56 protein-coding genes and 3 tRNA genes (2 of these 59 cut by a window edge) are annotated in these 57671 nt (G+C 41.3%); 26 read left to right on the forward strand and 33 right to left on the reverse strand.

What is annotated here, in order from left to right:
• The 10 genes from murA to F612_RS0106205 form a co-directional block, all read right to left on the reverse strand.
• On the reverse strand, nucleotides 1-683 hold the 5' portion of the coding sequence (gene murA, locus F612_RS0106160) for a UDP-N-acetylglucosamine 1-carboxyvinyltransferase (protein ID WP_019556885.1). The gene continues 580 nt to the left of window position 1, outside the view; 683 of the gene's 1263 nt are visible here — the first part of the coding sequence; its start codon is at nucleotides 681-683; its stop codon lies off the left edge, out of view.
• Nucleotides 684-753: 70 nt separating this feature from the next.
• Nucleotides 754-972 (reverse strand): BolA family protein, encoded by a 219-nt coding sequence (locus tag F612_RS0106165; RefSeq protein WP_019556886.1) that lies wholly within the window; start codon nucleotides 970-972, stop codon nucleotides 754-756.
• 23 nt (nucleotides 973-995) lie between these two features.
• Complete coding sequence (locus F612_RS0106170) at nucleotides 996-1760, reverse strand: ABC transporter permease (RefSeq protein ID WP_019556887.1); 765 nt, start codon at nucleotides 1758-1760, stop codon at nucleotides 996-998.
• Nucleotides 1760-2683, reverse strand: coding sequence for an ABC transporter ATP-binding protein (locus F612_RS0106175; protein ID WP_019556888.1), 924 nt, complete (start codon nucleotides 2681-2683; stop codon nucleotides 1760-1762). The genes F612_RS0106170 and F612_RS0106175 overlap by 1 nt, the downstream gene beginning before the upstream one ends.
• Before the next feature lie 49 nt (nucleotides 2684-2732).
• Nucleotides 2733-3017 carry an STAS domain-containing protein gene (locus F612_RS12300; protein WP_019556889.1) on the reverse strand — a complete coding sequence of 95 codons (285 nt, stop codon included), beginning with the start codon at nucleotides 3015-3017 and terminating at the stop codon, nucleotides 2733-2735.
• Nucleotides 3018-3056: 39 nt separating this feature from the next.
• Entirely contained in the window at nucleotides 3057-3683 is a 627-nt protein-coding gene (locus F612_RS0106185; protein WP_019556890.1) for an MlaC/ttg2D family ABC transporter substrate-binding protein, read from the reverse strand.
• Nucleotides 3684-3696: 13 nt separating this feature from the next.
• Nucleotides 3697-4161, reverse strand: coding sequence for an outer membrane lipid asymmetry maintenance protein MlaD (gene mlaD, locus F612_RS0106190; protein WP_019556891.1), 465 nt, complete (start codon nucleotides 4159-4161; stop codon nucleotides 3697-3699).
• 73 nt (nucleotides 4162-4234) lie between these two features.
• Nucleotides 4235-5020 (reverse strand): lipid asymmetry maintenance ABC transporter permease subunit MlaE, encoded by a 786-nt coding sequence (gene mlaE / locus F612_RS0106195; protein WP_019556892.1) that lies wholly within the window; start codon nucleotides 5018-5020, stop codon nucleotides 4235-4237.
• Nucleotides 5020-5874 (reverse strand): ATP-binding cassette domain-containing protein, encoded by an 855-nt coding sequence (locus F612_RS0106200; protein ID WP_019556893.1) that lies wholly within the window; start codon nucleotides 5872-5874, stop codon nucleotides 5020-5022. The genes mlaE and F612_RS0106200 overlap by 1 nt, the downstream gene beginning before the upstream one ends.
• 95 nt (nucleotides 5875-5969) lie before the next feature.
• Nucleotides 5970-6644 carry a hypothetical protein gene (locus tag F612_RS0106205; RefSeq protein WP_019556894.1) on the reverse strand — a complete coding sequence of 225 codons (675 nt, stop codon included), beginning with the start codon at nucleotides 6642-6644 and terminating at the stop codon, nucleotides 5970-5972.
• A 180-nt stretch (nucleotides 6645-6824) separates the two neighbouring features.
• On the opposite strand from F612_RS0106205, the gene F612_RS0106210 reads away from it, so the two are divergent.
• The 8 genes from F612_RS0106210 (at nucleotide 6825) to F612_RS12305 (ending at nucleotide 13770) form a co-directional block, all read left to right on the forward strand.
• Complete coding sequence (locus F612_RS0106210) at nucleotides 6825-7817, forward strand: calcium/sodium antiporter (protein WP_019556895.1); 993 nt, start codon at nucleotides 6825-6827, stop codon at nucleotides 7815-7817.
• A 27-nt stretch (nucleotides 7818-7844) separates the two neighbouring features.
• Entirely contained in the window at nucleotides 7845-8387 is a 543-nt protein-coding gene (locus F612_RS0106215) for a KdsC family phosphatase (protein ID WP_019556896.1), read from the forward strand.
• Nucleotides 8388-8432: 45 nt separating this feature from the next.
• The gene (lptC, locus tag F612_RS0106220; protein ID WP_019556897.1) at nucleotides 8433-9056 is read left to right on the forward strand and encodes an LPS export ABC transporter periplasmic protein LptC; all 624 of its coding nucleotides are present in this window, start codon (nucleotides 8433-8435) and stop codon (nucleotides 9054-9056) included.
• Nucleotides 9057-9089: 33 nt separating this feature from the next.
• Nucleotides 9090-9671 carry a lipopolysaccharide transport periplasmic protein LptA gene (gene lptA / locus F612_RS0106225; protein WP_019556898.1) on the forward strand — a complete coding sequence of 194 codons (582 nt, stop codon included), beginning with the start codon at nucleotides 9090-9092 and terminating at the stop codon, nucleotides 9669-9671.
• Between the two features lie 9 nt (nucleotides 9672-9680).
• Nucleotides 9681-10403: an LPS export ABC transporter ATP-binding protein gene (lptB, locus tag F612_RS0106230; RefSeq protein ID WP_019556899.1), complete on the forward strand. Its 723-nt coding sequence runs from the start codon at nucleotides 9681-9683 to the stop codon at nucleotides 10401-10403.
• A 300-nt stretch (nucleotides 10404-10703) separates the two neighbouring features.
• The gene (hpf, locus tag F612_RS0106235) at nucleotides 10704-11039 is read left to right on the forward strand and encodes a ribosome hibernation-promoting factor, HPF/YfiA family (RefSeq protein WP_019556900.1); all 336 of its coding nucleotides are present in this window, start codon (nucleotides 10704-10706) and stop codon (nucleotides 11037-11039) included.
• A 442-nt stretch (nucleotides 11040-11481) separates the two neighbouring features.
• The gene (mgtE, locus tag F612_RS0106240; protein WP_019556901.1) at nucleotides 11482-12840 is read left to right on the forward strand and encodes a magnesium transporter; all 1359 of its coding nucleotides are present in this window, start codon (nucleotides 11482-11484) and stop codon (nucleotides 12838-12840) included.
• A gap of 285 nt (nucleotides 12841-13125) precedes the next feature.
• Nucleotides 13126-13770 carry an OmpA family protein gene (locus tag F612_RS12305; protein ID WP_019556902.1) on the forward strand — a complete coding sequence of 215 codons (645 nt, stop codon included), beginning with the start codon at nucleotides 13126-13128 and terminating at the stop codon, nucleotides 13768-13770.
• 125 nt (nucleotides 13771-13895) lie between these two features.
• Here F612_RS12305 and F612_RS0106250 read toward each other — a convergent pair whose 3' ends face one another.
• The 7 genes from F612_RS0106250 to F612_RS12310 all read right to left on the reverse strand — a co-directional run bounded on the left by F612_RS0106250 (nucleotide 13896) and on the right by F612_RS12310 (nucleotide 23462).
• On the reverse strand, nucleotides 13896-15470 hold the full coding sequence (locus F612_RS0106250; protein WP_019556903.1) for a peptide chain release factor 3: 1575 nt from the start codon (nucleotides 15468-15470) through the stop codon (nucleotides 13896-13898).
• A gap of 148 nt (nucleotides 15471-15618) precedes the next feature.
• Nucleotides 15619-16662 (reverse strand): protein translocase subunit SecF, encoded by a 1044-nt coding sequence (gene secF, locus F612_RS0106255; RefSeq protein WP_019556904.1) that lies wholly within the window; start codon nucleotides 16660-16662, stop codon nucleotides 15619-15621.
• Nucleotides 16663-16671: 9 nt separating this feature from the next.
• On the reverse strand, nucleotides 16672-18567 hold the full coding sequence (gene secD, locus F612_RS0106260; protein ID WP_019556905.1) for a protein translocase subunit SecD: 1896 nt from the start codon (nucleotides 18565-18567) through the stop codon (nucleotides 16672-16674).
• 168 nt (nucleotides 18568-18735) lie between these two features.
• Nucleotides 18736-19062, reverse strand: a complete 327-nt coding sequence (yajC, locus tag F612_RS0106265; RefSeq protein ID WP_019556906.1) for a preprotein translocase subunit YajC — start codon at nucleotides 19060-19062, stop codon at nucleotides 18736-18738.
• Between the two features lie 102 nt (nucleotides 19063-19164).
• Nucleotides 19165-20289, reverse strand: a complete 1125-nt coding sequence (tgt, locus tag F612_RS0106270; protein WP_019556907.1) for a tRNA guanosine(34) transglycosylase Tgt — start codon at nucleotides 20287-20289, stop codon at nucleotides 19165-19167.
• 68 nt (nucleotides 20290-20357) lie between these two features.
• Nucleotides 20358-21407, reverse strand: a complete 1050-nt coding sequence (gene queA / locus F612_RS0106275) for a tRNA preQ1(34) S-adenosylmethionine ribosyltransferase-isomerase QueA (RefSeq protein WP_026329663.1) — start codon at nucleotides 21405-21407, stop codon at nucleotides 20358-20360.
• A gap of 168 nt (nucleotides 21408-21575) precedes the next feature.
• Nucleotides 21576-23462, reverse strand: coding sequence for a putative bifunctional diguanylate cyclase/phosphodiesterase (locus tag F612_RS12310; RefSeq protein WP_083917302.1), 1887 nt, complete (start codon nucleotides 23460-23462; stop codon nucleotides 21576-21578).
• Nucleotides 23463-23696: 234 nt separating this feature from the next.
• Here F612_RS12310 and F612_RS0106285 point away from each other — a divergent pair.
• The 8 genes from F612_RS0106285 to F612_RS0106320 all read left to right on the forward strand — a co-directional run bounded on the left by F612_RS0106285 (nucleotide 23697) and on the right by F612_RS0106320 (nucleotide 30159).
• Nucleotides 23697-23783 (forward strand) — tRNA-Leu (locus F612_RS0106285).
• A 32-nt stretch (nucleotides 23784-23815) separates the two neighbouring features.
• Nucleotides 23816-23892, forward strand: a tRNA-Val gene (locus F612_RS0106290).
• A gap of 475 nt (nucleotides 23893-24367) precedes the next feature.
• Nucleotides 24368-24631: a phosphopantetheine-binding protein gene (locus tag F612_RS0106295; protein ID WP_019556910.1), complete on the forward strand. Its 264-nt coding sequence runs from the start codon at nucleotides 24368-24370 to the stop codon at nucleotides 24629-24631.
• Nucleotides 24632-24641: 10 nt separating this feature from the next.
• Entirely contained in the window at nucleotides 24642-26027 is a 1386-nt protein-coding gene (locus F612_RS12315) for an AMP-binding protein (RefSeq protein ID WP_019556911.1), read from the forward strand.
• A gap of 27 nt (nucleotides 26028-26054) precedes the next feature.
• The gene (locus F612_RS0106305) at nucleotides 26055-26378 is read left to right on the forward strand and encodes a hypothetical protein (protein WP_019556912.1); all 324 of its coding nucleotides are present in this window, start codon (nucleotides 26055-26057) and stop codon (nucleotides 26376-26378) included.
• Nucleotides 26379-26382: 4 nt separating this feature from the next.
• On the forward strand, nucleotides 26383-27264 hold the full coding sequence (locus tag F612_RS0106310) for an LpxL/LpxP family acyltransferase (RefSeq protein ID WP_019556913.1): 882 nt from the start codon (nucleotides 26383-26385) through the stop codon (nucleotides 27262-27264).
• Nucleotides 27254-27853 carry a LolA family protein gene (locus F612_RS0106315; protein WP_019556914.1) on the forward strand — a complete coding sequence of 200 codons (600 nt, stop codon included), beginning with the start codon at nucleotides 27254-27256 and terminating at the stop codon, nucleotides 27851-27853. Before F612_RS0106310 ends, F612_RS0106315 begins: the two co-directional genes overlap by 11 nt.
• Entirely contained in the window at nucleotides 27850-30159 is a 2310-nt protein-coding gene (locus F612_RS0106320) for an MMPL family transporter (protein WP_019556915.1), read from the forward strand. The genes F612_RS0106315 and F612_RS0106320 overlap by 4 nt, the downstream gene beginning before the upstream one ends.
• A gap of 18 nt (nucleotides 30160-30177) precedes the next feature.
• On the opposite strand, the gene F612_RS0106325 is transcribed toward F612_RS0106320, so the two are convergent.
• From F612_RS0106325 to F612_RS0106375, 11 genes are all read right to left on the reverse strand, one after another.
• The gene (locus tag F612_RS0106325; protein ID WP_019556916.1) at nucleotides 30178-31407 is read right to left on the reverse strand and encodes an NAD(P)/FAD-dependent oxidoreductase; all 1230 of its coding nucleotides are present in this window, start codon (nucleotides 31405-31407) and stop codon (nucleotides 30178-30180) included.
• A gap of 8 nt (nucleotides 31408-31415) precedes the next feature.
• Nucleotides 31416-32159 carry a glycosyltransferase family 2 protein gene (locus tag F612_RS0106330; RefSeq protein ID WP_019556917.1) on the reverse strand — a complete coding sequence of 248 codons (744 nt, stop codon included), beginning with the start codon at nucleotides 32157-32159 and terminating at the stop codon, nucleotides 31416-31418.
• Between the two features lie 34 nt (nucleotides 32160-32193).
• A complete protein-coding gene (locus tag F612_RS0106335; protein WP_157760466.1) occupies nucleotides 32194-32775 on the reverse strand; it encodes a YdcF family protein in 582 nt (193 codons plus the stop codon).
• 112 nt (nucleotides 32776-32887) lie between these two features.
• Nucleotides 32888-33277, reverse strand: coding sequence for an LptM family lipoprotein (locus F612_RS0106340; RefSeq protein ID WP_019556919.1), 390 nt, complete (start codon nucleotides 33275-33277; stop codon nucleotides 32888-32890).
• A gap of 77 nt (nucleotides 33278-33354) precedes the next feature.
• A complete protein-coding gene (gene fabG, locus F612_RS0106345; protein ID WP_019556920.1) occupies nucleotides 33355-34089 on the reverse strand; it encodes a 3-oxoacyl-ACP reductase FabG in 735 nt (244 codons plus the stop codon).
• Nucleotides 34090-34100: 11 nt separating this feature from the next.
• The gene (locus F612_RS0106350; RefSeq protein WP_019556921.1) at nucleotides 34101-34544 is read right to left on the reverse strand and encodes a hypothetical protein; all 444 of its coding nucleotides are present in this window, start codon (nucleotides 34542-34544) and stop codon (nucleotides 34101-34103) included.
• The gene (locus F612_RS12940; protein ID WP_019556922.1) at nucleotides 34544-35353 is read right to left on the reverse strand and encodes a beta-ketoacyl synthase chain length factor; all 810 of its coding nucleotides are present in this window, start codon (nucleotides 35351-35353) and stop codon (nucleotides 34544-34546) included. Before F612_RS12940 ends, F612_RS0106350 begins: the two co-directional genes overlap by 1 nt.
• A complete protein-coding gene (locus tag F612_RS0106360) occupies nucleotides 35350-36582 on the reverse strand; it encodes a beta-ketoacyl-ACP synthase (RefSeq protein WP_019556923.1) in 1233 nt (410 codons plus the stop codon). Before F612_RS0106360 ends, F612_RS12940 begins: the two co-directional genes overlap by 4 nt.
• Nucleotides 36583-37090: 508 nt before the next feature.
• Entirely contained in the window at nucleotides 37091-37576 is a 486-nt protein-coding gene (locus F612_RS12945) for a COG4648 family protein (RefSeq protein ID WP_019556924.1), read from the reverse strand.
• The gene (locus F612_RS0106370) at nucleotides 37576-38475 is read right to left on the reverse strand and encodes a MipA/OmpV family protein (protein ID WP_019556925.1); all 900 of its coding nucleotides are present in this window, start codon (nucleotides 38473-38475) and stop codon (nucleotides 37576-37578) included. The genes F612_RS12945 and F612_RS0106370 overlap by 1 nt, the downstream gene beginning before the upstream one ends.
• A gap of 382 nt (nucleotides 38476-38857) precedes the next feature.
• Nucleotides 38858-38933 (reverse strand) — tRNA-Asn (locus tag F612_RS0106375).
• A gap of 275 nt (nucleotides 38934-39208) precedes the next feature.
• Here F612_RS0106375 and galU point away from each other — a divergent pair.
• The 5 genes from galU to F612_RS0106400 all read left to right on the forward strand — a co-directional run bounded on the left by galU (nucleotide 39209) and on the right by F612_RS0106400 (nucleotide 45395).
• Nucleotides 39209-40084: a UTP--glucose-1-phosphate uridylyltransferase GalU gene (galU, locus tag F612_RS0106380; RefSeq protein WP_019556926.1), complete on the forward strand. Its 876-nt coding sequence runs from the start codon at nucleotides 39209-39211 to the stop codon at nucleotides 40082-40084.
• Nucleotides 40081-41646 (forward strand): glucose-6-phosphate isomerase, encoded by a 1566-nt coding sequence (gene pgi / locus F612_RS0106385; protein ID WP_019556927.1) that lies wholly within the window; start codon nucleotides 40081-40083, stop codon nucleotides 41644-41646. The genes galU and pgi overlap by 4 nt, the downstream gene beginning before the upstream one ends.
• Nucleotides 41636-42880 (forward strand): UDP-glucose dehydrogenase family protein, encoded by a 1245-nt coding sequence (locus F612_RS0106390; RefSeq protein WP_019556928.1) that lies wholly within the window; start codon nucleotides 41636-41638, stop codon nucleotides 42878-42880. Before pgi ends, F612_RS0106390 begins: the two co-directional genes overlap by 11 nt.
• Before the next feature lie 61 nt (nucleotides 42881-42941).
• Nucleotides 42942-44312 carry a phosphohexomutase domain-containing protein gene (locus F612_RS0106395; RefSeq protein ID WP_019556929.1) on the forward strand — a complete coding sequence of 457 codons (1371 nt, stop codon included), beginning with the start codon at nucleotides 42942-42944 and terminating at the stop codon, nucleotides 44310-44312.
• Between the two features lie 231 nt (nucleotides 44313-44543).
• Nucleotides 44544-45395 (forward strand): 23S rRNA (adenine(2030)-N(6))-methyltransferase RlmJ, encoded by an 852-nt coding sequence (locus F612_RS0106400; RefSeq protein ID WP_019556930.1) that lies wholly within the window; start codon nucleotides 44544-44546, stop codon nucleotides 45393-45395.
• A gap of 36 nt (nucleotides 45396-45431) precedes the next feature.
• Here the strand turns inward: F612_RS0106400 and lptG are convergent, their stop codons facing one another.
• Together lptG and lptF are read right to left on the reverse strand one after the other, a co-directional pair.
• The gene (gene lptG, locus F612_RS0106405; protein ID WP_019556931.1) at nucleotides 45432-46532 is read right to left on the reverse strand and encodes an LPS export ABC transporter permease LptG; all 1101 of its coding nucleotides are present in this window, start codon (nucleotides 46530-46532) and stop codon (nucleotides 45432-45434) included.
• A gap of 2 nt (nucleotides 46533-46534) precedes the next feature.
• The gene (gene lptF / locus F612_RS12330; RefSeq protein ID WP_281167314.1) at nucleotides 46535-47710 is read right to left on the reverse strand and encodes an LPS export ABC transporter permease LptF; all 1176 of its coding nucleotides are present in this window, start codon (nucleotides 47708-47710) and stop codon (nucleotides 46535-46537) included.
• Nucleotides 47711-47828: 118 nt separating this feature from the next.
• On the opposite strand from lptF, the gene F612_RS0106415 reads away from it, so the two are divergent.
• Together F612_RS0106415 and F612_RS0106420 are read left to right on the forward strand one after the other, a co-directional pair.
• Complete coding sequence (locus tag F612_RS0106415) at nucleotides 47829-49313, forward strand: leucyl aminopeptidase (RefSeq protein WP_019556933.1); 1485 nt, start codon at nucleotides 47829-47831, stop codon at nucleotides 49311-49313.
• 6 nt (nucleotides 49314-49319) lie between these two features.
• On the forward strand, nucleotides 49320-49787 hold the full coding sequence (locus tag F612_RS0106420; RefSeq protein WP_019556934.1) for a DNA polymerase III subunit chi: 468 nt from the start codon (nucleotides 49320-49322) through the stop codon (nucleotides 49785-49787).
• Between the two features lie 122 nt (nucleotides 49788-49909).
• Here F612_RS0106420 and F612_RS0106425 read toward each other — a convergent pair whose 3' ends face one another.
• On the reverse strand, nucleotides 49910-51064 hold the full coding sequence (locus F612_RS0106425) for an LPS O-antigen chain length determinant protein WzzB (RefSeq protein WP_019556935.1): 1155 nt from the start codon (nucleotides 51062-51064) through the stop codon (nucleotides 49910-49912).
• Nucleotides 51065-51229: 165 nt separating this feature from the next.
• Here F612_RS0106425 and F612_RS0106430 point away from each other — a divergent pair, with 165 nt between their 5' ends.
• The gene (locus F612_RS0106430) at nucleotides 51230-52267 is read left to right on the forward strand and encodes a type IV pilus twitching motility protein PilT (protein WP_019556936.1); all 1038 of its coding nucleotides are present in this window, start codon (nucleotides 51230-51232) and stop codon (nucleotides 52265-52267) included.
• Between the two features lie 27 nt (nucleotides 52268-52294).
• On the forward strand, nucleotides 52295-53440 hold the full coding sequence (locus F612_RS0106435) for a PilT/PilU family type 4a pilus ATPase (RefSeq protein ID WP_019556937.1): 1146 nt from the start codon (nucleotides 52295-52297) through the stop codon (nucleotides 53438-53440).
• A 105-nt stretch (nucleotides 53441-53545) separates the two neighbouring features.
• On the opposite strand, the gene uvrB is transcribed toward F612_RS0106435, so the two are convergent.
• Complete coding sequence (gene uvrB, locus F612_RS0106440) at nucleotides 53546-55579, reverse strand: excinuclease ABC subunit UvrB (RefSeq protein ID WP_019556938.1); 2034 nt, start codon at nucleotides 55577-55579, stop codon at nucleotides 53546-53548.
• Between the two features lie 164 nt (nucleotides 55580-55743).
• On the opposite strand from uvrB, the gene F612_RS0106445 reads away from it, so the two are divergent.
• Nucleotides 55744-56925 (forward strand): pyridoxal phosphate-dependent aminotransferase, encoded by a 1182-nt coding sequence (locus F612_RS0106445; RefSeq protein ID WP_026329666.1) that lies wholly within the window; start codon nucleotides 55744-55746, stop codon nucleotides 56923-56925.
• Between the two features lie 193 nt (nucleotides 56926-57118).
• On the opposite strand, the gene F612_RS0106450 is transcribed toward F612_RS0106445, so the two are convergent.
• Nucleotides 57119-57671, reverse strand: the 3' portion of a protein-coding gene (locus tag F612_RS0106450) for a DNA ligase (RefSeq protein WP_019556941.1). Its footprint extends 404 nt past the window's final position; the window shows 553 of its 957 coding nt (coding positions 405-957); its start codon lies beyond the right edge, outside the window — the gene reads right to left on this strand; the stop codon is at nucleotides 57119-57121.

Below are 57671 nucleotides of genomic sequence, written 5' to 3' on the forward strand. Positions count from 1 at the left end.
TACTCAACGCCCGACAGGCGTTCAACCCCCTCAATTACCAAAGTACTCGTGCCTAGTCCACTGATTTTAGCACCCATCTTATTTAAGAACTCAGCCAAATCTGTCACTTCTGGCTCTCGTGCTGCATTTCTCAAATAAGTGGTACCTTCAGCTAACACGGCAGCCATCAATAGGTTTTCAGTTCCCGTAACGGTCACGGGAGTCATCGAAATGTCTGCGCCTTTGAGACGACCATTAGATTTCGCAATGATATAACCTTGCTCAACCTGAATATCAGCCCCCATCTTCTGCATTCCATGAATATGGATATCCACAGGGCGTGAACCAATCGCACAACCGCCAGGCAAAGAAACTTTCGCTTCACCAAAGCGGCCTAATAATGGTCCTAACACCAAGATTGAAGCACGCATCGTATTGACCAGCTCATAAGGCGCTTCTTTAGAAGTCAAATGACTGGCATCCAACTCAATATTCAGGTGTTCATCAAACAAAACATCAACGCCCATCGAGGCCAGCAACTGAATAGAGGTTGTCACATCCATCAAATGCGGAACATTAGATAATTTTGTCGGTGTTTCGGCGAGTAAACAGCCCATCAGAATCGGTAGAGCTGCATTTTTAGCCCCTGAAATTTCAATATTACCGGAGAGTTCTCCCTGACAACTTACTACTAATTTATCCATAAATTTTGCTTTATCTATTCTTGTATTATGTAAAAATCGAGGAGTTAAACTAAACCACTCCTGATTTTTACTATGCGACTTTGGTCTTAATAGACAGTGCATGCAATTCGCCACTGGCAAACTGCGCTTTAAAAATATCATTGACCATGCGATGACACTTGATTGGTGACAATCCTGCAAAAACTGGACTAATCACGACGATGGTAGACGTGCAATCTTCACCACTTGTTTCAACCTGACTATCAGGGATGGCGGCTTCTATCATTTTCTTAACGGTATCTGGAGACATGTGAGCCTACTCCTGGTAAAAAATTATTCGCGTATTTTAACGCCTTTGTGTAATAAAATCAGATTTATCGCAGACACAATCAGCAAGAACAATAACGTGACTGACAAACTTAAATAAACCGATACGTCAGACTGCCCAAAGAACCCATAACGAAATCCATCAACCATATAGAAGAACGGATTAAATTGTGAAATTTCTTGCCAGACACCCGGCAAAGCGTGAATTGAATAAAATACGCCACTTAAAAACGTTAATGGCATAATGACAAAATTCTGGAACGCGGCTAAATGGTCATACTTATCCGAAATAATGCCCGCTAACATACCCAGCCCCCCCATCATCGCGGCACTTAAAATAGCAAACAACATAATCCATAATGGTGACTGCCAACTCAAGTCAAACCAAATAATGCCAACCACTAATATTGCTAAACCAACGGCAACACCACGCACTATCGCCGCCCCAACAAATGCAACATACAACTCAAGAGGTGAAATTGGACTCAGTAAGACAAAGGTTAAATTACCGTGCATTTTCGATTGAATCAAACTTGAAGACGTATTCGCAAAGGCGTTTTGCAAAATTGCCATCATTACCAGACCTGGTATTATAAACTGACTATAATCTAAACCAGAATAGACATCTATCTGCGTATCTAACACTTGTCCAAAAACCAACAAATACAATAATGTCGCCACCACTGGCGCAAATACAGTCTGTACCACGACCGAATAAAAACGTCTTATTTCTTTAATAAAGAGCGCCCAACACCCAGCATAATTTATCATCAGGTTGTCTCTCCAGAGGTTAAATCTAAAAACACTTCTTCCAAAGAAGCATCTCGACTACTTATATCAGTCACTTGCAGTTGATTTTCGTGCAGCCACGCTAGCAACTCAGTCATGGAAGCCGTTTTTTCCAATTTAAACACTAAACCATTGTGCTCTCTTTCAACTAAACGTTGCTCTAAAGCCGGTATTAGCTGATACGCTGCCTGAGAGAGTGTTACCCGTAAATAACGATAGGTATGTTTAGACAATAAAGCATGCGTCGAATCTAAGGCTTTCACCTCGCCATCTTGCATAATCGCTATTTTTTCACACAGGGCTTCAGCCTCTTCTAAATAGTGCGTCGTCAAAATAACCGTATGACCTTGCTGGTGTAACTCTTTGGTAAATTCCCAAAGCGTTCTGCGTAAATCCACATCCACCCCAGCGGTCGGTTCATCCAAAACCAAAACTTGTGGCTTATGAACTAAGGCCATCGCAATTAATACGCGACGTTTCATGCCGCCGGAAAGCTGACTGGTATTGGCATCGGATTTATCAGATAGAGCTAAACGCTCCAATAATTCGCCAATCCAAGCAGACTGTTTTGCACCTTTTAATCCAAAATATCCAGACTGCAATTGTAAAAGTTCACGAATAGAGAAAAATGGATCTGAAATCAGCTCTTGAGGGACTAAACCCAATATACGGCGAGTGTGACGGTAATCGTCAATCACATCAAAACCCTTAATTTTAATACGGCCTGAACTTGGAACGATCAGTCCTGACATAGCATTAATAAGAGTGGATTTACCTGCGCCATTAGGTCCAAGCAAACCAAAGAAACTGCCTTCTTCTACCGAAAAAGAAATTTCTTTTAATGCTTCTAATTCGCCATATTGTTTTTTGACTTGATGAAATTCAACAGCCGGGATTTGTAACATATCAGACCTTTTTAAATAAATATTTGAATCGTCTTAGAGATACTTACATTCACTCTGGAAGCCCCAAAACGGTCTCTAAATCATATAAAGTTGTTAAGGTATGCAATTCAGAGGGTATGTTTTTTACTTTGAGAGCGGTTGCCGTATTACCCGCCCAAACTAACAATAAGGCTAATGCGGCACTATCTACCAGCTTGACCTCCGAAAAATCAACCTCTAAAACAGGGTAGTTTAAAACAGCCTTGCTTTTTAGCAGTTGTGGTAACGTTTGCAAAGTCACCTCGACCGGCAAAGCCATTAAGCCACTGGCTTCAGACCACATTAATTCTGACATCACTGACCTTTGCTTATTAATACTTTTATGTTGTTAGATTTAACCATTAAATGCACTATTTTTAGCCTTCATATCGGCAATCACGGCATCAATGCCAATTTTAGAAAAATCAGAATCATAGGCTTTACGGTAATTTAATAACATGCTAATTCCCTCAATAGAAACATCATAAAGCATCCACTTTTTGCTCTCTGCATTTAGGTAAGCACGATAAATGACATCTGTTTGATTCCCATCTGACTGAAGTACGACAGAAGGCACAGTAACACGCCCTGGTTTCTCTGTCTGTGCATTCATGACATTCACTGACTCAATCTTCAATTTTAGTAAACTCTGTGAGTAAGAACGAATTAAAGTATTCGAAAAAGCGGCCATAAATTCGCTTTGTTGGGATTCCGTCGCTGTTCGCCAATGCCTACCCATAACGTAGCGTGCCATTTTGTAGGTATCGACATAAGGCAGCACATAAATAGAAGCAAAAGCCTTCACTTTTTCAGGGCTTGATTCTAACTCAACTCGCTGTTCATTCATGGCTTTAATAAGTTCTTTAGACAAGACACTGACCATTTTTGCAGGATCATCTTGTGGCACTGATACGGCATAACTTTCCACCGCCCATAGACAAGAAAGTAGCGTTATTATAAAAAGCTGTAATGTTTTTTTCATAACCAATTTACTCCTATTTTGAATCACTGAATTTCACTAAAAACTGACCAATTAGATCTTCCAATACCAACGCAGATTGTGTCAGCTCAACTTGCGAGCCATCTACTAGAACTTCTTCAGCTCCTCCTGGCCCCAGACCGACGTATTGATCCCCCAATAAGCCCGAGGTTAAAATAGAGGCTGATGAATCGGATGGCAGTGCATTAAAGGCTTTATCAATTTGCATCTCAACCTTCGCTTTAAATGAAACAGGATCCACTCCAATCGCAGTAATTCGGCCAATGACTACGCCACTCAGCTTCACAGGCGCACGCACTTTTAAACCGCCAATATTATCAAACAATGCGCTTACTTGATAAGTGGGCTGCTCTTTCCAACCTGAAAAGTTACTCACTTGTAAGGCAATTCCAGCCAAAGCAACAAGGCTCATCAAAACAAAGGTTCCGACCCATAATTCAATTTTGGTTTGTTTGTTCATTTTTCTAAAACCTTATTTCAGTTAACTGTTCCGCTATAGAACATTTTATTCGTTTTTTGTAAAAGCTACTTAATCAGTTGAACATCAAAGACGTTAGGATAAAGTCCAACCCGAGTACACCCAAAGAAGAGTGTACGACGGTTTTCGTAGTTGCATTACTTACCCCTTCAGAAGTTGGCATCGCATTAAAGCCTTGAAAAAGGGCAACCGTGGCAACTAAAACTGCAAATGCGATCGACTTAATAATGCCATTCATGACATCATCATGCCAATCGACATGGGCATGCATCTGTGACCAAAAGGCACCCTCATCTACGCCTAACCAACCGACCGAAACCAAATAGCCTCCAAGAATACCCAAACCAGTGAACAATAACGTCAACAAAGGTAAAGAGATAATCGCGGCCAAAAAGCGGGGTGCATAAATAAATTTTAAGGGATCAATCGCCATCATCTCCAAGGCTGATATTTGTTCGGTAGAACGCATTAAACCAATCTCGGCTGTGAGTGCTGAACCCGCTCGTCCGGCAAACAACAGAGCGGCCACTACGGGCCCCAACTCTCTTAATAGTGATAAAGCCGTCATGGTACCCACCGCTTCTTCAGAGTTATAGTCAACCAAAACATTGTAACCTTGCAAGCTAAGTACCATACCGACAAACAATCCAGCCGTTAAAATAATCGGTAATGAGAGCACGCCAGAAACATAAACCTGCTTAAGTAACAGATCTAAGCGCAATATCGCACTAGGTGTGGCAGATAATACAGATACAATAAACATTGACCCACGACCAAAAGTCGCCAGGCCAGCGATGACATCCGCACCTACCGATTGAACAAAATCCATAAATCGTGACATTATCCCCCCCCCCTAACCTGACCGTATAACGCGATATCGTCGAGATAAGGTCGATTGGGAAAGTGAAACGGTACTGGACCATCTGGCAAACCATTTATGAACTGGTTTACATAACCGCTCGATTCTTTTAACAACTCTTCTTTAGTTCCTTGAGCAATAATTTTACCTTCTGAGATAATACAGACATAATCTGCAATCGACAGCACTTCCTTTACATCATGCGAAACAATGACACTAGTAAGACCTAGAGTGGCATTCAGTTTATGAATCAGTTCAACCAGTACACCTTTTGTAATGGGATCTTGGCCAACAAAAGGTTCATCATAAAAAATCATTTCAGGATCCAATGCAATCCCTCTCGCTAATGCCACTCGTCGAGACATACCACCGGATAACTCAGCCGGCATTAATGATCTTGCACCTCTTAATCCGACCGCTTGCAATTTCATCAAGACCAAGGCATAAATCAACTCTTCCGGAAGTTTAGTATGCTCTCTTAATGGGAATGCAACGTTGTCAAAGACATTCAAATCGGTCAATAAAGCGCCGCTTTGAAATAACATGCCCATTTTGCGCCTTAACTCATAGACTTTTTTACGCGATAAAGCGTGAATATTTTGACCTTCTACCCAGACTTCACCTGAGTCAGGCGTTAATTGTCCAGCAATTAACTTTAACAAGGTCGTTTTACCACTGCCACTTGGACCCATAATCGCCGTTATCTTACCCTTAGGGATAGAAAGAGTAATATCGTCAAATATCTTGCGATTGCCACGTGAAAAGCACAGGTTTTTAATTTCAATTAAGGTTTCGGTTGTTTGCATTTGAGTTACCCAGTTGTCATCCAAATTCATTTCATTTCTTTTAAACACAACATTCAATCTGCATTCGGCTATAAAAATTGATTATTCAGCATATTATATAGAAACTTTTAACTGAAGCAGCTTCCCTAATACCCTAAAAACTCGCTGAGTACTTTAAGGTTCATCACCTGCACCATATCAATGACATCACCACCCACAATACACGGTGCAGCCAACTCCTTTTTAACACAATCACTTTCCAACAAGCTTTGCATAAACGCCTTCAATATAATGACCTGCTCTTTTGCATCCCCAGTCAAATTTGGTAAATAAGCCAGAGGTTCTCCAGACATCCAAAAACCTTGATTTTGCCAAGCCCAGCCAGGCAATTTATATTGAGTCGAAATCAACGTCACCGGCAAACCAACAATTTTTGGGTGTTCAAACGGTTTTTCAGACCACACCACCACACCACAAGCTTGGGCTCCAAGTGTTTCAACGACCTGAAGCAATTGTGACAAATCCTCAGCTGTAAAATATTCCTCGACCACAAAATAGAAATAGAATGGCGCTTCGACGGCTTCAATGATTGCATCTAAATCGCTACTCTCCCAGGCAATCCATTCAGACTGAGGCACAAGCACAACTCTAAAAGCGTTACTGTAATAATCCAACAGCCAATCAGATGGTAAATCCTCAGGGTAAAACTGACCGACTAAATCAGTTCGCTGCCAATCATAAAGCCCTATTTGTAAATTCTCCAAAAATTCTAAACCTATCCAACATTTCAACAATAGCGGTATTTTATCTTTAGTCTGCATAATTAACAGCTAAAAAGCCATTTTAACCGAATTTAAACGACAATGACCCTTAATCAATTGAAAACAGAACCGTTTTAATGCCACTTCAAAACTTAAGACCCTCATTAATATTATTTATTTTACCTGTCAGTTTCCGTTATAATCAGAGCCCATTTTTACACATTTTAATAAACGGCGATTATGACAACGACATTACTCCTACCTAGCATTGTTTTATTAATTGGCTTAGTTCTTCTTGTCTGGAGTTCTGATATTTTTGTTGATGGAGCCGCCAGCGTATCAAACCACCTAGCGATCTCTCCGCTTATAATAGGAGTCGTTGTCCTGGGTTTTGGAACCTCAATGCCAGAGATTATCGTGGCGACTTTAGCCGCTTTGGATAACAGTCCTGGTCTAGCCATCGGTAATGCGGTAGGTTCAAATATAGCCAATATCGCGATGGTTTTAGGAGTGGCCGCGATTATTAGTCCAATCGTTATAAAATCGTCCATCCTTAAGCGTGAACTACCTATGCTTTTAGCTATCTCTTTGGGAGCTTACGTATTGGTCTTAGACGGTAACCTTGGTTTCGCAGACGGGATCGTATTAGTAGTCGCATTAATCCTCGCCGTAATTTGGATGATTAAAGCCAATATAGATCTTAATCCATCCGACCCGCTATCAAGTGAAACCATTCAAGCAGTCGACACATTGCCTGAACTGAGCATGAAAAAAAGTATCGTCTTTGTGGTGGGTGGATTACTGATTTTAATGGTCAGTGCCAAGATGATGGTTTGGGGTGCCGTTGAAATTGCAACCGCCTTTGAAATTTCTGAAGCGGTGATTGGACTAACCATTATTGCCATTGGTACGAGCCTACCAGAATTGGCCGCGGCTATCTCTGCGGCGCGTAAAAATGAAGCCGATCTTATGATTGGTAACATTATCGGCTCAAACATGTTTAACATTTTAGCCGTTTTAGCCGTTCCAGCTTTGCTCTCGCCCTCTATTTTAGACAGTGACATGCTCATAATTGACATGCCTGTAATGCTTGGTTTTACTGTATTAATGCTACTGTTTGCCTTACCTAGAAATGGCATAGCAGTCATCAACAAATCAAAAGGACTTTTACTTACCATTGGTTTTGTGGCATATTTAATCGTCTTATTTCTGCGCTCAACTCATGTGGTGTAACTAAAATACTGCTTAGAAGGAACGAACATGAACATCCCTGAAAACATCGCGAATAAAGCTCAAAAAATTAAACTGCTGATTTTGGATGTTGATGGCGTCATGACTAATAACATGTTGATTTACAGTGATGACGGTATTGAAAGTAAAACGTTTAATACTCGTGATGGCCACGGTATGGTATTACTGCAAAAAAGTGGCATTGATATTGGAATTATTACCGGCCGAAAATCTCAATTAGTCACGAACCGCATGCAAGATCTTAAGGTAAAACACGTCTACCAAGGAGTTCCTGATAAACTACCCACTTTCTTGAAGCTGGTTGAAACATTGGAATTATCTTTCGACGAAATCGCATACATTGGTGATGACATTCTAGACCTGCCTATTTTAATGCGCATTGGACTCGCTGTGACACCTGCTGATGGAGATGATGAAGTTAAATCCCGCGTGGATTACATCTCGACTTATAAAGGTGGCCAAGGCTGTGTTCGAGAGATCTGTGAAATTATTTTACGTTCCCAGAATCTGTGGCAACACCACATGGACTTCTTTTTAAGAGACCTAACTTAACAACCACCCGATTAAGCAACACTCTCGAACACATCAGGAATCACTATGCGGTTATCCAGTGTACGAATCATCCTTTTCAGTTTCATCCTGGCTATCCTAGCGCTGTGGATTACCTCTCGACAAGGCGCTCAACCACAAGACGCTCAAAATCCTCAAGTTAATGCGGATAATTACAGCTGGCAATCAACCAACAGTACCACTTGGAAAATTAATCGTAACGAGCCCAATCAGCAAACGACCTTGCAGACTAAACACTTTCGTTATTATGAAACCTTAAAAAAAAGTGACTTTACCCAACCCATAATTACTCACTCTGAGGCGAACAATGTCGTCATCATCAAAAGCGAACGAGGCCAAAGCCTTAATGATGAATTAATTACATTATCTGGCAATGTCATCATTAAACAGATCCGTTCAGAGAGTGCTCCCTCTAAGAGACAACAAGATCACAAAACCAAAAATAGCATACTGAATACCGAACACATCACTTATAATGCCAGTAATGGCGAGTTAGAAACCGATGCTAAGGTCCTACTCACTCAGACTAATAGTTCTACCACAGCAACCGGATTTAAAGCCAACCTTGAAACAGGGCAATACCAATTACTCAATGATGTTCAGGGAATTTATTACCCTAACCAACCGCTTAAAAAGCTAAAATCTCAATAGAGCTAATAATTCTCTTACTAAGGTCACGTGCAAATGCCTCAATCCAGAATTCGATTTAAAATCATCTTATTAGCCAGCTTTTCGTCCTTTTTATTAGCCAAAAGCCCTGAGAGTTTTGCACTGACACAAACTCCAGATGAAGAACAACCTGTTCATATTTCTGCCAACAGTCTAGATGCACAAGAAAAAAGTGGCATTAGTATCTACAAAGGTAATGTCATCGTGACCCAAGGCAGCCTGACTTTAAAGGGTGATGAAATCATCGTAAAGCATCCAAATAACCTGTTAAAAACCGTCAAAGCGACAGGACAACCAGCGCGTTTCAAACGCTTTAGCCAAACGGACCAGTCCTGGTTAAAAGGTAAAGCGAATATGATTGAATATGATGCGCTTAATAAAACTGTTTTATTAGTGGGCAGTGCTCAAGTAGAACAACCTGGACAGCACCTTATTAAGGGGCCTAAACTATTTTACGACATGACCAATCAGACCCTAAAAGCGCAGAGTACCGAACAGGAAAAAGGACGCATTTCCGTCACCTTTAACCCTGCGACTAATACAGTCCCCAATCCAGCTTCGGAAAACAAACCCACTACTCTTCCGCCTGAACAATAAGGAACATTAATGTCACACTTTTATGCACGTGGGTTGGCAAAAAGCTATAAGAAAAGACAAGTAGTTGCCTCTGTTGATATTGATGTTTACAGTGGTCAGGTAGTGGGTTTATTGGGCCCCAACGGGGCCGGAAAAACAACGACTTTTTATATGATGACCGGTCTAGTTGACAACGATAAAGGCCTACTTTTTTTAGATGATCAAGAGATTAGTCGACTGCCCATTCACAAACGTGCAAAACTAGGCATCGGTTATTTGCCGCAAGAAGCCTCGGTATTTCGCAAACTCAATGTGACTGAAAATATTATGGCCATCCTGGAGATGCGCCCAGAACTTTCAAAAGATCAACGAAATATCATTTTTGAGAACTTAATCGATGATCTTCAAATTGGGCATATTTTAGAGCAACCAGGCCAGGCGCTCTCAGGTGGAGAACGTCGCCGTGTTGAAATTGCTCGAGCACTCGCAATGGAACCGCGTTTCATTTTACTGGATGAACCTTTTGCAGGGGTTGATCCCATCTCGGTTAAAGACATTCAAAGCATCATTCTTCACCTCAAAGACAAAGGTATTGGAGTCTTAATCACCGACCATAATGTCCGTGAAATTCTTGGCGTTTGCGACCATGCCTACATATTGCATGCAGGCACAATTCTAGCAGCTGGCACGCCTGACGAAATTTTGGCAAATCCTGAGGTAAAACGAGTGTATCTTGGTCATGATTTTAAGTAATCTAAACTCTACAAAACCATATCAATAGTCATTTACTCTGTTTCTTAGTGGTTTAAAGTGCATTCTTTGTTTTAATTTCTCCATCTAAATTCTAGAAATTATTTTCAATACATCAATCAATGTCGAGTGATTATTCACTAGCATTTTTCATCAAAAATCAAGACTGCCATTTTTTTATTAGGGTGGTATACTGAAAATTCGAACGGTTTTTAACTCGTGAATTATTGAGCGGATAAGCCTTAATATTCCTCGCAAAAATCATTCACATCGCACAATAAAACCACTAAAGGAGCGATCACTATGCAAATTAATATTACCGGTCACCATATCGATGTAACTGAGCCACTTCGTGCTTATGTATCCGAGAAAATGACTAAACTTAAACGTCACTTTGACCACGTCACCAATGTTCACGTTATCTTAACAGTTGAAAAACAAGTTCAAAAAGCCGAAGCAACAGTACATGTCTCGGGAGCAGATTTATTCGCTCAGAATGAAACAGTAGATATGTATTCATCTATAGATGGACTGATTGATAAGCTAGATCGTCAAATTATCAAACATAAAGAAAAAGTGAATGACCACCATAAAAAATCTGGTGGTGTTAAAAACATGGTTGTTGAAGAGGAAGCATAGCACCTCGTTCAGTCATTAATCGCCTTATCCGTTTTAAACGATAGTACCAAACCTCGTTTACAATGAATAAGGCGTTTTAGTATCTGGATTTGAGAAATGGATCTACTGCTCACACTAAAAAATATTCTCTCGTTAGAAGCAAAACGACCTACTCATTTATCATCTAATGCTTTTCTCCTGATACAATACCCACAACCCCGAATAGCAATTTAAGATCAAACTAACTTATTGACATCTTTGCACGGGTTAGGGGTAATAGAAAAATGAGCTCGAATTTCACTGTTTAACGCTGAAAGTGAATTAAACGGTTGTCGACTGACACATTGTCTAAGCGCATAGCAGTGATATTTTAACCATTTTTATACCTTCAAGCGGCACATCGCCCATGTATAATATTGTGCAAAGGTCTCAAAGTAATTCGACGCTGAGTAAAGGCATAACCATGGCAAAAACTGAGACTGAAATTGATAAAGGCACGCTGACAGGTCAGCTACTTGAAGCCGTTGAAGGGCGACACACCAAACAAATTTTAGCACTGCTTTCCTTACTTGTTGCCGAAGAAATCGCCGAACTCCTGGAATCTACACCTCCAAAAGAACGTGGAATCATTTGGCAAAGCCTTAATTCTGAACAGCAAGGTGAAATACTCTCCCATACCAATGATGAAGTAAGGGCCCGCTTACTTCAAACTTTGCAATCCCATGAAATTGCCTCTATTGCAGAAGATCTTGAAACGGATGATATTGCCGACATCATGCAATCTTTGGATGCTCCAGGTCAAAAGGCTTTACTTGCCTCTCTGGATCAAAATGATAGAGCGGCTGTTGAAACAGCTTTAGCCTACCCCGAAGACACGGCTGGTGGCTTAATGAGTACAGACTTCGTCTCCATTCGTGCAGACATTACACTAGACGTGGTACTGCGGTATCTTAGAAAGCTGGGGGAACTTCCTTCTTCCACAGCTGAACTTTTTGTTCGAGACCGTAATGATCATTATGTTGGCACCCTAAAACTGACCAGTTTATTAGTGCATGATGAAGATATGCTCGTTCAAGATGTACTTGACACCAAAACACCAGTCATGCGAGCACACCTACCGGCTAAATATGTAGCCCACTCATTTGAAAAAAACGATTTGATCTCAGCTGCCGTTGTCGATGAGAATGACAAAATATTAGGCCGCATTACCATTGATGATGTAGTCGATCTCATTCGTGAAGAAGCTGAACATGACCAAATGGCCCGTGCTGGTCTAGATGAAGATGATGATATATTTGCACCTGCAAGTCGTTCCGCCCGACGTCGAACTTTTTGGCTTGGAATCAACTTACTCACCGCGGTGTTTGCATCCCTTGTTATCGGCTTATTTGATGCATCCATTGAAAAGCTTGTCGCACTTGCCGTACTTATGCCAATCATCGCCAGTATGGGAGGCATTGCTGGAACACAAACCTCCACAATTGTCATTCGTGCTTTAGCTACGGGAAAATTAGCCAAAAGAAACAGCCGTTCTCTGCTAATCAAAGAAACCACTGTTGGCTTATTAAACGGTCTAATTTGGGCTGTGCTGACCGCCATAGGTGTTCAGCTTTGGTTTCAAGACTGGGCACTTAGTGCCATTTTTGCAACGGCAATGATGATTAACCTATTTGCAGCGGCGTTTGCGGGCGCCATGATTCCATTGTTACTTCAGCGTATGAAAATTGACCCTGCACTCGCTTCTGGCCTCATGCTCACTACCGTTACGGACTCTTTGGGATTCTTTGTCTTCTTAGGATTAGCGACGGTCGTTTTGTTGTAACTTGTTTAACACCATCAAACACCCCTAATTAGCTCTGAGTAGACTTCTTAGAGTGGAACACCTATTAAGTCAGTCCCTTCTAAGATGATTGAAAACACTTTCAGTAATGTGGATATAACAATATTCTGCTTGTATTAAACGACAACAGTCACTATTATTTAGTCATAAATGATTAATCGTTATTGCAACGACCTGCTAAACTGGCGCTTTACAGCCATTACCAAAGACTATATTGTGTGGTCATTAAAACTTAAATACTGTCATCCTTTAAACCTGGAGAGTCATATGAATATCATCAACAAAAAATTATTAGGGTCAGTTGCTATTGCAACCACACTTTCACTTGCGGCTGGTTGTTCATCAACCTCAGAAACAAGAGAAACTGATAAAAATGTCGTCACAGCCCTGGGTGCTATTGGTGGAATGATTGCCGCAAATTCATTAGGCATGGATAACAATGCAGGAAAAGTTGCCATAGGTGCGCTAGCGGGTTACACAGCACGCCAAGTGTTTAACGAAGTCAATACTGAAACAGCTAAGGATCCTAATACGGATGTAGAGGCCGTCAAAATCGGTGGGAAAGAGTATGTTCAAGTCAGCGTCAAAAACGTCAACTTCCGTTCTGGTTCAGCAGACCTAGAACCCTATGAATTAACGCGCTTACAGCCTATTATAAACACCCTAAGAAAACACCCAAATACGCGCGTACATATTGAGGGACATACCGATTCGGATGGCACACAAAGCTACAACCAACAACTGTCTGAAAGACGAGCTAAAAATGTTTCTTTTCACTTAATGAACAATGGCATTTCTAGTAACCGTATCCAGACCTATGGTTACGGTGAAGATCGCCCAATTGCTAGCAATGCAACCACTGAAGGCAAACGTGAAAACCGCCGAGTGACCTTCTTAATCAGCGAAAGCTAACCCCTTAGGGTATAAAGTTTATCGTTGACCAGGCCGGGGTTAAATCTACCCGACAGTCCAGATACAAAAAAGCCACTCATTGAGTGGCTTTTTTGTATCTAAAAGAGAACGAGATAACCTTAAGACTAATGTTCTCTAGTGGCGACAAACTGCAGATTCGGCCAACGCTCTTCGATCAAAGAGAGGTTCACCCGAGTCGGAGCTATATACACTAACAAATTAGCCGCATCATAAGCCACGTTCTCACGTACCTTCGCGGTAAATTTATCAATTTCAGTCTTATCACCCACCACCCAACGAGCCGTATTAACGTTAACCGGTTCAAATAAACAGGTGACGTTATACTCATCCATTAGACGCTGTGCAACCACTTCAAACTGAAGAATACCCACCGCACCTAGAATCAAATCATTGTTATTGACCGGACGGAATAACTGGGTAGCCCCTTCTTCTGATAACTGAGTCAACCCTTTTTGTAAGGCCTTCATCTTCATTGGATCTTTCAAACGAGCTCGACGGAAAAGTTCGGGTGCAAAATTTGGAATACCTGTAAATTTAAGGTCTTCGCCCTGAGTAAACGTATCCCCAATCTTAATCGTACCATGATTATGCAAACCAATGATATCGCCAGGGTAGGCCTCTTCTGCATGTTCACGTTTATTTGCAAGAAACGTAATCGCCTTGGCAATCTTAACGTCTTTGCCAATCCGTACATGTTTGAATTTCATACCCTTCTCATATCGGCCGGAAACAATACGCATAAATGCCACACGGTCTCGATGTGCTGGATCCATATTTGCTTGAATTTTAAAGATAAAACCAGTGACCTTAGTTTCATCGGCCTTTACAAAACGTGTTTCAGATTGACGACCCATTGGGGGTGGAGCATAGTTCGCAAAGCCATCTAGCAACTCTTGCAAGCCAAAGTTATTGACCGCTGAACCGAAGAAAACGGGGGTTAACGTACCCGCCAAAAAAGCGTCCAAATCAAACTCATGACTGGCACCACGCACCAATTCAACCTCTTCACGCAATTCGTCAGCTTGATCTCCAAGCAACTCGCTTAGGAGTGGATTATCGAGACCTTCAATAAGCTCACCTTGACCTGCACGCAACCCATCAGATGCTCCAAACAGACGGATAGTATCATCGTAGAGATGGTAAATTCCTTTAAAACGTTTGCCCATCCCTATTGGCCATGTCATAGGTGCACAATTAATTTTTAAAACGTCTTCTACTTCATCTAATAGATCAATCGGTTCACGGCCTTCTCTATCCAATTTATTGATAAAGGTCAAAATCGGCGTGGTACGCAAACGACAAACTTCCATTAATTTAACGGTTCTGTCTTCAACCCCTTTCGCAACATCGATGACCATTAAGGCCGAATCCACCGCCGTTAGAGTGCGATAAGTGTCTTCAGAGAAATCCTCATGTCCCGGAGTATCCAACAGGTTGATCATGACATCTTTATAGGGAAACTGCATGACAGAGGAGGCAATCGAGATACCACGCTCTTGTTCCATTTTCATCCAATCGGATGTCGCGCCACGATCCGTCTTACGACTTTTAACCGCACCGGCCATCTGAATCGCACCACCATATAACAATAGCTTCTCAGTGACGGTCGTCTTACCGGCATCTGGATGCGAGATAATTGCAAAGGTTCTACGTTTGCTGGTTTCTAACATTAAGGACATTATTTTCTTCTTATTTTCAGTAGTCGATGAGTTGGCTAAATATCACTAAATAGTCCTTATCGGTAATCTTTTAAAACTAAAAAAGCCAGATAATCCTCTATCTGGCTTCAAAAGGCGGTCAACGCATAGAATGACCAGGCCTGGTTAATTATCTTGGGATGCCTTCCGCATCCTCATCATCTAAACGTTTACCTTTAGTGGCTGCCTTAGCTTCCAACCTGGCTTCATGCTCATGAAATAGACGTTGCAACTCTAGCTCAGCCGCTTCCGAATCCTTCTCTTCTTTGGGTGCTGACATTAGGTCCTCTTTAGAAACACCCAACATTAAAGCTACCGCACTAGCAACATAGGTTGATGAATAGGTTCCAACCACTACACCGACTATCAACGCCGCTGCAAAACCGTGAATCACTTCGCCCCCTAGAAAAAACAGGGCCAGTAACACCAATAAGGTCGTTAAAGAGGTCATTATCGTACGCGACAGCATTTGGTTGACCGCAATATTGGTCACCTGTACAGGCGAACCATCGCGCATGACTCTAAAGTTTTCGCGAACTCGGTCAAATACAACAATCGTATCGTTTAATGAGTACCCGATAACGGCCAAAATGGCTGCCAATACGGTTAGATCAAACTGCATGCCCGTCCAAGCGAACACACCAACAGTCAAGATCACATCGTGAATCAATGCCGTGACGGAACCCACCGAAAAACGCCACTCAAAACGTAACGCGACGTAGATTAACACGCCAAAAAGTGCATATAAAACGGCTAGAGCGCCATCTTCTGTAAGCTCATCACCCACTTGAGGTCCGACAAACTCAACACGGCGTAAAGTAATGTCATCCTCACTCACTGCTTTAAGCGAATCCATTACTTGATTACTTAACTGTGCTGAATTTAACCCCTCACGTGGTGCAATACGAATAAGCACATCTTCAGCTGAACCAAAATGTTGTGCAATCGCCGAGCCAAAGCCAGCTTCTGACAAATCCGTTCTTAATTTAGGGAGATCAACAGGCTGAGGATACGATAACTCAATCAATGTTCCGCCAGTAAAATCAATACCAAAATTTAAGCCTTTAAGCCATAACCCAGCAAAGGAAGCGATAATTAGCACGATAGATAATGCCAGCGCGATATGACGCTGACCCATGAAATTGATATTGGTTGTATGCATTTCGTTACTCATGTCATCGTCCTAAATTGAGAGCTTTTGAATACGTTTGTTACCATACATCAGGTTGATGACGGCACGTGTTCCTAAGATGGCAGTAAACATCGAGGTAATAATCCCGATAGACAAGGTAATCGCAAAGCCTTTAATAGGGCCTGTTCCAAAACTAAATAAGACAATAGCCGCTAACAACGTTGTAATATTGGCATCGGCAATTGTCACAAAGGCTTTTTCATAACCAGCATGAATCGCAGACTGAATTGGACTGGTCCGCATCTCTTCTCGAATACGTTCAAAAATGAGTACGTTGGCATCTACTGCCATACCTACTGTCAAGACAATCCCCGCAATACCGGGCAATGTAAGCGTTGCTTGTAACATTGATAAAACCGCAATAATAATGATCAAATTCAGTGTTAAAGCGACGTTCGCCACCATGCCAAACATTTTATAGCGCCAAGCCATCAAAATGAGAACCAAAACGAAACCAACAATCACCGACATAAACCCTTGATTGATATTGTCTTGACCTAAACTGGGTCCAACAGTACGTTCTTCAACGATTTCCATTGGCGCGGCTAAAGCTCCAGCACGCAGCAATAAAGCTAAATCTTGTGCTTCTTGGGGTGAATCTAAGCCCGTAATTTGGAAGCGGTCAGCGAACTGTCCACGAATGACTGCCGCATTAATCACATCTTTATTGGTAATGCGGTTTTTAACTTTAACACCATTTTCTTCAATGGTTTCAACACGATTCTCAATGAAAACCACCGCCATGCGGTTGCCAACATTTTCTTTAGTCGTCGCCAGCATTTTACGACCACCGGCACCATCTAACGTCACATTGACCATAGAAGAGCCCTGTTGTGAATCAATCCCTGAAGAGGCATTGACCACATTTTCTCCACTCACAATTGTGTGGCGCTTTAAGAGAATCGGTTTACCGTCTCTAAAGTGATAAATGATTGAACCGTTCGGTGCATAACCCGTTTTTTCTGCACGGTAGGGATCACCCTTCTCTTCCACCAATCGGAATTCAAGCGTTGCAGTTGCCCCTAAAATCTCTTTAGCACGCGCTGTATCCTGTACGCCAGGCAACTCCACCACAATACGGCGATCGCCTTGTTGTTGAATCACTGGCTCAGCAACGCCTAGCTCATTCACACGATTACGTAAGGTATTGATATTCTGCTGTAAAGCGTACTTTTGCGTCTCAGCAATGGTTTTTGGTGACAAGCTCAACAATACCTGTGGGCTAGCGGTTTCCTCAACTGTTTTAAACTTAAAACGATCAGAATAGCTCGCGTTCAATACGGCCAGGCCAGCTTGCATTGTTGGTAAATCTTTAAATTTAACAGCCAACGCTTTATTTTTTGCCTCACCCTCGACGTCTACAGTCAGATATCGTACTTTCTCTTCTCTTAAGGTGCCTTTAATTTCATCAACATAACGAGCATAAGCTTTAGATACGGCTGTTTCCATATCCACGTCCATTAAGAAGTGAACCCCTCCACGCAGATCCAAACCCAGATACATAGGTGAGGCACCTAAATTTCTCAGGAAATGAGGTGTTGCGGGAGCTAAGTTGAGTGCCACCACGGCCTGTCGGCCTAACAAATCCTTGAGTACCGACTTTGCTTTAAGTTGATCTTCAGTATTTTCGAATCGAATCAGAAAATGACCCGCTTCAAACACAGAAGATTTCACTGGCAGGCCTGCGGCTTGCAATGTATTGGCGACTTTGCTTTGTGTCTCTGCAGTGAACTCTACAGATTTAGCGGGTGAGACTTGTACGGCTGGATCGTCTCCAAATAGGTTTGGCATTGCATAGGTCAATCCAATGACGGTAATGACGACCAACAACAGGTATTTCCATGCCGGATAGACATTGGTGATGATATTTTGTTTTGATTCAAACATAGGTTCGATTCCAATCTTAAACAACAGGGCTAGAAGGTTAAAAAACTTGCTTTACAAGAATTTGTTATAAGGTCTTTTGAGCGTTTTCCAAGGGCCGTTAGAGCTTAAAAATTCGCCCTTAGAAACAACAAAAGGGGCCTTAAGCCCCTTTTGTATGTATTAACGATTTTATTCGCCTTTCAACGTGCCTTTAGGCAGTAAGCGTGAAATGTTTTGACGTTCTATCTTAACAATCACTTCATCGGCAATTTCGATATCGCAGAAGTTATCACCCATTTCACGAATCTTTCCAGCTAATCCACCGTAAGTGACAACTTCGTCACCTTTTTTAAGCGCTTCAACCAGAGATTTGTGCTCTTTAACTTTTTTCTGTTGTGGACGAATCAACAAGAAGTAGAATACGACAAATAATAAAACTAATGGGATAATCCCTTCCCAACCGCCGCCTACTGACGCAGTTCCTTCTGCCATTGCATCACTGATAAAAAAGCTCATTACGTACTCCTAGAATTTATAAATAAATTGACCGCTGTATTGTGTCACAGCTAAAATAAAAAATCTCAACTAAATGACCAGGCCTGGTCACTTTTTTAAGCCTTAAATTAAATCGTTTAATTCAGGTACCGGACGACCAATTCCTGCATAAAAGTCTTCGACGAAGGCCTCTAATGCGTGATTAGCGATGGCATCTCGCATCCCCTGCATGAGATCCTGATAGTAATGCAGATTGTGAATGGTATTCAGGCGTGCACCTTGAATCTCGCGACACTTGTCTAAGTGATGCAGATAAGACAAGGTATAGTTTTGACAAGTATAACAACGACACTCTTTATCAATCGCCTCCAAGCTTATCTTATGCTTGGCATTCCGCAGTTTAACGACACCCTGGCGCGAGAATAAAAAGCCATTACGTGCATTACGAGTTGGCATCACACAGTCAAACATATCGATACCACGACGCACTGCTTCGACTAAATCTTCTGGCTTACCGACCCCCATTAAATAACGTGGCTTATCTTTTGGCATGTGCGGCTCGGTAAAATCTAAAGTGCCCATCATCTCATCTTTTGGCTCGCCTACTGACAGCCCACCGATGGCATAACCATCAAAACCAATCGCTTTTAAACCTTCAATCGATTCTTTACGCAGGTCTTCATACATTCCCCCCTGCACAATGCCAAACAGGGCTGCGGGGCTATCTCCATGAGCTACTTTAGAGCGTTCTGCCCAGCGCATGGAAAGTTCCATAGAAAACTTTGCTTCATCATGCGTCGCTGGATAGGGCGTGCACTCATCGAAGATCATGACGATATCTGCACCCAGTTTCCGCTGAACTTCCATAGATTCTTCCGGCCCCATAAAGATTTTTGCACCATTAACTGGGCTATTAAAGGTCACTCCCTCTTCTTTAATTTTGCGCATTTTGCCTAAACTAAAAACCTGAAACCCGCCAGAATCTGTCAATATAGGGCCTTTCCAATGCATAAAATCATGCAAATCACCATGCAGGTCAATAATATCGGTGCCGGGTCGCAGCGATAAATGGAATGTATTACCTAGAATGATTTGTGCGCCAGTCGCTTCAACCTCTTCGGGCGTCATGCCCTTCACAGAACCGTAAGTACCCACCGGCATAAATGCGGGGGTTTCTACGACACCTCGACCAAACTTTAAACGCCCTCTTCGAGCCCGTCCATCAGTATTATCTAATTCAAATTCCATGTTTTTCTACTTTTTATTTAATTGGGGTGTGGCGCTATTGAGTGAAAGCACTCACATCTGATTTTGATCTAATTATATTTAGAGGACGCAGGAAATACTAACATTGCATCGCCATAGCTGAAAAAACGATAAGACTGATTAACCGCATGTTGATAAGCTGCCATGGTACGTTCATAACCGGCTAAAGCCGAAACCAACATAATTAAAGTGGACTCAGGGAGGTGAAAGTTGGTGAAGAGGACATCCACTTCCTTAAAAACATAACCCGGAGTAATGAAAATATCCGTTTCACCTTGATAAGGTGCGATTTGTCCGGTTGAACTAAATTTAGCAGCACTTTCCAAACAACGCACAGAAGTCGTGCCAATGGCAATCACTCGCCCCCCCTTCTGGCGAGTGTGGCGCACTTTCTCGACCAACTGCTCATCGACTTCCAAGTATTCAGAGTGCATCACATGCTCACGAATATCATCAACCTGCACAGGTTTAAAAGTACCTGCACCAACATGCAAGGTCACAAAACCAATCTCAGCACCCTTTGCCTGAATTCCATCTAACAACTCTTGATCAAAATGTAAGCCCGCGGTTGGTGCAGCAACTGCTCCTGGCTTTTGTGAATAGACCGTTTGATAACGTTCTTTATCTTCTGGTAGATCTTCAGGACGTTCAATATAAGGTGGTAAAGGCATATGACCATAGCGTTCAATCAACTCTAAAGCACTTTTATCACAGCGCACCTTCAGTACAAACAGAGCACCTTGTCGCCCTACTACTTCGACATCAAAAGCATCCTCGATGCGCAATAACGCGCCCGCTTTGGGAGAACGGCTTGATTTTAGGTGACTTAATAGCGTCTTATCATCCACAACCCGCTCAATCAACAATTCAATTTTACCTCCTGTGCTTTTCTCACCAAACAAGCGTGCAGGAATCACTTTAGTATTGTTGAACACTAATAAATCATGCGGTTGAACATAAGAGAGTAAATCAGGGAATTGTGCATCGATGATGCTGCTATCAGGCTGCATCACTAATAAGCGACTACCACGTCTCTCGGCAGTAGGCTGCTGAGCAATAAGGTTTTCAGGGAGGTCAAAAAAGAAATCTTGTCGTTTCACAGGCTTTGTCAGATTGTACAAAGCCAATCCTTGTCCATTTCGATAAAGGGCGGCTATTTTCGCTGATTGTGCCTTTATTTTCAAGCTGTTATTAACAACTTGAATGCAAATCAAGCAGGGATCGAATAGATCAGCGTCCAGTCAAATAGCTTTTATAGTGATTAAAGACTAGGTTGCCAACAATTTTGTTAATTGACCAGGGGGAATTGGGCGACTAAAGAGATAACCCTGACCAATATCACAACCTAAATCAAATAACACTTTACGTTGTTCTTCTGTCTCAATGCCTTCTGCCACAACAATTAGATCCAAATCATGCGCTAAATTAATAATGGCTTTCGCGATCGAAAATTGACGTTTATCTTCGATAATATTTATGACAAATGCACGATCCACCTTTAGTGTATCTAAAGGAAAAAGCGTCAGGTAGTGTAGTGATGCAAATCCTGTACCAAAATCATCTAGCGCAATCGTAAAACCTTGAGACTTTAACTGTTGAATTTTCTCTAAACTCCGTTCAACATTGTCCAATAGAATACTTTCGGTTAACTCAATCTGCACGGATTTAGGGCAAATACCCATCGTTTCAAATTGTGCAATCGCATGGTCACAAAAATTTTCATCTGAAAACTGGCGGGCTGAAACATTCACAGAATACTTAATATCGATACCACTGTCCTGCCACTGCACAATGTGTTTTCCTGCTTGAGAAATCATCGACTCACTCAAAGCCCAAATCAAGCCCGTTTCTTCCGAAATAGGAATAAAAACTGAAGGTGATGGCGCCAAAGAACCATCATCAGTAATCCAGCGCGCTAAGACTTCCACGCCAATCGTTTTACCGGTTTTTAGATCGACTAAAGGTTGATAATAAGGCTGAATTAACCCCCGAGACAAAGCTCCGCGCAGCCGATTTTGTAAATCAACCATTTCCGTCGCATGTTCCGCCATCTCCTGAGAAAAGAAAGCCATATTTAAACCCTGACTTTTAGCCTTATACATTGCCGCATCAGCATGCTGAATCAATTCTTCTGGTGTTCCACCATCTTGCGGATAAACAGCCACTCCTGCTGTCGCCCCAATACTCAAACTATGACTATTTATTCGAAATGGCGCTTCTAACAACTGATTCATTTTTGTGACACACTCTTGAATCAATTCCGTGTCCACTGAAAGTTTATTGACCAAAACAAACTCATCACCGCCAAAGCGGGAAACAACGCCCTTTTGACTCACTAGACAGCTGTTTTTAAAACGCCTAGCCACTTCTTTAAGTAAAGCATCTCCCACTGAATGACCATAGGCATCATTTACATATTTAAAGCGATTCAAATCAATAAAAAAGACAGAAAAGGACCTTTTATTTCCTGAGAGCTTATCTGTTTCGATTAAATTCGTCATGTAATCATGAATAAAACGGCGATTAGGCAAATCAGTTAATGGGTCATAAAATCCTAAACGCTCAATTTTTTCAGAAGCTAACTTCCGTTCAGTAATATCAACATTAATAGACCTTACACCGACAACTTCACCTGCAGAGCTGTAAATAGGACCACACATATGCTCCAACCAACGAATTTCGTCTAATTTGGTTCTAATGCAAAATTCAATTTTCTCTGGGCTACCATCCTCATTCACTTTATGAATATGCGACGCCCATCGAGCACGATCTTCAGCACAAATAATCGCATCCATAAAGTTGGGGGTTTGATAAAAATCTTCTGGCGAGTACCCCGTAATCCTTTGCACGGCAGGTGAAACGTATTCATACTCACCCTCAACCGTTTGTAGATAGGTAAACTCTGATGAGAAATCTACAACCGCTTTAAAGAGAACGCTTTCACGTTTTTGTGTTGCATTAGTCTGAGTGATTCGACCCCACAGACCAGCCAGCAAGAACATCACAAGCAGCGGCACGATCCAATAACTCATATGAAAAGTATTTTGCACGAGGTGTAGTTCTATGAATGCGAAAGGCACAATCAAAACAAAGGCCCAAAGCAGTGCTTTTAAGTAATGTGTTTGAACAGACACAGGGTGCATTACTCTTTCCATATAAGACTCATCTTTTTCACGGTCGCTCACAAAGCTATAAGTTATTCTAATCACAAAGTATCAATCAAGCTGATAGAAAGGTCAATGTGACATTTTTTATTTGCCGATAAGTAAATAGCCTATGCAAATACCATACCAGCCATACCAACTGTATGACGAAGACCGTTAAAATCTACGGAAGTGGTTGACAGAGTTCTTTCAACCTCCTATAATTCGCGCCACTATCTTTATAGTGCCAGTGTGATGGAATTGGTAGACATGACGGATTCAAAATCCGTTGCTCGTGAGAGCGTGGCGGTTCGAGTCCGCCCACTGGTACCATCTAAGCAATAGCTTAAAAATCTTTATATTGTACGACTGTAGCTCAGTTGGTTAGAGCACTACCTTGACATGGTAGGGGTCGGTGGTTCGAATCCACTCAGTCGTACCAATTTATCCCTTGAAAATCAGCTCCAAACCTTATCATACTACTCTAAATATACGAGCCCCTTGCTCCCAATACATAATACCTATAAACACCAAACCTATCTAATAGTGTTCTGAATCAATATAAAAAAACCACTCAATTGTATTTTCGTTAAACGGTCGCTATACGCCCGGTCTTTTTTCAATTTTTAAGTTATTGTGTACGTCCATAGCCTTTCTATTATGAGATACATGAATAAAAGTAAAACCTGAGCCTTATCAATATCTTAAGAAAAATGCATACACTGTAATCATCATTGAATCTAGTGTTCCTCTTTTACAACGACGGTTTGTTTTATCCTTATGCACACAAACTGTCTTGAAGAAGCCCTGATAGCCCAGAAATAACTTTAATCATTTATCACTCTCTATGATTATTAATTAGTATAATACCGCACTTTAAAACACATGCTCAATGGCGATATAAAGGATCCAACTCTATGCTAACCCCAGAACAACTAGAAATGGCCCAGCTGATTATTGAAGCTGTTAACCTTGAAGATATCCAAGCGGATGAAATCGACCCTGAAGATGCTCTATTTACAAATGGGTTAGGACTAGATTCAATTGATGCTCTAGAAATATCTTTAGAGTTGAGTAAGAAATATGGCGTTAAAATTAAGTCAAGTGATGTCAATATCAATGAAATATTTGGTTCCATTGCATCCTTAACGGCCTTTGTTCAAGCAAATAAACAAAACTAAGCTTTAAGAGATGCTTTCATTTTTACTGAACAGCCAAAGTCCGACAGAACTCCAACGACTTTGGCAGTCAACTCCTTTCATTTACCGCGAGGCTCCCGATCAAAGCTTAACCCGCTGGGAAGTCTTTCTGGCTGCAGAGCAACTTAGTCAAACAGCTTTAAGCATCCATTCGAATATGAAATACTCTGCACTGTTATTATTTGAACAAAGAGATTATTTTTTGGTTGGTTTACTTGCTACAGCAATGCAAAAAGGGCAGGTCATTTTACCGCCTAATTTAGCCGAAGCAACCTTAGAAAAATTAAAGAATGACATGCCAGAATTGTCTGTTTTAGGGGATGATCTGCCTAAGGGGTTACACAGCCAGCCTCAAATTACTTCTAAACTCATTGACGAAATCTTTCATGCTGTTAAAAAGAACCCTTTGCCTTTTGATCAGCAAAGGATGACCGTAACGTTTGAAGCCATTAAAAAAAGTGAAATCTGGCTGTATACATCAGGCTCTACAGGTAAACCCAAAAAAATTATTAAAACCTGGCAGCACATGATTTATTCAGCATCATTAGCCATTGACAGGTTCCAGCTCATGTTGCCTTGTTATATCGTCGCAACGGTACCAAATCAGCATATGTTTGGTTTAGAAACGACCCTATTTTGGCCTTTTTTCTCCAAAGCAAGCCTGTGGTATGAACGACCCATTTTTGCCGAAGATGTCATTTCGGCACTTTCAAATAATTCAATTGAACCCGCTTTCTTGGTATCGACACCTTTACATCTCACAAAGCTACTTGCATTTAAGCTTAAGTGGCCAGCCCACTTGAACCGCCTTTTATCAGCGACCGCCCCCTTATCCAAGACGCTGGCTGAACAACTTGAAAGTGAATTTAAAGCATCATTATTTGAAGTTTATGGCAGTACCGAAACCGCCTCGATTGCATCACGACAGACGACGGTTACGGAAGTTTGGCAAACCTACACATCGGTTACTTTTGAGCGCCTTACCAATGAACGCTATGCGGTAAAAACCTCTTGTTTAGAGGACTCCCAGGTATTAAGTGATCAAATAGAACTCTTAGATGAACACCATTTTAAACTTGGTAAACGCGATAGTGACTTAATTAAAGTGGCCGGAAAAAGAGCTTCTTTAACAGAATTGAACACCCATTTGCTGTCAATTTCGGGGATTACAGAGGGGGTTTTCATTCAAGATCCATCCACAGAACGTCTCAGACTATTCGTAACTACATCGCTGACTCCATCAGATATTTTGCGCGAGCTTAGAAAGTTACTTGATCCCGCATTTCTGCCACGCCCGATTACCTACGTGAAAGCACTTCCCAGAAGTGAAGTCGGCAAAATATTGTATAATAAATTACTTTGTAAACGCCCTAGTTGAGACAAGCCTTCAAAGCTTATGGAATACATGCAATCAATTGATTCTTTTAAAATACCTGCTCAACATCCTTGTTTACCAGGACACTTCCCAGGTCGACCGATTGTACCCGGTGTAGTCTTACTGGAATTCGTAGAAAAAATCGTAAAAAAACATTTCTCAGAATGGGAGATAGTTGAACTCAATCAGGTCAAGTTTCTACAGCCAGTCTTGCCTGAAGAATTGCTTGAACTTTCAGTGGATTCGAGTAGACTCGAAAGTCACCATAGCACCCTATTTCAGTTAATCAATACCAAGAACCAGAGCCGAGTTGCGACGGGAAAGTTAAAACTAACAGTAGTGAATAAAGGCTAAACACATGGCTGAAAACTGGCAACAAGAAACCGAGATGTCGAATGCCTTTTGGTTAAAATTAATCATTAAAATTGCATTAAAACTACCGCGTTGGTCTGTTAGATTGCTCCTTCATCCCATTGTGCTATTCTTCCTTCTGATTGCAACTGAAAAAAGACACGCCTCATACCATTATCTTTCAAAAGTACTCTCGTACCCACCCAAAATTTGGCATGTTTATAAACACTTCTACTGGTTCTCAGCTGTATTGTTGGATCGAGTCTATTTCCTCACGAACCAACATAGTTACTTTGATCTTTCATTTGCGCACCGTCAGGAAGTCATTGACTCTTTTAATGAGCATCCCGGCCAGTTCTTTTTAAGTGGTCATTATGGCAGTGTGGAGGCTTTAAAAACTCAGGCTATGAACAAACATTATGAAATAAAACCTGTTATCAAACTCGATCACAATCCGACCATAGTGAGTCTTTTGAAAGAACTTAACCCCGAATTCTATGAAGGTGTTATTCCATATAAGGGATTAGAAACCACTTTTGAAATTTACGAAAACTTAAAGAAAGGAACCTCTATTGCCTTGCTTGCGGATAGGCCTATTGGCGGGAGCAAAACGCTCCTGGTGAATTTCCTAGGTGACCAAATCCCTCTACCTGAAGGTATTTTTGAGATGATTTTGCGTTTTCCCTATCCAATCAATTTTTTCTTTTCCCAGTATCTCGGGGGCAATCGCTATCGTGTTGAGTATTTTCAAATTGAGCTGAGCAAAACAGATACACCACAAATACTTGCCCAAAAATTCGCGGATCACTTGGCTCTACAATGCAAAAACTCCCCATATAACTGGTTTAATTTTTATACTTATTGGATAACGTCTTCTCATGAGACTTAAGCAAGTAGCATTTAAAATTATTTTTTTGACAAACTTATGCTTACCGTTGACAGCATTTTCTCAAGAAATTAAACTCTCTGAATTGTTTAAGGCCTTAAACCAAGTACAGACTGAGCATAAAAGCTTCATTGAAGAACAATTTGATCCCTTATTAGAGATTTCACAAACTCAATCTGGCGAGATGTATTATCAATCGCCCAATTTGCTAGAGCAACGTTATGAAAAGCCAATAGCAGGCACCATCACGTTTACCCCTACACTGATTAAGTTCAATTTTCCAGACCGAACGCTAGAACTTCCCGTAGAAGGCTTTCCTGAAGTTGCTCTATTTTCGCAAACTTTTTTAAATCTACTCAATGGTAACTTAGCGCTCTTGCAAAAAAACTTTGAGTTAGCATTTAAGGCATCAGAAAACCAGGTTTGGCAGCTTAGTTTAACGCCAACCAACCAGCTTAAAAAGCATATACAAGCAATTCAAATCATAGGTTCACAGACTGAGATACAATCGATTCTACTCACTAAAACGTCAGGGGATTGGCGTAAAATTACATTGCAACCCATTGCGGTCAAGACAATTGAAGTCAAATGAAAATGACAAATCGTCAAATCATTTTTTCTTCTTTAATCTGGATTTTTATCGGTATTATTGCCTGGGCAAGCCTCGTCGCTTTTTTCAATAAATCACCCTTTCAAAATGACATCACCCAGTTTTTTCCAAACCAGCAAAGTATTGAGGCCCAATACTTAAAAAACCGTCTGACACCTACTCAAAAAACGAGCTGGTTAATGCTTGCTGTTAAAACGAATCAACCTAAACAAACACTTTATGACATCAGTCACACAGTACAATCCCAATTATTAACACTGAAGGGTGTCAAGCAAGTATTAAATGGGGCTGAGCCTTACCAAAGCCCGTTACAACAATCACCAACGCCTAAGCTGTATGCTTACCGTTATCTAATGACTTCGTTTGAATCTGCACAATTGAGTGCACACATTCAGCAAAGATGGCAAGAGTATCAATTAGGCTTTGTGCTAGACAAACATTGGTTGCTAGACGACCCTACATTTCAATGGGCTCTTTATCAAAACAAACTCAAACCTATTCAGCAATTAGTCAAAGAGAACGGTGTTTGGGTCAGCCCCCAATCCACAAAAGCATTACTCTTGATTGAAACCGAAAAACAGCCTAAGGTGCTGGCCAATCTTTATAAACAATTAGAACGTTCATTAGGTAAGAATAATTTCCAACTGTCTGGCGCCGACTGGGTAGCGTTGCAAGCAGAACAGCAGATTAGAAAAGGGGTGAACTGGATTACCAGCATCGCACTGGGCATGGTATTTTTAGCGCTTTTTATTGCATTTCGCTCTCCAAAACTCATTTTATTCAGTAGCTTACCGCTTCTTGGGGCCTTTTCAGTTGGCATACTCAGCACAATTAGCCTTTTTGGCAGTATGCAATTAATCACCTTGGCACTCGGAGCAATTCTATTAGGGGTGGCAATAGATTACCCAATCCATACCATTTCAGCCTACCAATCTAGAAAACTTTCAGTCGTCCAGCAAATATGGCCGACTATTCGCCTTGGCGCGCTGACCAGTGCATTTGGATTTTTAATGCTGTGGTGGATAAATATTGAAGGTTTGCAACAGATGGCCATCTTTGCTTCGAGCGGGTTGCTCACCGCGTTATTCATTACTCGAGCTCTCAAACCTTTCCTCGCGTCTCACTATAAAATAGATGACATAACATCTAGCGAACCACCCGCTAAAAGCATGATCAATCAAACTCCAAGTCTTTATTTTGTAGGTTACCTTCTACCAGGCCTGGTCATTATTGCAGCGATTCTGTTTTTAAAACCTATTCAGTGGCAGGATGATATCGCCAGCTTGAGTCCAGTCTCGAAGGGTTTGATTCAAACCGATAGACAACTACGGTCGTTATTTCAGTATCAAGAGGTGGGTAAACAGCTGCTTTTACCGGCTAAAAATATTGAAGTTCTTTTACAACATGAAGAAGCTTTGCTGGCTGAATTAGAACATCTGAAAACGACAGGTGCGATTCAGCAATTTCAATTGCTTGCACAGAGTTTACCTAGCCAACGTTTACAAGCCAAACGCCAGAAAAACTTACCTGATGCTAAAATGGTTTTAACTTCACTGAGCCATGCTGTAGAGGCTACACGCTTTACAACGACACACTTTCAACCTTTTATAAACAGCTTGGAACTCAGTCGAAAACTGCCTTTAATGACTTATGTTAAGTTCATTGAGACTAATGAAACCTCAGCACGATTAGCGAGCCAATTGGTTCTATCACTTTCAGATCAAATGGTCGGGGTCATTCCGCTTTCAGGTGTGGTTTCGGATCAAGTCATTGAGGATTTTGTCCAACAACATGCCGACTTAGGGCTTATCTATTTCAATCAGCGCAAATTGGTTGCCAAGCAAATCACAGAAATTCGCTTTGGACTGTTTCAAATATTAGGCTTTATCCTATTGATGTTAGGAATTAGCCTTTGGTTAAAATACCGTAGTGTTAGACAAGTGATCATTGTTTTAAGTCCTATCATCATGGCGATTGGGTTAACCTTAGCCACGCTTGCACTGCTCAATATATCGTTAAGTATTTTTCACTTAATGAGCCTAATGCTTGTCGCAGCCATCGGTATTGATTACAGTCTGTTATTTTTTGAAGGTGCGCAACAGACCAAAAACTCTCATGAATGGAGCCGCTCAATTCGAGTCGCATTTTTAACCACTTTAGGCTCATTTAGCATATTGAGCATGAGCCAACTCGCACTGCTTAATGCGATTGGTATAACGGTTTTAATCGGCGTATTATGGGTCTACAGCTTAGCGTTTCTGCTTGCGAAAAATCCAAACCGACAGTGAAACTGAACCAATACAACGTTATTCAATGATGGAAAACCGATAGATGGTATCTACCATTTTCTTAGGATTCGTCACAAAAACATTCTCTTGATTCCAAACATAACCACTGAGAACCGAGACCACTGATTGTGACACTTTTTCTGCTTTGTCGTCACAGAATAGAATCGATTGCAAACGACCATCATACCAAGCGTTAACATATTCTCGAAAAACATTAATGCCCACCATCATGTAATCGGCATAATCTATTTGCCAATCTACAGAGTGACCATTTAGCTCCTTAATGGTAAGCTCTGCCGCTTTCGCTCCCGACTCTAGCGCTAACGTTACCCCAGAACTGAAGACCGGATCCAAAAATTCTGAGGCATTACCCACTAACACAAAGTTCTTATCAAATAGCTTGGTAACGGCTGCCGAGTACCCATTGATACAACCTACAGCTTGAATTTTAGTCGCCTGTGCATAGCGCTTTGACGCGGGTAGGTTTGTTTGAATGATATAATCAAAAAACTCAGATTCCGTCAGATTAAAACTTTTAAAGTATTGTTCATCACAGACAATACCGACCGAAGTTACGCCATCGTTAAAAGGAATATTCCACAACCAGGCCTGATTATCATCATGAATACCCACAAAAATATAGCCATCTTTCCCGTCTACCAATGAGCGTACGTCTCCAGTTACTCGACAGAAGATGGCTTTACGCATCGCTTGTTCAGAAGGTTTCTCCAACCCTAATAACCTCGGTAAAACACGACCATAACCAGACGCATCGATCACTTTTTTGGGTTGATATCGTTGTACCTCTCCGGACTTAGTTCTTACGGTAATAATGCAATCTTGGGCATCAAAATCGATTACTTCAGATTCAAACTCCACAACGACCCCTTTTCTTTGGGCATCCAACAGAAGCTCATGGTCAAAAGTTTCGCGCTTTACTTGAAATGAACTATTAAAGGATTCCCCTAAGTTATTCTCAAAATTAATAACCTCTAAATCGCTATCTGTTTGGAAGACAACGCCTGGTTTGTATTGAAAATTTGCCTGTTGGATGCACGCTAACATATTCGCTTCATCCAATAGAAAGTTGCATCTCGGGAGTAATGATTCACCGATCACGAAACGCGGAAAGACCATTTTCTCAACCAGTTTTACTTTAAAACCAGATTGCACAAGTTTGGCACCAGCAATAGAACCTGCTGGCCCGCCGCCTATAATAAATACGTCATAGTTTTGATTTAAATTCATTCACTTCTCTAGTCTTGAATAATTTTTGGATTTTTTGTGAGCGATCTGACCAGGCCTGGTAGGTTCATGCCTTTTTTGAATAATTTTTTGGCGACCATAAAAGTTATTTGAGTAATATCAAATCCGGCTCTGAAGTGGCTAGCGCGTCGATTATCTGCATAAACAGTATCAATCGGAATAAAAGCAAAACCGTAGTTTAAATGCGCGGCATCCACAAGCACTTCACTTTCAAAAACGAACCCTGATTTATTCTCATATGGAAAATGTAACTTGTTTAATAGACTTGCTGGATACAGACGAAAACCTGATTGGCTATCAGCAATAGGTCGACCTGCAGCCCAACCTACCCAAAAATCGGCAATACTATTGGCAATACGCCTTGAACGGGGGGCATTTTGACGATCCTTTAATCTGGATGCAATACATAAATCTTTTGAATTTTTTTCATAATGAGCCAGTAATTTGGGAATGTCTAAAGGACTATGCTGCGCATCGCCATCCAAGGTCACGATAGCTTCAACTCCAAGCTTTAACGCTCTTTCAAACCCTGCTTGCAACGCTTTAGCTTTACCACCATTAACAGGTAAATCCATTAAAATAGCATTCGTTTTTCTCACCAATTCAGCCGTATCATCTTCTGACGCATCATTCACGACAATCACCAACGAAGTCTGTTTTAAAGCCTCACTCACAACCTGTGTAATTGTCAGAGTTTCATTGTAGGCGGGAATTACTACTGCAAAATTTTTCATTAAACATCCTTTACACTCATTCAACCAATCCCATTTATCTAATTTTATGGAGTATTTTTTCATTATTTAAAAGCTGACTTACAAATCGTCCAGTACAGTACCAATTTAAAAAAAAGGCCTCTAATAAAATTTTATAAACTTGCGTCAAATTTAGATGCCACTCTTTTTCAGCGGGTAAACAACGCGTTGAAAACCCCATGTTTTTAGCCATGACCGAACAACGTAGTAAATGATAACGATTAGAAATCAATGTCACGTTTAGAGGTAACTTTGTTTGTTGCAGGTATTCTCGGGTGTACTTTAGGTTCTGTAACGTATTCTTAGACCTGTCTTCAAGAATCAAGGAGGTTGTATCGCGATAAGCGCTGATGAACTTAGATGAATTGAATAAATAGGCTTGTCCAGCTTGCGCTTCGCTGAGGGTATTTTTGCAGATGATACCGCCCTGCAGAATAAGACACTTAGGTTTTTCGATAGGGAGCCAGTCTATGACCGTGTTTAAACGTTGTTTAAATTCGGTGTCTGGCTGATTTTTATTAAGTTGTTTTCCAAACAGAATCCAAATCTCATGTTGGAAGGTTGGTTGAGCTGTTTTAGCAACTTGATATACCTTCATAACATACCAGACAATTATAAGACCCAGCGTACCTAACGCCCATAACATTGAAAGGGACAGCATCAAGACACCATCCCAGTCTATTGAGGCAACTTTACTAACTTTCAACGTACTAGTGTATTAGTTGTACTTGGATTGCACGATCCAGATTCATTATCCAACCATTATAATTACTATGAATAGTCTTTTCTTCTTCGTCATAATCCAGCTGTTCGCTCGATTTATACAATAAACTATATTGGCTACTTGAATATGGAATTGTAATTCTAGCCACATGCCTTCTTAAAAATAATGTTCCCTCTAAAGTACTTGCATCAACCTCTTTAATTATCCAGCCTAAACCCATACCGGCACGCTTAATCGCTTGTTTAACTTGGTCTGAATTTTCGATACTGTTTGGAACAACCTTAGACTCAACTTCATGTATGGGTTTTACGCCACAAGCTGTTAATAAAAAAGAAACCACGGCGAGCATTAAAAAAGATATCCATTTTTTTTGCATTATTTTTTCCTTACAGATTTAGAATTTTCAAAGCCCATCAAAGCTTGGATTTACACTTATTATACGACATTAACAATCTATACCATGCCGCCATTAATAGACATTACTTGCCCAGTGATATAACTCGACTTGCTTGAAGCTAAAAAGCTTACTAAATCGGCGATTTCTTGAGGTTTGCCTGCTCTTTGCATCGGCACCACCTGCTTAAGCCGTTCAGGGGGAAAGCTACAATTCGCCATCTCACCTTCAATGACACCTGGTGCCACGACATTTACCGTAATTTTACGAGATGCTAACTCTAGTGCCAGCGATTTACTCGCGCCAATCAAACCGGCTTTTGCCGCAGCGTAATTTGCCTGTCCACGATTGCCCATAATACCGGCGACCGATGCGATGTTAATCACTCGTCCCCAACGGGTTCTAATCATAGGCAACAATAAAGGCTGAGTGACGTTAAAAAACCCATCCAAAGTGACCGCAATCACTTTTTGCCACTGCTCATGTGTCATCCCGGCCATGACCGCATCGTCGTGGATGCCGGCATTATTAATGATGACTTGAACTGGCCCCGTCTCCAGAATTGTTTCAATAGCCTGTTCAACCGCGACAGTATCAGTCAGATCAAAACAGATTGCATAGGCAATCCCACCCTGCTTCTGAATACTCTTAGCGAGTAATTCGGCCTTTGATAACTGCGAGTTTGCATGAATCCACACTTCATAACCATCGGTTGCAAGCTGAGTGGCGATTGCGGAGCCTAAGTCGCCACTTCCGCCGGTGACTAATGCTTTTATCTTCCTTTTTTCTACCATGTTTTTTCCTTTTAATCCGAATCAGGATGTATGACCATCACTCTGCCTGAACAAATCTTTCTCAACTTAGCATCCGTAATATAAAACGCATACCGTTTGCATGTTTCATCTACCATAATAATCGTCGCAGTCACCTCTAAAAACTCAGTCAGTGGATCAAATACCCCCCATTCAACTCCTTTGACTGATGCAATATAACCTAACTTTGGTACACCTAACGTCGAAGACAGTTCCATTAATCCACCATGCACTGCAATTGCTTGCGCACCATACTCAATCAAGTGCATCTTAGAAAGTTTACCATCCGTTTTTAAAGGGTTATTTACCTCTAAATGCGACTGTGTTCTGCAAATAACTTCGGCATCTGTGTAAGACACTACTTGCTCTAATAAACACATGCCTCCCGCATGGGGAATGAGTGCTTCAATATCGGATTTAGTTAAGATAACCGTCATCACCCTAAAGAAACCTTGATAAAATTATTCCAATTTAATGGGAAGTGCATGTCACTCTTCTCATGACCCGACTGATATAACGCAATGGATTGTAAAAGAGGGTACGCTTCTGCTGCTGGCACCCCCGTATAAGGATTACTTTTCAAAGGCTTAAACGGCGCATCTTGTGTGAGCGAAAGTGACAACAATGGATAATCACTTTCGATCACTTCACTGGCATCTAATATCATCGAAAAGGCAAATGGGGCTTGGGATTTTTGCACCGTATCAACTGGCATTAATTCATCCAAAGGTAAATCGTAAATAACCATGAGAACAGGTTTGCCATAATTTTGAGATTGTAGAATAGCCTCGAGTAAACCATTTGCAATCGCATATTCCCCTACCGAAATAGCACTGGCAGCCGCCTGATTTTCTTGACCGATCATCCAGTACCCCGCCGGTGCGTTGTGCACCGAGTTATGGAACTGAGTTGGTGAAATCATAGGCTCTTCTTCACTCACGGCCTGACACATTCGGGCTGAAATAAGCGTGTCTCCATCTTTACAAACGAATAATACGGGTAGTTTTGCTTCTGTTTCAGGATAAGCCTGCTGAAAAGAGACCAGCGCTTCTTCAGCTGTTTTCAAAGCCAGTTGAATAGTTGCAGTGGTGCGACGGCGTTCATTAGCCGGTAAAAAAGTCGGACTGTATTTCTCAATGGTCTTAGACATATCCGGTAACTGGTTTGTTAGCATCATTTTTTTAAACGTTTCAAAATTCACCAGGCCTGGTGCAGTTAAACCGATGCTGAGTATTTGAGCCTTCATTCAGCCGACTCCCTTTTTAAAATTACAGAAGCATTATTGCCCCCAAAGCCAAAAGAGTTACTCATAACATACTGGAGCCGCCGATTCGTCTCCGACAAGTGGATCGTCTCTAACGGCACCGAGATATTAGACCGAGCCAACTTTTGTACTAACATCGAATCTAGATTCGTTAAGTTCAAATTAGCTGGCACCACCTGTTCCTCTAACATCCATTGGCAAAAAATAATTTCAGTAATGCCTGCTGCGCCTAAAGTATGTCCAGTAAACCCTTTGGTAGAACTTATCCAAGTAGATGACTTTTCTGACATCAAATGGCTCACCCCCGAGACTTCAGACAGATCATTACTCGGTGTGGCCGTACCATGCAAATTAATATAATCAAGTTCATCTATACCAATATTGGCTTGCTCCGTCGCCGCCAGCATCGCCAACTGTGCACCTTCTCCTTCCGGGTGTGGCGTTGATATATGATATGCATCACTACTCTCACCAACTCCGGCAATTTCGACCGGGGATGGATTTGTTTCATCAGAAAACTTGGCGTGACTTAACAACATAAAACCGCCCGCTTCTCCTATATTAATGCCATCCCGCGATTCATCTAAGGGTTTACAAACAGTTGAACTCACTAAGCCTAGGGCATTAAACCCGTGTACAGTCGTCAAACACAAAGAATCTACCCCTCCAACAACGACCGCATCTACAATTCCCGCATTCAACCAACGTTGGGCCACCGCGAATACTTTTGCACTCGAAGAACAGGCGGTTGAGATAACAAAACTCGGACCTTCTATATTTAGAGCCTGGCAACAAAATTGCGCCAGTGAATCCATTTGCTGCGTTTTTTGATAACAATAACTATCAGCATCCAACTTATGTCTAAAAACATCTTCCGTTGTTGCAATACCAGAAGTGCTCGTTCCCACAACTAAGCCAATTCGATTCGGCCCAAACTTCTCAATGAGCGCTTCTACTTTGTTATTAAACCCCTCTGTTTGCAACGTTTTCCACGCTAACTGATTATTACGACAGAGAAACGCCTCCAACGCCTTAGGCAACGTTACACTCTCAACCCCCTTAACCTCGCCTAGAAAAGTTATGATCTCTGGCATCTGTTGATGAAAGTTAGTCTCTTGTGAAAGACCGCTTTTTCCCTCTGTCCAAGCATCGATATGAGGTTTTTTACCCGATCCCAGTGCAGAAACCAAGGTGGAAGCTATAATATGCATAAATCGACTTTTCCGTAAAATTCTGAAAATTATAATATAAGCTAAGTTTAGTACAAAATAAGTCTATATCTCAATGAAGTTTCTATTTAATTCCCGTCAAGTTTTCTCTAAAGAAGCCATTGACTAAATCCAAAAAATTGCTTTCTCAAAGGTCCGCTTTCAAGCCATTAGAATTACCTGGCAAAGAGGGCTGCTTATGCCATATCCACAAAACCTTTAACGACGAACATAATCTTCTGTGCAGATTTATATGCGTTTTTATGGTCTAAGCGTTATTTTAGAGCATTACTTAAGCAGTCAATAAGATGACTTTTAAACACAAAAAACCGCATGAATAAAAGAGGTGAATTGTTTTTTTTGATGAAATGAAGCAAGTTAATAAGGAACGACAATCACTATGTTCCTTATTAGGATTAGGGCGCGTTTTTGATTAAAAGAAATCCATCAACACCGACATGCCTGTTAACTTTGGTACAACCATTGCCATTTATCAATTGACTGCCTTAGCTTATTTCTGAGTATCAAACTGCCAGACGTCTTTGACTGAAACTTGACTCAATTGATAGAAAAATTGTCGTAAAGAGCTTCCTTTATGCGCGGGCAAAAACAGTTGTCGTACATAAAACTCTCCTACAAACAAAACTACTGAACCGCTATAAAACACCCCTTCAACCCATCCTGTAGTGTGATTAACGTCCATCAAGCCATCCACTTTTAGAACACATAGTATAAAAAAGAAAACAACCCAGAGCCAAGTAACTTGACGGGTGTAACGCCTTTCAGCCATTGAATTTTCTGCCCCCATTAGGAGCGCATAACGGGTTATCAAAGGCGTTTGACTCGAACGCAAGCTCATCAAAAAAACTAATAACATACCGCTTAAAAGCACTAATGCGAACAATTGCATCAAGAACTGTAGTGTGCCAACACTAAAAACAAGCAATAGAAAAAATCCCACGATCAAACCTATACTGCTTAGAATTCTATAAATCATTATTCCAGACCTTTTACCGTTTCTACAGATGTCATAAAATTCCAGGTCAGGGTTAAGCCAAACATATTACTGAAATGCGTTTCAACTAGAGGGCTCTTTTTAAAAACCGCTTGACTCATGTCAAATCCACGCCAAAAACCGCCTAGCCAGAATTGGTCAAAATGATAATTCACTGAAAGATGATAGCTAACACCAGAAAAACCATCAGTCGTTTTATAGGCCGGTCGGTCTGGTGTTGCATCACGAGAATCAACGCCATAATAATAGTTATGATTTTCTGAATCAGCGAAGTTAGCCGCAGCGCCAACCGTGATTTTAATACGTTGCTTATGACTCAGAGCCTTTCTGTAATAGTAGAAGACACCTGGATTAGCTACCCATCCCTCTTGATGAATGCGTTTGAAATCAGAAGCAATAATCGCCCTAATGGGCAATTCGAATTTTAGTTCATTTAATTGATATTGGTACAAACGATAGGTTAAAACAGGCCCCAAACCGATAGAGCCATCCAGATCACTCATGCCAGCACGCTTTTTATTATCTCTACTCGCAACAGGGATACTGCCTGATAAACTTAAATCTAACTCAATCGTAGGGGTTTTCAAAAAAGGCTTGGTAAGCGCTTGCTGATTAATGGAAAAATGCTTGCCGCGATAGACAATATAAGGAAGTGGGATAAGTAACTGATTCTGTTCTTTTGATCCAGGGTAGTCGGGATAAGAAAGTAGCGCGGGTCCCAACCCAAACTCCCATTTTGGGAGAACTTGCTCTGCTAGAGCATTATTCGAAAATATGAATGATATACACAAAAAAGAGACTCTAATGAAGAGTCGCTGAACATACAGATTGTACAAACAAGCTTTGACCTTTTCACTTGCAATTAATTTGTGTAAATTCATGTAATGTCCTAAGGATAAAGAGTCCAACATAATAAAATCAGACTTTTTATAGCTTGCTACTTATTCTTTTATGTCATTATACAGTGGCTTAGCCTACTATAATTCAACAACACATAAGAAGTCGCTTTGGCAAGTCATGCTAGTATGAATAAACACTCAAAAAATTGTTTAAAGTGAACTTTGCGTAAACACTAAAATACTTTTCATATCATATGATGCTGCGAGAGGTTACTAAAAATCTTAGACATTAGAAAAGAATGAGAAAGAATCTGCCGTAAAGCGCCTCAAAGATAATGTCGACCCGTTATTATGGGTTATTTTAGGCAATAAAAAAGCCAGGCTTCAAATAACATAAGTCATTGAAAAACCTGGCTTTAGAATGTGGCTCCCGATTCAGGATTCGAACCTGAGACATACGGATTAACAGTCCGGTGTTCTACCAGCTGAACTAATCGGGAGTGATAGATATCAAACAACTCGTTTGATGTGGCGTATTATAGGGAAATAATTTTAGCGTGCAAGTGTTTTTTATAAAAAAACATGACTTTTTACAAAGCTTAACCAATATCAAAAGCTTAACGTCGTTTATATCGTTTTTTATGAACAATTCATAAACTCATCACATATATATTCGTAATTTCTCCCAGTTTAAGGATCTCTTATATTAGAATATTACTTATTATAATATTTAGTAAAATTCCTTATCAAATTTCTATAAACATAGAGAGCTATTATGCCTATCAAAAAAATTGTCATTCCAGTAGCGGGTTTAGGTACCCGTTTTTTACCCGCCACTAAAGCTATCCCAAAAGAGATGATTACTTTGGTTGATAAACCTTTAATCCAATACGTTGTTCAAGAAGCTGTGAATGCAGGATTTACGGATATTATTTTAGTCACCCACTCTTCCAAGCAAGCAATTGAAAACCATTTCGACCACCATTTTGAGCTTGAGACGACGTTAATTAATAAAAAGAAAACCGCTCTATTAGAAACTCTTAGAAATATCATTCCTGATACCGTTAATATTATTTCTGTGCGCCAGCCTGAACCTCGTGGTTTAGGGCATGCTGTTTTATGCGCCGCTTCAGTGATCGGAGATGAGGATTTTGCCGTCATGCTTCCGGACGTTATCCTTAATAGTGAATCCACCGATTTAACCAATATGGTCAATGCATTTCACCGTTCGAATCAAAGTCAGATTATGGTTGAACCCGTCCCTGAATCTGAAGTCGATAAATACGGCATTGCTGACTGTATGGGGAAAGCCCTGAACCCAGGAGAGTCTCGTAAAATGGTCGGTATTATTGAAAAGCCGTCTTTGGATAAAGCACCCTCTAACTTATCAGTGACAGGCAGGTATGTTTTAAGCAATCGCATCATGAAGATTTTAGAAACAACCCCTAGAGGCGCGGGGAATGAAATACAATTAACGGACGCAATTGCGCAACTAATGCAAGAACAGGATATTCAAGCGTATTGTCTAGAAGGTAAAAGTTTTGATTGTGGTGATAAAATGGGTTATTTAAAAGCGACGGTTCAATTTGCCATGAAGCACTCAGAAATCGGGACTGACTTTACTCGCTGGTTAAAGGATTTGACGAAATGATCGAAACGCAAGCATTCTCTAAATTAAAACCCTTAGCAGAATCCATCAAACAAATTCACTTAAAGAGTTTGTTTACAGGTGACGTTAACCGTTTTGAGCAGTTCCATGTTCAAACTGAACATCTTCTTTATGATTTTTCTAAACAAAAAATAAACTCAGAAGTTCTGCACGAGTTGCTTAATCTAGCCACAGAATCTGACCTACAGCCATGGATTGAAAAACTATTTTCTGGTGAGAAAATTAACCAAACAGAAGACCGGGCTGCATGGCACACGGCCTTAAGGGATATTAATAACCCTTTGACAGAAGTCGCGCAACAATGGCGTAAGATGGAGCATATTGTTGATTTAATGCACTCACATCAACTGCGTGGATTTTCAGGGAATGCGATTACCGATGTCGTGAACATTGGGGTAGGCGGGAGTGATTTAGGCCCTTTAATGGTCACCTATGCGCTTGAATCTGACAAGCTATCCATTGCGCCAGAAATTCATTTTGTGTCGACCTTAGATGCACGCCAATTACAACGTTTACTGAAGAAGCTTAATCCCTCCACCACACTCTTTATTATTGCCTCCAAGTCCTTTACCACGATTGATACCTTGTCTTTAGCAGAAACGGCAAAGGAGTGGATTGAAGAGGCCTCCCCTTCAAACGAATCGACTCTGCGCCACTTTATCGGCATTTCAACCAACCCCACCAAAATGACAGAGTGGGGCATATTGCCACAACTTCAACTTGAATTCTGGGATTGGGTTGGCGGCCGTTATTCTTTATGGTCTTCTATCGGTTTGAGCATCGCCTTTAAGCTAGGCATGCGGGGTTATAAAGATTTGTTAGCGGGTGCGCATGCCATGGATATTCATTTTAAAACCATGCCTTTTGCTGAAAACATTCCAGTACTGCTAGGCTTAGTTGGCATCTGGAACACAAATTTTCTAGATTTAAAGGCACAAGCCATACTACCCTATGACTCTAGATTAAAATACTTTGCCAGCTATCTTGAGCAATTAGAAATGGAGAGTAACGGTAAAAGTACACGTCGAGATGGTACTGCTACCACCTATAGAACTTGTCCAGTACTTTGGGGAGAAGTTGGACCAAATGCGCAACACGCCTTTTACCAGTTGCTTCACCAAGGCACGGAACGGATCATGTCAGACTTTATCTTATTCACACAAGGTCAATCAAACTCTGAACGCGCAAAATTCCATCAAAACCTAAACATTGCTAACTGCCTCGCGCAAAGTCGAGCGCTGATGGTTGGTAAATCCAGCAAAGACCTTAATAAAAACTATCCTGGTGATCAAGTATCCAATACGTTATTGTTGAATCAATTAGATGCCTTCCATCTAGGGCTGCTGGTCGCACTTTATGAACATAAAGTATTTGTCCAATCGGTGGTTTGGAAGATTAACCCATTTGATCAGTGGGGCGTGGAGTTAGGCAAAAAATTGGCCATGGATATTTTGGCACATATTGAAACGCACACCACCGAGAAATTAGACACCTCAACAGCGGGTATTCTTAACACTATCTGGAAACAAAATAATGAAAATTAACGTTTTTGGTTCAAATATCAGTGCACTAGTGTGCGCGGGTTGCCTGGCTGAGACAGGAAATCAAGTCACTCTCATTGGTAATAGAGATAAAGAACGTTCTGAACCAGGCCTGCTCAAATTATTAGATACACAATTGGATGCTGGACGTTTAGAACTCTCTACTGGTTATGATATCGATGCTGATTACCAAATCATCTCGCTTGAACCAGGCAATTGCTCAGAAGCGAAATTAATTGCTAGATCTTTAGCCGCTGGAACAAATCCCAGTACCTGCTTAATCATCCGCTCTAACTTTACGATGGGTACGTTTAAAACGATTACTGAGCTCTCTCAAAAGCCTTGTATTGTGAACCCTGACTTTGCATCAGAGGGACGTGCCATTATTGGCTTTATGCGACCGGACAGAATCATTATTGGTAGTCATGCACCTGAGGCCATCAAAAGCTTTAAGCGATTGTTCGCACCATTCAATCGCAACCACAATGTGATTATCGAAATGTCACCAGAATCAGCTGAATTGACGAAATATGCAACGAATGCCATGTTGGCCACACGTATTTCGTTAATGAATGAATTAGCACAGGCTGCTGAGCATCTTGGTGCCGATATTGAAGAGGTTCGTCAGGGACTTGGTTCCGATCAGCGTATCGGTCAAGCTTACTTATACGCCGGTACAGGGTTTGGTGGCGCTGACTTTGAAATTGATTTATCGCGCATCCAAAAAATTATTCATGATTCAGGTTCAGATGAAGGCCTATTGAAAGCGGTCAGCTTGATCAACGAGCAACAAAAAGAAGTTTTATTCCGTAAAATTTGGCAACATTATAACTGCCAATTGGATGACAAAACGGTCGCTATCTGGGGCATTAGTTATAAACCCAACTCTAATTCAATTGAGGGCGCGCCGAGTCTAGCTTTGATTAAAGCACTGCTTAATCAAGGTTGTCGTTTAAAGATATTTGACCCCATGCTTGAGACGAATTTTACCATGTGGATGCGTGAAACATTACCGCTAGAGCAACAAAAACGAATTGAAATCTGTGCTGATATGTATGAAGCGACAGAACAGACTGATGCGCTTTGCGTGATGACAGAATGGCAATCGTTTTATTCTCCAAATTTTGAAACTCTTAAGACCAATATGCGGACCCCTATCATTCTCGATGGCCGTAACTTATACGATAAGCTGTGGTTGGCAGAGAATCAATTCACCTATTATGGCATTGGACGATAACCTCAATTTTTCACATAAACCTACTATTAATCAATTCAAACTGAACTTAAAGAAATCTAAAATGACATTAAACGCACAAAAAATAAGCTGTTTTAAAGCCTACGATATTCGTGGCCGCGTACCTGAAGAACTCAATGCAGATATTGCCTACCAAACAGGCCGCGCTTTCGCGGCTGAACTTAATCCTAAACAAGTCGTGATCGGCTATGACATTCGTTTAGAAAGCCCTGAAATTGCCAAAGGACTCATGCAAGGATTGGTTGATTCCGGTGTCGACATTATTGATATTGGCCTCTGCGGTACTGAAGAAGTCTATTTTGCAACGCCTTTTTATGCTGCGGATGGCGGGATTATGATTACCGCCAGTCATAACCCAAAAGGTTATAACGGCATGAAGTTGGTGGCGCGGGGTTCGGTTCCTATTAGTGGCGACTCTGGTTTAAGAGAAATTGAACAACGCATTATTGAGAATCGTTTTGACAGTGTTGTTTCTGAAAAAAATAAAGGCACTGTCTATCAAAAACCGAGTAAACAGGCCTATATTCAGCACCTGTTAACCTACGTCGATTTAGACCAATTAAAACCTTTAAAACTGGTGGTCAATGCTGGCAATGGCGCTGCAGGTCCTACGTTTACAGAGTTGGCTAAAGAACTGCCCTTTCAAGTCACGACTGTCAATCATGAAGCAGACGGCAACTTCCCTAACGGTGTGCCCAATCCGATGATTATTGAAAACCGTATCATCACCACGGAAACAGTGATTCAGCAGCAAGCCGATATGGGCATTGCTTGGGATGGTGATTTTGACCGTTGTTTTTTATTTGATGAAAAGGGACAATTCATCGAAGGTTACTATCTGGTGGGACTCTTGGCCGAGACTCTGTTAGCTTCTCACCCAGGAGAGAAAATCGTACATGATCCACGTCTGACTTGGAACACAATTGAGCAAGTATCTCAGGCCGGCGGTATCCCTGTGCAATCTAAAACGGGCCATGCCTTTATTAAAGAGCGTATGCGTAAAGAAGATGCTGTTTATGGTGGTGAAATGTCTGCACACCACTATTTTAGAGACTTTTATTACTGTGATAGCGGTATGATTCCCTGGTTATTAATTGCCGAATTGATCAGTAAAACAGGTAAAACCTTATCAGAACTCATCTCAGAAAGAGCTAAGGCTTATCCTTGTAGCGGTGAAATCAACTACACGGTTAAAAACAGCCCAACCATACTTGCTAATGTTCGTGCACATTTTGCTCCTGAAAATCCAGCCATTGATGAAACCGATGGCTTGAGTCTGGAGTTTACTCAATGGCGAATGAATATTCGTTCTTCCAATACCGAACCTCTATTAAGACTTAATATTGAATCACGTGGTGATTCTGACTTGGTTTGGCAAAAAGTTAAAGAACTTGAAGCCATTATTTTGGCTTAAATCCTATATTACAATAGTCTTGAGACAGTGATTATCGGCTAATCATCCCCAGATTAGCCCTTTTCCAAACGAATAATGACGCCTTTAAAGCCGTTGAAGGTTTGTTAATTCCATACAATATCCTATAATCTCCCCTACGTCATTGACCTTCAAAGCTATTTACTCAAAGCGCCTCATCAAATAGATACGTCACCAGAGCCGATAAAAATATTTCATTAAAAGAGTTCCACTATGCTCAGTTATTTACACTCTTACCATGCGGGTAATTTCGCAGATGTTTTAAAACACACGACCTTAGTGCATGCTTTAGACTATTTTACGCAAAAGCCTAATCCTATTTTTTATCTCGACACCCATTCAGGCCCGGGAATGTACACGCTCGCGGACGAAGAGGCGCAGAAAAATTGCGAATATAAAAATGGTATTGCGAAACTTTGGAATGAAACAGATTTACCGGAGGCAATCACTCGATACAAAGAAGTGATTGAAGCGTGTAATGCACTTGAAGGCTCTAAAACAGATTTGCAACTCTATCCCGGTTCACCGTGGATTAGTGCTCACCTGTTACGAGAGCATGACCGTTTGAGCCTATGTGAACTCCACCCGAGGGAACAACAAACCCTTATCCAAAATTTTAAATCAGATCGACGTATTAAAATTTTTCCTAAAGATGGTTTTCAAACAGCTATTGGCGCATTGCCGCCTAAAGAGCGACGCGGTTTAGTTTTGATTGATCCGCCCTATGAAATCAAGCAGGATTATGAACGTGTCGTTGAGGTCTTAATCGCATCGCATAAACGGTTTGCCACAGGCTCTTATGCCATCTGGTACCCCGTCGTTAAACGAGACCAAATAGAGCGTATGTTAAGAGCCATTAAAAATAGTGGCATCCGTAACATTCAAGTGTTTGAACTCGGACTGCAAGCCGACACCGTTGAACGGGGCATGACTTCAAGCGGTATGATTTGGATCAATCCACCTTGGACATTATGGAAGGAGATGCAGTTAACCCTGCCTTACCTTGCCCAAAAACTAGGTGGCAAGCAAGGCGTTTATAAAATACAGCAACTGGTCGCGGAATAGATATCCACCTACATTTATCCTTGTGCGTGGTGAACCCTAGCGGGCTTTTTGTAACCAGACACTAGCGATCAACAATAAAATAATCGCTGGCATGAAAGCCCCTAACATCACAGGCAAGTGATAGACGACCGTTAGGTTCCCTACTAGTTGATTGAATAAATAGAACCCCATTCCCAACAACACGCCTAAAAAGACGCGCTGTCCCATGCTGACCTGCCTAATTGAACCAAAAATCAGTGGGAAGACAATCGCAATCATGGCAATGACCATAATAGGCATGGACATTTTGCGCCAAAATTCCAACTCATGGCTGCCTGTTTCTAAATCATTCGCTTCTAAAAACTGAATATATTGATAAAGATCCCAAGCACTTAAATAGCGTGTTTCAATGTCTAAGTTTTGTAACTCTTCTGGCGTTAATGGAAAACTAGAGACCACTAACTCGGGCCGACTGACTATCAATTCTAGCTGAGGAGGGAGCAACTTATCTAATTCAATCTGCGGTGTCACAAAACGGAGTTGCTGTTGAAAGGCATCTTTGAACAGCCACTGTCCTCCTTTAAAACTGGCCTTTTTAATTTGTGATAATTCACTTAAATGCCCTTCTTCTAGTTCATAGATGGTGATGTCTTTCAGCTCAGTACTCGACATGACCCGTCCGACATGAATATAGCGGTTAGCATCTTTAACCCAAAGTCCATCTTTTGAACCTACAGAAAAACTCTGATGTAAGGCCTCTGCACGCATTTTTTTAGCGTAGGCCTCACTCGCTGGTGCAACCCACTCACCTACCATAGCAATGACTAGCCACATTAATAAAGCCGTTTTCAATACGGCCCAGAGAATTCTTTTAATAGACCAACCCGTCACTCGTAACACTGTTAATTCAGACTGATTTGCTAAACTGCCTAACCCCATTAAGGTTCCAATTACGAGAACAATAGGGAAAATTTCATAGCTGTAAACGGGGAGTTTTAAGAGTGTATAGAAAGAACCTAAGGCCAGTGTGTAACTATCAGTTAGCTTAGAAACTTGGTTCATAAACTCAAAAAAACCAAAAATGACTAATAATACCAACATCACTAACAAGGTGTAGCTAACGACAATACGAGCTAAATAACGTTCTATTCGATTCATCGTTAATCCTCATTTCCTGAATGTTTTCTCTTTTGAGGCTCGGAGACCTTAGTAGGTCTGTTATTGGACTTTAAAGTTGGCAATAATTTGAGGTTAAGTTGTCTAAAATCGACCAGTGCCAATATCAAGAACAAGATTGGAACAGGCCATAAACCTATTGACATCGGCCAGTTCCCAGTCGTCAAACCGTCCCTGCCCACCATTAAAAGTTGGTTGTAGATAATGTAAAGAACCAGTGCAAAAAACACCTTAGCAAACCGCCCTTCTCTTGGGCCTGTGCGGCTCATTTTCAGACCGATCAAACCCAGTACCAATACACCAAAAGGCGTGACTAAACGCCATTGCAGTAACGCCTGGGACTCAAGAGCTTCTGAGGCCCATAACACATCCGTGCCCACTTCAAATTTAGCAGGCCTGGTCGGTTTGGAACTGAGTTCTGGAATCAATACCTCAAAACGTTTAAAGGATTTAACTTCCACATCTCCAGGCGTGGTTGTTGCATGGTCATGCATTCCTATATAGCTGTAACCGTCTTCCAAGACCAACATCAGTTTGCCATCGATCCATTCAAATCGGCCTATGGGCGCGACTAAAATCAAATCCTGCTCTGCATCTTTTGCTTTAGATTGACGTTGAATCCAAATATTAGAGAGTTCACCCGAATCTGAAATCGATTTAGTATAAAACACGCCTGCTTCGTTCGGTAAAGTGTTAAAACGACCTGGCACAAGTCCAGAAATTGGAGAAAGCGTTTGTGCCTCACCAATAATGAGGCGTTCCGTTTTATAACTCCAGGGAGTAACCACTAAAGAAATCCAAGCGGTCACCAATACCAGTGGAATCAAAAAAAATAACACTCTCTTTTGAAAATACTGTGGAGAAATTCCACAACTGCTCAGAACAACCATTTCTTGATCTTGATAGAGTCTACCTACCGATAGCATGACGCTTAATAGAGCGACTAAGGGCAAAATGACTTCTAGTGCTGGGGGAATTTTGAGCAACAAGACTTGCAGAACAATTGAAGAAGGGACTTTCCCTTCCACAGCCATCGCTAATAACTTGGTCGCCTCTGAACCAAAGGTAATAAGAAGCAACACAGTTAATACTGCGAAAAAAGTCTTTAGTAATTCTATATAAAGGTATTTGTCGAGAATTCGCAAAAAAGCGCTCCACACACGTTAAAATAGTGAACATCATTTTTAATAAAGCCATTATACAAACAAAAAACGTAGAATGACTGTTTTAAACAAACCTGTTCACCAATCTGAATCCTCGATTTTAAGGGCTTAAACTATGAAACATATTCAATTTGCATTCAATACCTCGTTCACCCACCTTGATACTTTAATTCTCCCTATTAATGATGAAGGCGAGATCATCTCGTTAGAGAACATTCTGCCACAGCAATCGACTTTGAATGCATTAAGCAAAAGCCTGTCGAAATCAGGCGATTTCAGCGGAAACGTGGGGACAACGCTGCTCCTCATTAAACCAGCGGGTATTGAATTTCAGAGAGTATTGTTAGTGGGTTTCGGTGCAAAAGACAAGCTGACCACCAAAGGTTACCTCACCTCAATCCAAGCCGCGGCTGATGCATTAGATCATTGTGGTGCAATTCATATTGTCAATGCCGCTATTTTTGCCAAGCCCGCTGCTGAAAGCATTAAGTGGGCAGTGACCCAAAATGCGCAAATATTTCAACGTAGCTTCTATGATTACAGTCATGAAAGCCGTGGCAGCCATTCGTTAAAAGAGCCTAAAGTAGAAAGCATGGTTTTCCCTGCTGATGATTACACGGCCGCAGCACATCAAGGTCAAGCGACAGCACTAGGTATGGCCTTAACACAAGAATTAGCGAATATGCCGAGTAACTTTTGTACTCCAACCTATTTAGCAGAGACCGCCATTCAATTAGGTCAAGAATTTGATTTTGATATTAAGATTCTTGATCGCAAAGAGATGATTGAAATGGGCATGGGTTCTTTCATGTCCGTCGCGCAGGGTGGAGATACCCCTCCAAAAATGATCTGTCTATCCTATAAGGGAGGAGAATCCTCACAAGCGCCTATCGCTCTGGTCGGTAAAGGCGTGACCTTTGATACAGGTGGAATCTCATTGAAGCCTGGGGCGGGAATGGATGAAATGAAATACGACATGGGTGGTGCAGCAACGGTCCTAGGCGTTTTTAAAGCGTTAGGTGAGATTAAACCAAATATCAATGTCGTCGGTGTCATTCCTGCCACTGAAAACATGCCTTCTGGTAATGCCATCAAGCCAGGTGATGTCGTCACGTCCCTTTCAGGTCAAACCATTGAAGTTCTCAATACCGATGCTGAAGGCCGTCTGATTCTGTGTGATGCTTTAACTTACACGCAACAAACGTATAAGCCTTCTAAAATCATTGACATGGCGACCTTAACGGGTGCTTGTATTATCGCTTTAGGTCATCATGTTTCTGCTATTATGGGCAACAACCAACCCCTTGTGGATGCTTTAAGAACAGCAGGTGAAACAACCTATGACCGTTTTTGGCAGCTACCACTTGGCGAAGAGTGGGATGAGCAATTGAAATCTAATTTTGCCGATATGGCTAATATCGGGGGGCGTGCGGGTGGATCCATTACTGCCGCACAGTTTTTAGCGCGTTTTGTGAAAGAAGTTGATTGGGCACATTTAGACATTGCGGGAACCGCTTGGATCAGTGGCGACAAAAAAGGTGCAACGGGTCGCCCTGTTCCAGCCCTAGTTGAATACTTGTTGACTGAAGCAAAGGCATAAAAACGCATGACAGTACCACAAACTGAACAGTCCACCTCATTACCAAGTGCATCAAAGGATGTGCTTTTCTATGTATTGAACAGTACTGATCCACAGTCTCGGGAAGTTTTTTTGAACAAATTGCTTAAAAAGATTTGGGCCGAAAAACGCCGCTGTGATGTGCGTTTTGAATCAGAACAAGATGCCTTACGCTATGATTTAATGCTGTGGAATGCACAACCGCAAAGCTTTATCCCGCATGGTGTGACTAAACAAATTCCTGCGCCTATTCAATTGTATGGCGAACGGATTCTAAAACCATCGCGCGATGTGCTGATTAATCTGCACCCTGAATTCCCAAGCGTGTTCGAGCAGTATCAAAGAACTATAGAAATCCTCGATCAATCCGACTATTTAATCCAAATGGGGCGCGAACGCTGGAAGGCCTACAAAGCGAAAGGTATTGAAGCAACGGTGCATAAAATCGGTTTTTAAGGGGGCTCGTTAATTGACCCTATTTCAACCATAAAAAAACGGCTTCTAAGCCGTTTTTTTATGGTTTATTGATTTTCAACTCTCTCAGAGACCTGGCCTGGTCATTTTAAATCCTCAAGAAACTAGGCTACAGGTAAACTAGCTTGATAATGCTTTTTAATTGCTCGACGAATCAAAGCAATAAAAACACCCAACATGAGTCCCAAGACGCCAGCGACAGCTAAAATTATTGATTTTTTAGGTTTGATTTTATCACCATAAACCGCAGCTTGGTCAATGGTTACGACACCAAAATCAGTTTTTATAATTTTTAAACTTTGTAATTTTTGCAACAGTTCTTGTAAATTACGCAGCTCAGGAATAAAAGCATCATCATTTTTTCTCAATTCTAGAACCGTTCTCTCGGCAACCAACAAATCAGAACCGAGCAAATAAAGCGCGGAATTATGGACAGTCTCTGTATTTACATTGTTAATATTAAGCGTAGGACCTGCAGAAACCGGTTTATTTAACCCCAATTTTTGAGTAATTATAATCGCTTCATCTAACTGAGCCATTCTGTCCAAACGTTTATCGGAAGCGATTTGCCTAACGCTAGAGATACGGTCATTCAACAAACCGATACGACTTTGCTTTTTTGATAGTATCTGTTGATAGAATTGCTGAATGGTTTTCAGTTCCGCTATTTTCACCAAATCATTTAAGATATCCGCGACCTCTTGCTCGGTTAACGGTAAAGCTAAACTGACTGAAATCGCTTTAGATACAGACTTCCCTGTAGGCATTTTGATAGAAAAATCTTCGATAAATTGATTAAAAGCTTTTTTTTCAATTTTTATTTTCTCTGTTCCAAGCTGTTGATCAATGCCTGAATAATAAGTATTTACTAAAGCGTATTTATTGAAAATAAGTTTTAGTGTCTGTCGAGACCCTAAATTTGTTAGGAATTGAGTGAATACAGTATGTGGAGTATTCACAGCATCACCAGTCGTAGCAGTAACACCAGCTACAGTCGCCGTCGCCGTCGCCGTCGAGCCCAACACAATTGCCAACTCATTCATTGGCAAAACCTTTTCCGCAGCAGGTGGCAGTAAATAAGACTCTGACTGATAAACTGGCGTTACATTAAAGGCATATATTGCAGCAAGCAAAACGGTGATGACAAAACTAACTAAAATGGTCAGTTTTTCAGCCACTAAACCATCCCATAATTCAAATAAGTCAATCTCATCATTATTTATATTGTCTACAGGTTGCGCTTTTAATCTTGAATCCATATCAGTTTTTTACCTTTAGATAATAAGTGAAGCATTAATTTTATACTGCATTATACAGAGAGTTTATTGCTCATACGTAAACAATCTCAATCATAAAATGCTTTTTATTCATTCGATTGCCTATAATGCATAAAGTTGTTGTTAGCATTTACAAAGGACAGGTCTATGGAAATTACTCAATTATTAGAATTCAGTGTTCAGCAAGGCGCATCTGATTTACACCTCTCTACCGGACAACCGCCAATCATTCGGAAAGACGGAGACGTTCAGAGAATTGATGCACCAAGTTTAGGTCCAGAGCAGTTACAGACGATGATTTATGACATCATGAATGATGAACAACGTCGTGGTTTTGAATCTGAGATGGAAGCAGACTTTTCATTTGAACTGCCTAACATTGCACGATTCAGAGCAAATATTTTCCAGCAAAATCGCGGCATTTCAGCCGTGTTCCGAACCATTCCAAGTAAAGTTCTGACCTTAGAAGAACTTGATGCACCTGAAATATTTAAAGCCATTTCCAGTTTCCCAAGAGGCTTAGTCTTAGTCACAGGGCCGACTGGGTCTGGTAAATCAACGACCCTAGCCGCCATGGTTGATTACGTCAACAAAGGCATTCCAGGCCACATTCTCACAGTAGAAGATCCTATCGAATTTGTACACGAGCCCATTCGTTGTTTAATTAACCAGCGTGAAGTCCATCGTGATACCAAAAGCTTTAGTAACGCATTACGTTCGGCATTACGCGAAGATCCTGATGTTATTTTAGTCGGTGAGTTACGTGATTTAGAAACCATTCGTTTAGCATTAACAGCGGCAGAAACTGGACATCTCGTATTTGGCACCTTGCACACGAGCTCGGCGGCCAAAACCATTGACCGTATTATTGATGTTTTTCCAGCGGAAGAAAAAGAGATGGTGCGTTCGATGCTTTCGGAATCGTTACAGGCAGTTATATCTCAAGCGCTTTTGAAAAAAACCACCGGTGGGCGAATTGCTGTCCATGAAATCATGCTAGCCAATACAGCCATTCGAAACCTTATCCGTGAAGCTAAAATCCCCCAAATGTACTCAGTGATTCAAACATCTACACAAGCCGGTATGCAAACACTCGATCAAAATCTTAAGGAACTGGTTAATAAAGGCTTGATAAGTTTAGAAGATGCGCGTACCAAAGCCGCAAATAAAGCCAACTTTAGTTAATTTGCGCACATTGAATGGAGCCATAGAATGACAACCGATAACATTTCTGAATTGCATAAACTTTTAATTTATTTTTCACAACAAGGTGGTTCCGACCTTTTCATTACCGCTGAACGTCCTGCGACCATGAAAAAGGATCGTCGACTGATCAACATTACGGAAGATAAATTGACTCCAGAAGTTGTCACCAAACTTTGTGTTGAAATGATGAATCACGACCAACTGGCCACTTTTCAGAATACCCAGGAAAGTAACTTTGCATACCATATAGAGGGTATCGCGCGTTATCGTGTCAATGTATTTGTCCAGCGTGGCACCGCCGGCATGGTCATTCGTTCCGTGCATACAGAAATACCTGATTTTAACTCTCTTAACTTACCCGAAATTTTAAGAGAGTCTATTATGGAACAAAATGGCTTAATTCTGATCGTTGGCGGCACGGGATCGGGCAAGTCGACCACACTTGCCAGCTTAGTCGACTTACGAAACAAAGAACAAGAAGGTCACATCATTACCATTGAAGACCCAATTGAGTTTGTTCATGCCCATAAAAAATCGATTGTCACACAACGGGAAGTGGGAGTTGATACGGATTCTTATGCCAGTGCATTGAAAAATACTCTTCGACAAGCCCCTGACGTTATTCTTATTGGGGAAATTCGTGCTCAAGAAACGATGGAACATGCCATCGCTTTTGCTGAAACAGGTCACTTATGTCTATCGACATTGCATGCGAACAATACCAACCAAACCTTAGATCGAATTATCAACTTCTTTCCTGCTGACCAACGTGACCATATTCTGATGGATTTATCCCTTAATTTGCGCGCAATTGTCTCGCAACGTCTCATTCCTAAAATTGGGGGTGGGCTGGTGGCGGCTATTGAGGTGTTAATCAATACACCACGTATGTCCGAGCTCATTTTTAAGGGAAAAGTATCAGAGATTAAACAACTCATGCAAGCTTCTCGAGTCGCTGGAATGCAAACCTTTGACACGGCTTTATTTGAACTTTATGAGAAGGGCTTTATCTGTTATGAAGATGCCTTACGGGGAGCGGACTCGATGAATGACCTGAGGCTTAATATAAAATTAAACAGCAAACTCCCACTGCCACAGAGTATGGAGAATGGAGGCTCTCCTGAGGCTCCGCAATTTAATCTAAAATCTTAACAAGACGTTTATTAACGTTTCATTCTGTCTATCAATGAACTCGATTGCATCCTTAATCCGAGTTCGTATTAAGAACAGAAACGGTCTCTAAATGCCTGCTTTCATCTAGCGCAAATCTCCAATGCCTACCATGTTTGCTTTTAATGACTTAACATCATCTCTCAATTGAGCGGCTTTTTCAAAATCCAACTCTTTTGCCGCTTTATACATCTCCTTTTCTAACTTTTTCAACTGACTCAATAGCTCTGCATGAGAAAGCGGTTTTTGATGCTTGACATATTCACCACTACTTTCGGCTACTTTTGGTAACTTACCAGGCCTGGTCGGTTTAGAAGCATAAGGAGAACCTTCTAAAATATCACTGACTTTCTTATTCAAACCTTGCGGAGTAATTCCTCTTTCCAAATTATATTCAATCTGCTTTTCACGGCGACGTTCGGTCTCATCAATCGCGGTTTTCATCGACTTAGTGATTTTATCGGCATACAGAATCGCCTTTCCTTCCACATTTCGGGCGGCACGACCTATCGTTTGGATTAAAGCGCGTTCAGAACGTAAAAACCCCTCCTTATCGGCATCCAAAATAGCGACTAAAGCCACCTCTGGAATATCCAAACCTTCTCGCAACAAGTTAATGCCAATCAGCACATCAAACTCGCCAAGTCGCAAGTCTCGAATAATTTCTATGCGCTCTACCGTATCAATATCAGAATGCAGGTATCGTACCCTTACACCATGATCTTCAAAATATTCAGTGAGATTCTCAGACATCCGTTTGGTTAAAGTCGTGACTAAAATACGCTGACCTGCTTCTGCTCGCCAGCGAATTTCGCCCAATAAATCATCCACCTGAGTTAAGGCGGAGCGCACTTCAATAATAGGATCTAATAATCCTGTCGGACGCACCACTTGCTCCACCATCGTTGAGCAGTGCTCGGCTTCATACTTGCCGGGTGTCGCTGACACAAAAATAGCCTGCGGCATGGCACGTTCGAACTCTTCAAACATCATTGGTCTATTGTCCATTGCTGAGGGCAACCTAAAGCCGTAATTGACCAAATTTTCTTTACGAGAGCGATCGCCCTTATACATCCCTCCAATTTGCGGGATAGTAACGTGACTTTCATCAATCACCAGCAGAGCATTTTTTGGAAAATAGTCCATTAAGGTCGGCGGTGCTTGCCCTGCTTCTCGTTTAGATAAATAACGCGAGTAGTTTTCAATTCCTTGGCAGTAACCTAACTCCACCATCATCTCTATATCGAGTCGAGTACGCTCCTCTAACCGTTGTGCCTCAACCAATTTAGTCATTGAACGCAATTCAGCCAAACGTTCCACCAGCTCAACTTTGACGTGCTCGACCATCTCTAAAACGCGCTCTTTTGGCGTCACATAATGCGATTTAGGATAGACGGTTGCACGGGTCGGACGCGACAAAACCTCCCCTGTGAGGGGATCAAACCAAGCGATGCTCTCGACTTCATCATCAAATAGTTCAATACGAACGGCATATTCATCCGCTTCTGCCGGAAAAATATCAATAACATCACCACGTACCCGAAAACTACCGCGCCACAGCTCTATGTCGTTACGTTTATATTGCATGGAAATCAATCTGGCTAGAATATCACGCTGTACAATCCTATCTCCCAAACGAATTTGTAGAATCATCTTCAGATACATTTCAGGGTCGCCTAAACCGTAAATAGCGGACACGGTGGCAATCAAAATAACATCCTCGCGTTCTAGCAGCGCTTTTGTCGCGGATAAACGTAGTTGTTCTATCTGTTCATTAACGGAGGAATCTTTTGAAATATAGGTGTCAGAAGCCGGAACATAAGCCTCTGGCTGATAATAGTCATAATAGGAGACAAAATATTCGACTGCATTATTAGGGAAAAAACTCCTCATTTCACCATACAGTTGTGCCGCTAAGGTTTTATTGTGGGCAATAATAATCGTTGGCCGCTGCACCTGTTGAATGACATTTGCAATGGTAAACGTTTTACCCGACCCGGTCACCCCAAGAAGGGTCTGATAGGCTTCTCCATCCTTCAATCCTTCAACCAATTGGGCAATCGCTGCTGGCTGATCTCCATTAGGAGAGTACGAAGAAACTAATTCAAACGATTTAGACACAATAATTCCTTTAAAAACCCAGGTAAAATCCAGTAGAATAGGGAGTATTAATAGTTAAATACTAATGCAAAGCTCACTTGATTCTACTAAAACTTTTTCCTGGCTTTGATGCCAAACAAAAGACGTATTATACAAGTTCATTCATTCGCGGAGAAATTCAATCAATGGCTAGTTTATCTGATCGTGTTAATCGAGTTAAACCTTCCCTTACACTGGTAATTACCGCCAAAGCAGCAGAATTAAAACGCGCCGGTAAAGATATTATAAGCCTTGGCGCTGGAGAACCAGATTTTGATACGCCACAGCATATCAAAGCCGCTGGCATAACAGCGATCCAAAATGGCCAAACCCGTTATACTGCCGTCGATGGCACGCCTGAGTTGAAAGAAGCCATTCAAGCGAAATTTAAACGTGATAATGGTTTAGAGTATGCGATGAACCAAATCCTAGTCTCTTCAGGAGGCAAACAGAGTTTTTTTAATCTTTGCCAAGCGATTTTAAATGATGGCGATGAGGTCATTATTCCAGCGCCTTACTGGGTCTCATATCCGGATATGGCATTATTAGCCGGTGGTGAACCTGTTATTATTGAAGCCGGTATAGAGCAAGGTTTTAAAATCACCGCCACTCAACTTGAAGAGGCGATCACGCCTAAGACCAAAATAATGGTCGTGAATAGCCCATCCAATCCAACGGGGGCTGTTTATACCGCTGATGAGCTTAAAAGCCTAGCGGACGTTTTAGTTAAGTACCCAAACATTATCATTGCGTCAGATGATATGTATGAACATATTATGATTAGCGATATGCCTTTTACTAATATATTGGAAGTGTGCCCTGAATTAACAGAGCGTACGGTGGTAATGAATGGCGTATCCAAAGCCTACTCAATGACAGGTTGGCGTATAGGTTATGCAGCCGGTCCGGCAGAGATTATTACTGGGATGCGCAAGGTACAGTCACAAAGTACCTCTAACCCTTGTTCAATCTCACAGGCCGCAGCCGTCGCAGCTTTAAATGGCTCGCAAGAGTGCATTCAAACCATGTTGGTCGAATTCAAAAAGCGCCACACTTTTGTGGTAGAAAGAATCAATCAAATTCCCGGGTTTAAGTGCATAGAAGCGCATGGTGCTTTTTACGCATTTATGGATGTTTCACAAGCATTAACCATGAAAAACATGGCCACTGATACGGATTTAACAACCGCTCTTTTAGAAGAGAAATTAGTGGCCGTGGTACCTGGTTCAGCATTTGGAGCCGATAAACATCTACGTATCTCTTTCGCCACGAGCATGGAAAATTTAGTCAATGCATTAGATCGCATTGATGCATTTATGCAATGCTAAGGATATAGATAACTTTCTCTTCACACCCACATTCTTAGTGGGTGTCAGGACACACCTGATAGTCATAAAGGCTATTCACCCCAAGGTAATGAATCAAGCAGCCCTGGTGATTTTAAATAAAAGCGATGCCTGTCAATTTGCATAAGCATTATGAAATTGTGTAAATGATAACGGAAGAACAGACGCCACCATGCTAGTCGTCAGTTCTGACTCTCAAGAATACTGGAAATCTGGGAAGGCCTTTTTGAGTTAAACCATTATATTGAAACGTAATCACTGAACCTATTTTCGGTGGCTGAGAACGTTGTAGATCGCTTAGACCACTTCCAATTTTGAGCAGCCTGTCTTTGGAATCTGTTAAGTGCATGAACTGGCCCTCCATTATTTCGCAGGCTAACGCACCGACTTTTCCGAGATATTTTCCTTTACCAGCCGTATATCTCTTTATCTTACATTCTGCATCCTGTTGTAACTTCACTTTTAAAGCGTCACTTGAGCGTCCAGTCTCATACGAACTTACCGGATTTCTAACGACTAAACCTTCACCGTTAAGTGCCAGTATTCGTTGTAATTCGGCTTGTAATTGTGCATCACTATTCACCATCACTTGATCAATAATCCGCACAAAAGGAGCCGGAAATGGAATTAAATATAATTTAAGCACCTTAAGTCGAGCTAAAAGCCCTCCGGCTTGATTGGGCACTTCAAAAATTTGATAGGTAATATCCCGCCACCCTTCATGCGCA

This window comes from Thiomicrorhabdus arctica DSM 13458 (genome assembly GCF_000381085.1).
GTDB lineage: Bacteria > Pseudomonadota > Gammaproteobacteria > Thiomicrospirales > Thiomicrospiraceae > Thiomicrorhabdus > Thiomicrorhabdus arctica.

Coding starts and splice junctions, on each gene's coding strand:
- F612_RS0106165 (WP_019556886.1), bottom strand. CDS start 972: ATGTCTCCAGATACCGTTAAGAAAATGATAGAAGCCGCCATCCCTGAT.
- F612_RS0106170 (WP_019556887.1), bottom strand. CDS start 1,760: ATGATAAATTATGCTGGGTGTTGGGCGCTCTTTATTAAAGAAATAAGA.
- F612_RS0106175 (WP_019556888.1), bottom strand. CDS start 2,683: ATGTTACAAATCCCGGCTGTTGAATTTCATCAAGTCAAAAAACAATAT.
- F612_RS12300 (WP_019556889.1), bottom strand. CDS start 3,017: ATGTCAGAATTAATGTGGTCTGAAGCCAGTGGCTTAATGGCTTTGCCG.
- F612_RS0106185 (WP_019556890.1), bottom strand. CDS start 3,683: ATGAAAAAAACATTACAGCTTTTTATAATAACGCTACTTTCTTGTCTA.
- mlaD (WP_019556891.1), bottom strand. CDS start 4,161: ATGAACAAACAAACCAAAATTGAATTATGGGTCGGAACCTTTGTTTTG.
- mlaE (WP_019556892.1), bottom strand. CDS start 5,020: ATGTCACGATTTATGGATTTTGTTCAATCGGTAGGTGCGGATGTCATC.
- F612_RS0106200 (WP_019556893.1), bottom strand. CDS start 5,874: ATGAATTTGGATGACAACTGGGTAACTCAAATGCAAACAACCGAAACC.
- F612_RS0106205 (WP_019556894.1), bottom strand. CDS start 6,644: ATGCAGACTAAAGATAAAATACCGCTATTGTTGAAATGTTGGATAGGT.
- F612_RS0106210 (WP_019556895.1), top strand. CDS start 6,825: ATGACAACGACATTACTCCTACCTAGCATTGTTTTATTAATTGGCTTA.
- F612_RS0106215 (WP_019556896.1), top strand. CDS start 7,845: ATGAACATCCCTGAAAACATCGCGAATAAAGCTCAAAAAATTAAACTG.
- lptC (WP_019556897.1), top strand. CDS start 8,433: ATGCGGTTATCCAGTGTACGAATCATCCTTTTCAGTTTCATCCTGGCT.
- lptA (WP_019556898.1), top strand. CDS start 9,090: ATGCCTCAATCCAGAATTCGATTTAAAATCATCTTATTAGCCAGCTTT.
- lptB (WP_019556899.1), top strand. CDS start 9,681: ATGTCACACTTTTATGCACGTGGGTTGGCAAAAAGCTATAAGAAAAGA.
- hpf (WP_019556900.1), top strand. CDS start 10,704: ATGCAAATTAATATTACCGGTCACCATATCGATGTAACTGAGCCACTT.
- mgtE (WP_019556901.1), top strand. CDS start 11,482: ATGGCAAAAACTGAGACTGAAATTGATAAAGGCACGCTGACAGGTCAG.
- F612_RS12305 (WP_019556902.1), top strand. CDS start 13,126: ATGAATATCATCAACAAAAAATTATTAGGGTCAGTTGCTATTGCAACC.
- F612_RS0106250 (WP_019556903.1), bottom strand. CDS start 15,470: ATGTCCTTAATGTTAGAAACCAGCAAACGTAGAACCTTTGCAATTATC.
- secF (WP_019556904.1), bottom strand. CDS start 16,662: ATGAGTAACGAAATGCATACAACCAATATCAATTTCATGGGTCAGCGT.
- secD (WP_019556905.1), bottom strand. CDS start 18,567: ATGTTTGAATCAAAACAAAATATCATCACCAATGTCTATCCGGCATGG.
- yajC (WP_019556906.1), bottom strand. CDS start 19,062: ATGAGCTTTTTTATCAGTGATGCAATGGCAGAAGGAACTGCGTCAGTA.
- tgt (WP_019556907.1), bottom strand. CDS start 20,289: ATGGAATTTGAATTAGATAATACTGATGGACGGGCTCGAAGAGGGCGT.
- F612_RS12310 (WP_083917302.1), bottom strand. CDS start 23,462: ATGGAAAGAGTAATGCACCCTGTGTCTGTTCAAACACATTACTTAAAA.
- F612_RS0106295 (WP_019556910.1), top strand. CDS start 24,368: ATGCTAACCCCAGAACAACTAGAAATGGCCCAGCTGATTATTGAAGCT.
- F612_RS12315 (WP_019556911.1), top strand. CDS start 24,642: ATGCTTTCATTTTTACTGAACAGCCAAAGTCCGACAGAACTCCAACGA.
- F612_RS0106305 (WP_019556912.1), top strand. CDS start 26,055: ATGCAATCAATTGATTCTTTTAAAATACCTGCTCAACATCCTTGTTTA.
- F612_RS0106310 (WP_019556913.1), top strand. CDS start 26,383: ATGGCTGAAAACTGGCAACAAGAAACCGAGATGTCGAATGCCTTTTGG.
- F612_RS0106315 (WP_019556914.1), top strand. CDS start 27,254: ATGAGACTTAAGCAAGTAGCATTTAAAATTATTTTTTTGACAAACTTA.
- F612_RS0106320 (WP_019556915.1), top strand. CDS start 27,850: ATGAAAATGACAAATCGTCAAATCATTTTTTCTTCTTTAATCTGGATT.
- F612_RS0106325 (WP_019556916.1), bottom strand. CDS start 31,407: ATGAATTTAAATCAAAACTATGACGTATTTATTATAGGCGGCGGGCCA.
- F612_RS0106330 (WP_019556917.1), bottom strand. CDS start 32,159: ATGAAAAATTTTGCAGTAGTAATTCCCGCCTACAATGAAACTCTGACA.
- F612_RS0106335 (WP_157760466.1), bottom strand. CDS start 32,775: ATGAAGGTATATCAAGTTGCTAAAACAGCTCAACCAACCTTCCAACAT.
- F612_RS0106340 (WP_019556919.1), bottom strand. CDS start 33,277: ATGCAAAAAAAATGGATATCTTTTTTAATGCTCGCCGTGGTTTCTTTT.
- fabG (WP_019556920.1), bottom strand. CDS start 34,089: ATGGTAGAAAAAAGGAAGATAAAAGCATTAGTCACCGGCGGAAGTGGC.
- F612_RS0106350 (WP_019556921.1), bottom strand. CDS start 34,544: ATGACGGTTATCTTAACTAAATCCGATATTGAAGCACTCATTCCCCAT.
- F612_RS12940 (WP_019556922.1), bottom strand. CDS start 35,353: ATGAAGGCTCAAATACTCAGCATCGGTTTAACTGCACCAGGCCTGGTG.
- F612_RS0106360 (WP_019556923.1), bottom strand. CDS start 36,582: ATGCATATTATAGCTTCCACCTTGGTTTCTGCACTGGGATCGGGTAAA.
- F612_RS12945 (WP_019556924.1), bottom strand. CDS start 37,576: ATGATTTATAGAATTCTAAGCAGTATAGGTTTGATCGTGGGATTTTTT.
- F612_RS0106370 (WP_019556925.1), bottom strand. CDS start 38,475: ATGAATTTACACAAATTAATTGCAAGTGAAAAGGTCAAAGCTTGTTTG.
- galU (WP_019556926.1), top strand. CDS start 39,209: ATGCCTATCAAAAAAATTGTCATTCCAGTAGCGGGTTTAGGTACCCGT.
- pgi (WP_019556927.1), top strand. CDS start 40,081: ATGATCGAAACGCAAGCATTCTCTAAATTAAAACCCTTAGCAGAATCC.
- F612_RS0106390 (WP_019556928.1), top strand. CDS start 41,636: ATGAAAATTAACGTTTTTGGTTCAAATATCAGTGCACTAGTGTGCGCG.
- F612_RS0106395 (WP_019556929.1), top strand. CDS start 42,942: ATGACATTAAACGCACAAAAAATAAGCTGTTTTAAAGCCTACGATATT.
- F612_RS0106400 (WP_019556930.1), top strand. CDS start 44,544: ATGCTCAGTTATTTACACTCTTACCATGCGGGTAATTTCGCAGATGTT.
- lptG (WP_019556931.1), bottom strand. CDS start 46,532: ATGAATCGAATAGAACGTTATTTAGCTCGTATTGTCGTTAGCTACACC.
- F612_RS0106415 (WP_019556933.1), top strand. CDS start 47,829: ATGAAACATATTCAATTTGCATTCAATACCTCGTTCACCCACCTTGAT.
- F612_RS0106420 (WP_019556934.1), top strand. CDS start 49,320: ATGACAGTACCACAAACTGAACAGTCCACCTCATTACCAAGTGCATCA.
- F612_RS0106425 (WP_019556935.1), bottom strand. CDS start 51,064: ATGGATTCAAGATTAAAAGCGCAACCTGTAGACAATATAAATAATGAT.
- F612_RS0106430 (WP_019556936.1), top strand. CDS start 51,230: ATGGAAATTACTCAATTATTAGAATTCAGTGTTCAGCAAGGCGCATCT.
- F612_RS0106435 (WP_019556937.1), top strand. CDS start 52,295: ATGACAACCGATAACATTTCTGAATTGCATAAACTTTTAATTTATTTT.
- F612_RS0106445 (WP_026329666.1), top strand. CDS start 55,744: ATGGCTAGTTTATCTGATCGTGTTAATCGAGTTAAACCTTCCCTTACA.